The organism is Alteromonas sp. KUL106 (genome assembly GCF_009811415.1).
Taxonomy (GTDB): Bacteria; Pseudomonadota; Gammaproteobacteria; order Enterobacterales; family Alteromonadaceae; genus Alteromonas.
Genome location: NZ_BLIG01000010.1, coordinates 1 through 57,671 on the forward strand (window position 1 = coordinate 1; position 57,671 = coordinate 57,671).

Annotated in this window: 54 protein-coding genes and 1 other annotated feature (1 of these 55 running past the window's edge); of the genes, 36 read left to right on the top strand and 18 right to left on the bottom strand. The window is 44.0% G+C overall.

Features of this window, described 5'->3' with window-relative positions:
- Window positions 1-387: 387 nt before the first annotated feature.
- The 16 genes from GVO63_RS04420 (at window position 388) to GVO63_RS04490 (ending at window position 19,750) form a co-directional block, all read left to right on the top strand.
- Window positions 388-1,128, top strand: a complete 741-nt coding sequence (locus tag GVO63_RS04420) for a transporter substrate-binding domain-containing protein (protein WP_201285079.1) — start codon at window positions 388-390, stop codon at window positions 1,126-1,128.
- A 212-nt stretch (window positions 1,129-1,340) separates the two neighbouring features.
- Window positions 1,341-1,724 carry a hypothetical protein gene (locus GVO63_RS04425; RefSeq protein WP_159578254.1) on the top strand — a complete coding sequence of 128 codons (384 nt, stop codon included), beginning with the start codon at window positions 1,341-1,343 and terminating at the stop codon, window positions 1,722-1,724.
- A gap of 154 nt (window positions 1,725-1,878) precedes the next feature.
- Complete coding sequence (locus GVO63_RS04430) at window positions 1,879-2,730, top strand: DUF692 domain-containing protein (RefSeq protein ID WP_159578255.1); 852 nt, start codon at window positions 1,879-1,881, stop codon at window positions 2,728-2,730.
- Window positions 2,727-3,491, top strand: a complete 765-nt coding sequence (locus GVO63_RS04435; protein WP_159578256.1) for a DUF2063 domain-containing protein — start codon at window positions 2,727-2,729, stop codon at window positions 3,489-3,491. The genes GVO63_RS04430 and GVO63_RS04435 overlap by 4 nt, the downstream gene beginning before the upstream one ends.
- Before the next feature lie 296 nt (window positions 3,492-3,787).
- The gene (locus GVO63_RS19745) at window positions 3,788-3,910 is read left to right on the top strand and encodes a hypothetical protein (protein ID WP_256253717.1); all 123 of its coding nucleotides are present in this window, start codon (window positions 3,788-3,790) and stop codon (window positions 3,908-3,910) included.
- A gap of 22 nt (window positions 3,911-3,932) precedes the next feature.
- The gene (gene apt, locus GVO63_RS04440) at window positions 3,933-4,469 is read left to right on the top strand and encodes an adenine phosphoribosyltransferase (RefSeq protein ID WP_159489080.1); all 537 of its coding nucleotides are present in this window, start codon (window positions 3,933-3,935) and stop codon (window positions 4,467-4,469) included.
- A gap of 41 nt (window positions 4,470-4,510) precedes the next feature.
- A complete protein-coding gene (gene dnaX, locus GVO63_RS04445) occupies window positions 4,511-7,372 on the top strand; it encodes a DNA polymerase III subunit gamma/tau (RefSeq protein ID WP_159578257.1) in 2,862 nt (953 codons plus the stop codon).
- Window positions 7,373-7,410: 38 nt separating this feature from the next.
- Window positions 7,411-7,737: a YbaB/EbfC family nucleoid-associated protein gene (locus GVO63_RS04450; protein WP_014998895.1), complete on the top strand. Its 327-nt coding sequence runs from the start codon at window positions 7,411-7,413 to the stop codon at window positions 7,735-7,737.
- Window positions 7,738-8,114: 377 nt separating this feature from the next.
- A complete protein-coding gene (locus GVO63_RS04455; protein WP_159578258.1) occupies window positions 8,115-8,825 on the top strand; it encodes a hypothetical protein in 711 nt (236 codons plus the stop codon).
- A 265-nt stretch (window positions 8,826-9,090) separates the two neighbouring features.
- Window positions 9,091-11,652, top strand: a complete 2,562-nt coding sequence (locus GVO63_RS04460; protein WP_159578259.1) for an HWE histidine kinase domain-containing protein — start codon at window positions 9,091-9,093, stop codon at window positions 11,650-11,652.
- A 4-nt stretch (window positions 11,653-11,656) separates the two neighbouring features.
- Entirely contained in the window at window positions 11,657-14,050 is a 2,394-nt protein-coding gene (locus GVO63_RS04465; protein WP_159578260.1) for an EAL domain-containing protein, read from the top strand.
- 367 nt (window positions 14,051-14,417) lie between these two features.
- A complete protein-coding gene (locus GVO63_RS04470; protein WP_236552056.1) occupies window positions 14,418-15,425 on the top strand; it encodes a hypothetical protein in 1,008 nt (335 codons plus the stop codon).
- Window positions 15,426-15,430: 5 nt separating this feature from the next.
- Entirely contained in the window at window positions 15,431-16,030 is a 600-nt protein-coding gene (gene recR / locus GVO63_RS04475) for a recombination mediator RecR (protein ID WP_159578261.1), read from the top strand.
- A gap of 255 nt (window positions 16,031-16,285) precedes the next feature.
- Entirely contained in the window at window positions 16,286-18,208 is a 1,923-nt protein-coding gene (gene htpG / locus GVO63_RS04480) for a molecular chaperone HtpG (protein ID WP_159578262.1), read from the top strand.
- Between the two features lie 351 nt (window positions 18,209-18,559).
- Complete coding sequence (gene adk / locus GVO63_RS04485; protein ID WP_159578263.1) at window positions 18,560-19,204, top strand: adenylate kinase; 645 nt, start codon at window positions 18,560-18,562, stop codon at window positions 19,202-19,204.
- Between the two features lie 150 nt (window positions 19,205-19,354).
- Window positions 19,355-19,750: an MAPEG family protein gene (locus tag GVO63_RS04490; RefSeq protein WP_105929296.1), complete on the top strand. Its 396-nt coding sequence runs from the start codon at window positions 19,355-19,357 to the stop codon at window positions 19,748-19,750.
- Window positions 19,751-19,976: 226 nt separating this feature from the next.
- On the opposite strand, the gene lepB is transcribed toward GVO63_RS04490, so the two are convergent.
- Complete coding sequence (gene lepB, locus GVO63_RS04495) at window positions 19,977-20,630, bottom strand: signal peptidase I (protein ID WP_159578264.1); 654 nt, start codon at window positions 20,628-20,630, stop codon at window positions 19,977-19,979.
- A gap of 338 nt (window positions 20,631-20,968) precedes the next feature.
- Here lepB and GVO63_RS04500 point away from each other — a divergent pair, with 338 nt between their 5' ends.
- The gene (locus GVO63_RS04500; protein ID WP_159578265.1) at window positions 20,969-23,878 is read left to right on the top strand and encodes a pitrilysin family protein; all 2,910 of its coding nucleotides are present in this window, start codon (window positions 20,969-20,971) and stop codon (window positions 23,876-23,878) included.
- Between the two features lie 104 nt (window positions 23,879-23,982).
- Here GVO63_RS04500 and GVO63_RS04505 read toward each other — a convergent pair whose 3' ends face one another.
- Window positions 23,983-26,118: a methyl-accepting chemotaxis protein gene (locus GVO63_RS04505; RefSeq protein ID WP_159578266.1), complete on the bottom strand. Its 2,136-nt coding sequence runs from the start codon at window positions 26,116-26,118 to the stop codon at window positions 23,983-23,985.
- Window positions 26,119-26,451: 333 nt separating this feature from the next.
- On the opposite strand from GVO63_RS04505, the gene GVO63_RS04510 reads away from it, so the two are divergent.
- Complete coding sequence (locus GVO63_RS04510) at window positions 26,452-27,297, top strand: formate/nitrite transporter family protein (RefSeq protein WP_159578267.1); 846 nt, start codon at window positions 26,452-26,454, stop codon at window positions 27,295-27,297.
- Window positions 27,298-27,385: 88 nt separating this feature from the next.
- Here GVO63_RS04510 and hisIE read toward each other — a convergent pair whose 3' ends face one another.
- The 8 genes from hisIE to hisG are packed head-to-tail and all read right to left on the bottom strand — an operon-like array spanning window position 27,386 to window position 34,538.
- Window positions 27,386-28,003 carry a bifunctional phosphoribosyl-AMP cyclohydrolase/phosphoribosyl-ATP diphosphatase HisIE gene (hisIE, locus tag GVO63_RS04515; RefSeq protein ID WP_159578268.1) on the bottom strand — a complete coding sequence of 206 codons (618 nt, stop codon included), beginning with the start codon at window positions 28,001-28,003 and terminating at the stop codon, window positions 27,386-27,388.
- Window positions 28,000-28,812: an imidazole glycerol phosphate synthase subunit HisF gene (gene hisF / locus GVO63_RS04520; protein WP_159578269.1), complete on the bottom strand. Its 813-nt coding sequence runs from the start codon at window positions 28,810-28,812 to the stop codon at window positions 28,000-28,002. Before hisF ends, hisIE begins: the two co-directional genes overlap by 4 nt.
- Complete coding sequence (gene hisA / locus GVO63_RS04525; protein ID WP_159578270.1) at window positions 28,794-29,531, bottom strand: 1-(5-phosphoribosyl)-5-[(5-phosphoribosylamino)methylideneamino]imidazole-4-carboxamide isomerase; 738 nt, start codon at window positions 29,529-29,531, stop codon at window positions 28,794-28,796. Before hisA ends, hisF begins: the two co-directional genes overlap by 19 nt.
- Window positions 29,531-30,172 (bottom strand): imidazole glycerol phosphate synthase subunit HisH, encoded by a 642-nt coding sequence (gene hisH / locus GVO63_RS04530; RefSeq protein ID WP_159578271.1) that lies wholly within the window; start codon window positions 30,170-30,172, stop codon window positions 29,531-29,533. Before hisH ends, hisA begins: the two co-directional genes overlap by 1 nt.
- Window positions 30,172-31,242, bottom strand: a complete 1,071-nt coding sequence (hisB, locus tag GVO63_RS04535) for a bifunctional histidinol-phosphatase/imidazoleglycerol-phosphate dehydratase HisB (RefSeq protein ID WP_159578272.1) — start codon at window positions 31,240-31,242, stop codon at window positions 30,172-30,174. Before hisB ends, hisH begins: the two co-directional genes overlap by 1 nt.
- On the bottom strand, window positions 31,239-32,318 hold the full coding sequence (hisC, locus tag GVO63_RS04540; RefSeq protein ID WP_159578273.1) for a histidinol-phosphate transaminase: 1,080 nt from the start codon (window positions 32,316-32,318) through the stop codon (window positions 31,239-31,241). Before hisC ends, hisB begins: the two co-directional genes overlap by 4 nt.
- Window positions 32,318-33,622 carry a histidinol dehydrogenase gene (gene hisD / locus GVO63_RS04545; protein WP_159578274.1) on the bottom strand — a complete coding sequence of 435 codons (1,305 nt, stop codon included), beginning with the start codon at window positions 33,620-33,622 and terminating at the stop codon, window positions 32,318-32,320. The genes hisC and hisD overlap by 1 nt, the downstream gene beginning before the upstream one ends.
- Window positions 33,623-33,635: 13 nt before the next feature.
- Entirely contained in the window at window positions 33,636-34,538 is a 903-nt protein-coding gene (gene hisG / locus GVO63_RS04550) for an ATP phosphoribosyltransferase (protein ID WP_159578275.1), read from the bottom strand.
- Window positions 34,539-34,588: 50 nt separating this feature from the next.
- Window positions 34,589-34,707, bottom strand: a sequence feature (His leader region).
- Between the two features lie 230 nt (window positions 34,708-34,937).
- On the opposite strand from hisG, the gene GVO63_RS04555 reads away from it, so the two are divergent.
- Window positions 34,938-35,177, top strand: coding sequence for a hypothetical protein (locus GVO63_RS04555; protein ID WP_159578276.1), 240 nt, complete (start codon window positions 34,938-34,940; stop codon window positions 35,175-35,177).
- A gap of 15 nt (window positions 35,178-35,192) precedes the next feature.
- Here the strand turns inward: GVO63_RS04555 and GVO63_RS04560 are convergent, their stop codons facing one another.
- The 5 genes from GVO63_RS04560 to GVO63_RS04580 all read right to left on the bottom strand — a co-directional run bounded on the left by GVO63_RS04560 (window position 35,193) and on the right by GVO63_RS04580 (window position 39,201).
- Complete coding sequence (locus tag GVO63_RS04560) at window positions 35,193-35,966, bottom strand: ParA family protein (RefSeq protein WP_159578277.1); 774 nt, start codon at window positions 35,964-35,966, stop codon at window positions 35,193-35,195.
- A gap of 257 nt (window positions 35,967-36,223) precedes the next feature.
- The gene (locus tag GVO63_RS04565; protein ID WP_236552057.1) at window positions 36,224-37,213 is read right to left on the bottom strand and encodes a hypothetical protein; all 990 of its coding nucleotides are present in this window, start codon (window positions 37,211-37,213) and stop codon (window positions 36,224-36,226) included.
- Between the two features lie 321 nt (window positions 37,214-37,534).
- Window positions 37,535-38,107: a YSC84-related protein gene (locus GVO63_RS04570; protein ID WP_159578278.1), complete on the bottom strand. Its 573-nt coding sequence runs from the start codon at window positions 38,105-38,107 to the stop codon at window positions 37,535-37,537.
- Between the two features lie 189 nt (window positions 38,108-38,296).
- Window positions 38,297-38,542 carry a DUF6482 family protein gene (locus GVO63_RS04575; RefSeq protein WP_159578279.1) on the bottom strand — a complete coding sequence of 82 codons (246 nt, stop codon included), beginning with the start codon at window positions 38,540-38,542 and terminating at the stop codon, window positions 38,297-38,299.
- A gap of 176 nt (window positions 38,543-38,718) precedes the next feature.
- Entirely contained in the window at window positions 38,719-39,201 is a 483-nt protein-coding gene (locus GVO63_RS04580; protein ID WP_159578280.1) for a DUF2244 domain-containing protein, read from the bottom strand.
- A 151-nt stretch (window positions 39,202-39,352) separates the two neighbouring features.
- On the opposite strand from GVO63_RS04580, the gene GVO63_RS04585 reads away from it, so the two are divergent.
- The 3 genes from GVO63_RS04585 to GVO63_RS04595 all read left to right on the top strand — a co-directional run bounded on the left by GVO63_RS04585 (window position 39,353) and on the right by GVO63_RS04595 (window position 42,032).
- A complete protein-coding gene (locus tag GVO63_RS04585) occupies window positions 39,353-40,261 on the top strand; it encodes a sulfite exporter TauE/SafE family protein (protein WP_159578281.1) in 909 nt (302 codons plus the stop codon).
- 99 nt (window positions 40,262-40,360) lie between these two features.
- Window positions 40,361-41,665 carry an alpha-amylase family glycosyl hydrolase gene (locus GVO63_RS04590; protein ID WP_159578282.1) on the top strand — a complete coding sequence of 435 codons (1,305 nt, stop codon included), beginning with the start codon at window positions 40,361-40,363 and terminating at the stop codon, window positions 41,663-41,665.
- 148 nt (window positions 41,666-41,813) lie between these two features.
- Window positions 41,814-42,032: a hypothetical protein gene (locus tag GVO63_RS04595; RefSeq protein ID WP_159578283.1), complete on the top strand. Its 219-nt coding sequence runs from the start codon at window positions 41,814-41,816 to the stop codon at window positions 42,030-42,032.
- 117 nt (window positions 42,033-42,149) lie between these two features.
- Here the strand turns inward: GVO63_RS04595 and GVO63_RS04600 are convergent, their stop codons facing one another.
- Both GVO63_RS04600 and GVO63_RS04605 read right to left on the bottom strand, forming a co-directional pair.
- Window positions 42,150-42,548: a GFA family protein gene (locus tag GVO63_RS04600; protein WP_159578284.1), complete on the bottom strand. Its 399-nt coding sequence runs from the start codon at window positions 42,546-42,548 to the stop codon at window positions 42,150-42,152.
- A gap of 44 nt (window positions 42,549-42,592) precedes the next feature.
- Window positions 42,593-43,651: an aromatic ring-hydroxylating dioxygenase subunit alpha gene (locus GVO63_RS04605; protein ID WP_159578285.1), complete on the bottom strand. Its 1,059-nt coding sequence runs from the start codon at window positions 43,649-43,651 to the stop codon at window positions 42,593-42,595.
- Window positions 43,652-43,813: 162 nt separating this feature from the next.
- Between GVO63_RS04605 and GVO63_RS04610 the strand changes: the two genes are divergently transcribed.
- Together GVO63_RS04610 and GVO63_RS04615 are read left to right on the top strand one after the other, a co-directional pair.
- Window positions 43,814-44,734 carry a cation diffusion facilitator family transporter gene (locus GVO63_RS04610; RefSeq protein WP_159578286.1) on the top strand — a complete coding sequence of 307 codons (921 nt, stop codon included), beginning with the start codon at window positions 43,814-43,816 and terminating at the stop codon, window positions 44,732-44,734.
- A 134-nt stretch (window positions 44,735-44,868) separates the two neighbouring features.
- Window positions 44,869-45,288 carry a hypothetical protein gene (locus GVO63_RS04615; RefSeq protein WP_236552058.1) on the top strand — a complete coding sequence of 140 codons (420 nt, stop codon included), beginning with the start codon at window positions 44,869-44,871 and terminating at the stop codon, window positions 45,286-45,288.
- A gap of 170 nt (window positions 45,289-45,458) precedes the next feature.
- Here the strand turns inward: GVO63_RS04615 and GVO63_RS04620 are convergent, their stop codons facing one another.
- Window positions 45,459-45,683, bottom strand: coding sequence for a hypothetical protein (locus GVO63_RS04620; RefSeq protein ID WP_159578287.1), 225 nt, complete (start codon window positions 45,681-45,683; stop codon window positions 45,459-45,461).
- Window positions 45,684-45,895: 212 nt separating this feature from the next.
- Here GVO63_RS04620 and GVO63_RS04625 point away from each other — a divergent pair, with 212 nt between their 5' ends.
- The 12 genes from GVO63_RS04625 to GVO63_RS04680 form a co-directional block, all read left to right on the top strand.
- Window positions 45,896-47,815, top strand: a complete 1,920-nt coding sequence (locus GVO63_RS04625) for an ATP-dependent DNA helicase (RefSeq protein WP_159578288.1) — start codon at window positions 45,896-45,898, stop codon at window positions 47,813-47,815.
- 76 nt (window positions 47,816-47,891) lie between these two features.
- A complete protein-coding gene (gene tsaB, locus GVO63_RS04630; RefSeq protein WP_159578289.1) occupies window positions 47,892-48,608 on the top strand; it encodes a tRNA (adenosine(37)-N6)-threonylcarbamoyltransferase complex dimerization subunit type 1 TsaB in 717 nt (238 codons plus the stop codon).
- A gap of 77 nt (window positions 48,609-48,685) precedes the next feature.
- The gene (locus tag GVO63_RS04635; RefSeq protein WP_159578290.1) at window positions 48,686-48,979 is read left to right on the top strand and encodes a hypothetical protein; all 294 of its coding nucleotides are present in this window, start codon (window positions 48,686-48,688) and stop codon (window positions 48,977-48,979) included.
- A gap of 396 nt (window positions 48,980-49,375) precedes the next feature.
- Window positions 49,376-50,068, top strand: coding sequence for a Slp family lipoprotein (locus GVO63_RS04640; protein ID WP_159578291.1), 693 nt, complete (start codon window positions 49,376-49,378; stop codon window positions 50,066-50,068).
- Between the two features lie 95 nt (window positions 50,069-50,163).
- Entirely contained in the window at window positions 50,164-51,003 is an 840-nt protein-coding gene (locus GVO63_RS04645; RefSeq protein ID WP_159578292.1) for an alpha/beta fold hydrolase, read from the top strand.
- Between the two features lie 121 nt (window positions 51,004-51,124).
- Window positions 51,125-52,777 (top strand): long-chain-fatty-acid--CoA ligase FadD, encoded by a 1,653-nt coding sequence (fadD, locus tag GVO63_RS04650; RefSeq protein WP_159578293.1) that lies wholly within the window; start codon window positions 51,125-51,127, stop codon window positions 52,775-52,777.
- A gap of 62 nt (window positions 52,778-52,839) precedes the next feature.
- Window positions 52,840-53,997 carry a ribonuclease D gene (gene rnd / locus GVO63_RS04655; RefSeq protein ID WP_159578294.1) on the top strand — a complete coding sequence of 386 codons (1,158 nt, stop codon included), beginning with the start codon at window positions 52,840-52,842 and terminating at the stop codon, window positions 53,995-53,997.
- A 57-nt stretch (window positions 53,998-54,054) separates the two neighbouring features.
- Window positions 54,055-54,351, top strand: a complete 297-nt coding sequence (locus GVO63_RS04660) for a YcgL domain-containing protein (RefSeq protein ID WP_159578295.1) — start codon at window positions 54,055-54,057, stop codon at window positions 54,349-54,351.
- 123 nt (window positions 54,352-54,474) lie between these two features.
- The gene (locus GVO63_RS04665) at window positions 54,475-55,440 is read left to right on the top strand and encodes a lytic transglycosylase domain-containing protein (RefSeq protein ID WP_236552060.1); all 966 of its coding nucleotides are present in this window, start codon (window positions 54,475-54,477) and stop codon (window positions 55,438-55,440) included.
- Entirely contained in the window at window positions 55,440-56,108 is a 669-nt protein-coding gene (locus GVO63_RS04670; RefSeq protein ID WP_159578297.1) for a fumarylacetoacetate hydrolase family protein, read from the top strand. Before GVO63_RS04665 ends, GVO63_RS04670 begins: the two co-directional genes overlap by 1 nt.
- Window positions 56,105-56,599, top strand: a complete 495-nt coding sequence (locus tag GVO63_RS04675; RefSeq protein ID WP_159578298.1) for a YcgN family cysteine cluster protein — start codon at window positions 56,105-56,107, stop codon at window positions 56,597-56,599. The genes GVO63_RS04670 and GVO63_RS04675 overlap by 4 nt, the downstream gene beginning before the upstream one ends.
- 143 nt (window positions 56,600-56,742) lie before the next feature.
- Window positions 56,743-57,671: the 5' portion of an alginate export family protein gene (locus GVO63_RS04680; protein ID WP_159578299.1), read on the top strand. Its footprint extends 355 nt past the window's final position; the window shows 929 of its 1,284 coding nt (coding positions 1-929); it begins with the start codon at window positions 56,743-56,745; the stop codon falls past the right edge of the window.

A 57,671-nucleotide genomic window follows, 5' to 3' on the forward strand; every position in this document is an offset into this window, starting at 1 on the left:
AAGGACGAGCTGGCCCTCCAGTCTGCCAGGTCCCAATTCCAAAAAGCCCTTGTCGAATGACAAGGGCTTTTTTTGTTACAGGTACGTTGTTTTAGAAACTGCACGTTGTGTTTAGAAGCGGAGAATACCGTACTGTCGTCCCAGCGGCGATTATCATAAAAGCAGCGCGACTAAGAGCGTTACTATTTCACACTACTTAACAGGCCTGATGGCCGTTTTGTGTGTAGATGAAAGAAAGTAGTGATGTTTAATATCAAGTGTAAAGAAGTGCATACTCGCTATTTTTACGTGCAATTTGATAAAAAACGCTAAGTAAACTAGTTTCTGGGTAGTTTTGACACGTTTATCGCAGTTGATGTTAGCTAAAACGACAAAGTGGTGCGCTAATTGAGAATCTTTATTTTTGTAATGTTTATTCTGCTCTATACACCATTGAATGTCAGTGCTGAAGCATTAGCGACTGAAACTCAAAAGGTCGTTCTTGGTGTTGTAGAGTTTCCTCCTCTAGTCATTAAAAACAAAGAAACCCAAGATTGTTACGGCGAAGCGGTAACAATCTCAAGAACGATACTTGAGTTAGTGGGGTATCAAGTTGAGGTAGAGTGTCCACCGCCAGCAAGGTTATTTGAGAGAATTCGAAAAGGCCATGTTGATATCACGCTCAATGTCAAAGGGACAAAAGCAATAGAGAATACAGTTACTTTCATAGAGAAACCGTTTAGCTACCTTTCAATTGTACTGATGACGAATTCAAAGCTTAAAAACAATAAAACAGTTGCAGCTATAAGAGGATATGACTACGTTGGCATGAGGCAAGAACTCGAACGTGAGGGCTATACTTTCTTTGACATGCCGAATAGCTCCGATGCGATTCAGCTTTTTCAATTTGGACGTACCTCTCATCTAGCAACATATGAAGCGCCCTATCTTTTTCATATAAAAAGTCACGCCAACAGTATTGATGATCTTGTTGTGTCTTTGCGAAAAGACATCCCCACTTTTTTAGCTATTTCAAATGCGAGTACCAAAAAAGAAGAGTTATCTGACAAACTCTCTCGTCTATTAGCACTATCTGATAATGAGACGGTTATAGAACAGATGCAGACCAAAGACAACGGAACACGGTAGAACTGCAGCATCATCTAAAGCTGTGTTTTATGAGCGGATTCTGGAGAGTTCTGTTATAAAAATAATTTATAAATCATTTCATTATCAAATGGTTATAAATTAAATGTTAAAAAACTATTTTTTTTTGAAATATCCATTAAGTTATAGAGGTCTTTTAGATTACACGTGCTTACTGTACGTCAAACATGACAAATATTATTGAGGGTATAAAAATGAAACAAATTAAAAAATCATCAGTAGCAACAGCGTTAGGTGCAGTGGTCATTGGCTCTTTGGCGTCAACAGTAGCACTAGCAGACGTGAATCCGTTTGGCATGCAGTCGCTAGAATCTGGTTACAGTCAGTTTGCAGCAGAAGGCAAATGTGGCGAAGGTAAATGCGGCGGCGACAAGAAAGCTGAAAAAGAAGGCAAATGTGGCGAAGGTAAGTGCGGCGGCGACAAGAAAGCAGCAAAAGAAGGCAAATGCGGCGAAGGTAAGTGCGGCGGCGACAAGAAAGCTGCGAAAGAAGGAAAATGTGGAGAGGGTAAGTGCGGCGGCGACAAAAAAGCTGCTAAAGAAGGTAAGTGTGGCGAAGGCAAATGCGGTAGCATGTAACACATGTGAAAATGACACTGCGTAGGCTCCAAGTAAAGCACTTTGGAACGTCTATGCAAGTCACGTTGAAAAAGAATGGCCGTCTAGTGATGGCCATTTTTATCTAACAGCGTACGTTGTTATTTCTTAATCCCACGTGGTTAAAGGGGAAAACATGAAACACATCAAAGGCGCGGGCTTAGGATTTCGTCGAGAGATGCTTCAAGAACTCCTACCTACATTGCCATCTGAGGTCGACTTCTGGGAAGTTGCACCAGAAAATTGGATCCCTCTTGGTGGAGCGTACCAAGAACAATTTCAGCAAGCGTCATCGCAGGCTCCCTTTACTACTCACGGTCTTTCTTTGTCTATTGGAAGTAGCGATAAATTAGATATTGGTTTTGTAAAAACGGTTAAGCGATTCTTAGATGTAAATAATATTGTATTATATAGCGAGCATTTAAGCTTTTGTTCGGGCAACGGCCATATGTACGATCTCATGCCCATCCCCTTTACTGAAGATGCAATTAATCACGTAGTCTCTCGAATTGTTCAAGTTCAGGATATCATTGAACGGCCACTCGTTTTAGAAAACGTCTCTTATTACATTGCTCCTGGCCAAGAGATGGATGAACTCGAGTTTACCACTCGTATATTAAACGAGTCGGGTTGCCAAATGCTCCTCGACGTAAATAATGTTTACGTGAACAGTATTAATCATAAATACGATGCGAAAGCGTTTATTAACGGCTTGCCTTCCGACAAAATTGTTTACGGCCACATTGCCGGCCACTACGATGAGGCCGAAGACCTGAAAGTAGATACCCACGGGGCGGATGTTATTGAACCTGTATGGGAGTTACTAGAGCATGCCTATCGTACACATGGTGTGTTTCCAACATTGCTAGAACGTGACTTCAACATACCGCCATTAGACAACTTAATTGCAGAAGTGGAAAGGATCAAACAGATTCAAGAAAAATGCGATGTTATCCAACAGCCAAAGGCGAAAGGAAGCGTAGCGTGACGCAATCATTCAAAACAACCCAAGACGCCTTTGTTAAAGCAATTAAAGACCCGCGAACGTATAATGACGCCAACCCAGACTATTCCAGACGGATGAAAATCTATCAGTCATTGTTTTTCAACAATATCGACAGTTTCATTAGTACTGGTTTTCCGGTGCTCAAGGCGATCATATTAAAATTATTTGACAATAACGGTTGGGAAAGTATTGTGCGTCAGTTTTTTATTGAGCACGAATGCCGTTCACCCTATTTTGCAGAGATCAGTAAAGAGTTCGTCGAGTACCTCTCTACAGACCCGACTTTCGATATTGAGCTACCTGATTTTATTGCGGAGCTTGCTCACTATGAGTGGCTCGAGCTAGATGTGAGTATAAGAAAGAACGAAGACAATATTGAGTTTTACCATCACGATGAAAATGTAACTGCGGTTAGGGTTTCACCTTATGCCTCGTTGGCAGCGTATCACTTTGCGGTTCATTTGATTGGCGAGGACCATATTCCTGCCCATCCAGCCCAAGAAAAACAATTCTATATCGTTTACAGAGACCGCGATTTTGACGTGCAATTTGCTCATGTGAACCCAGTTACTGCGATATTAATAAATACACTGGAACTCAGCGAAGAGGGAATGAAATTAGAGCAATTAGCTGAGTCATTGTGTCAACAACTTCCACAAATACCTCAGAATGCACTGATAAATGGTATGGAGCAGACCGTTACAGATATGCTGCAAAAAGGAATACTGGTTCCTGTAAGGTAAGCCTTATGGTGTTTAAGTCATGAACCCTATTTGGAAACACAGTTCTATGGAAAATCAACACCTTGATGTAGAACCACGATACCCGCGGTAACACGCTGCGATTACAAACATTTTAAATCTCGCTGAGTGGGTAATTATCTATGCAAATTGGTATGCTTTCCCCGCTTTATATTAAACTTTCGCTAGGATCTGTATTGAAAGTGAGCGATCAGTCACATTAGCGCTGTCAATCATGCGTGCTTTCGATTAACATTTACGACCATTTTTTTGTTCACAAAATTGTTTAGGTAGTGCAAATGGCTGACAATTCAGATTTCAAAGAAGTCTATAACAAGTGGTACTTTCTAGCATCGCTAGTAACTCTAATCGCGTTCCCGTTGATGCATATCATCGCCGGCTGGTTCACTTTCTGGTTATAACGCAGACATTCAAGGCATAATTGTGACTGCAGAATATATTAAATCAGTAGTGAAAACCGTACCTGACTATCCAAAGCCAGGTATTTTATTTAGAGATGTGACCAGCGTTTTAGAAGATCACAAAGCGTTTAGTAGCTGTATCTCATTACTTGTAGAAAAGTATCAAGGTATGGGCTTTACAAAAATTGCAGGTACTGAAGCGCGCGGTTTCCTTTTTGGTGCGCCATTGGCCATCGAAATGGGCATTGGTTTTGTTCCAGTAAGAAAACCCAATAAACTTCCTCGTGAAGTGGTAAGCGAAAGCTACGAGCTTGAATACGGCATGGATACATTGGAAATCCATAAAGATGCTATCAAGCCAGGAGATAAGGTGCTGCTTATCGACGATTTACTTGCAACAGGCGGAACCATTGCCGCTTCTGCGAAGCTAATTCGTTCATTAGGTGGCGAGATTAACCATGCAGGTTTTGTGATCAATTTACCAGACCTAGGCGGTGAACAGAAATTGAGTACGCTTGATATTGAAAGCTATTCTATTTGTGAGTTTGAAGGCGAATAATCGCCATAAAGCATAACCAGCAAAAGGCGAAATACGTAACAATGAGTTATCAGGTACTAGCAAGGAAGTGGCGACCAGGCAAGTTCAGTGAACTTGTAGGTCAAGAACACGTAGTTTCTGCCATTTCAAATGCTTTGGATAACGATCGTCTACACCACGCTTATCTTTTTACTGGTACGCGAGGTGTTGGTAAAACCACCATAGCACGTATTTTCTCAAAGAGCCTTAACTGCGAAGAAGGGCAAGGCGCCAACCCTTGTGGCGAGTGTAATACCTGTAAAGAAATAGAGCAGGGCAATTACGTCGACTTACTGGAAATTGATGCTGCATCAAGAACTAAGGTCGAAGATACTCGCGAACTTCTTGATAACGTTCAGTATCGACCCACTCGTGGTCGCTACAAAGTGTACCTTATCGATGAGGTACACATGCTGTCAAAACACAGTTTTAATGCGTTGTTAAAAACGCTGGAAGAGCCACCGCCTCATGTGAAGTTCTTGCTGGCGACCACCGATCCACAAAAGCTCCCGATAACCATATTATCTCGTTGCCTGCAGTTCAATTTGAAAGCCATGTCCCGTGAACAAATTGTTGGGCAGCTACAGCATATTTTAGAACACGAGCAGCTTCCTTTTGAGCCACAAGCGCTAGCGCTTTTAGCTCGAGCAGCTCAAGGTAGTATGCGCGATGCGCTGAGTTTAACTGACCAAGCTATTGCGCAGGGTGGAAATCAGGTACTGGCGTCGGTGGTGACCGACATGCTGGGCTTGATGGATAAAAACCAACTGCTTAAAGTAGTGCATGCTGTGGTAAGCAAAAGTCCTGCTGATGTATTGCAGTTGGTGAATGATATAGCAGAGCAAGCACCTGACTATGACAACGTGCATAGCGAGTTGGCCAGCCTGCTACATCAAATAGCGTTGACGCAATGGGTGCCAGAGGCATGTAAATTGGAAACGACGTCCGCGAAGGCTATCTTTCAATTAGCCAAGACGATTTCTCCTGAGCAAGTGCAGTTACTTTATCAAATTGCACTGCAAGGAAGAAAAGATCTGCCTTTTGCTGCCGATGGTAAAAGTGCCTTTGAAATGACATTGATGCGCATGATGTCATTCGCGCCAAGTGAGCCTATTGCGGACACTACAAATGAAATAGAAAACGGGAGGAGCGAGCATAATTTGCCTCTAGATCATGCTTCTTCCAGTGGTGGCCCGGGAAACGTCGGTAAGCAGGAGGAAGCGCTCATAAGCGACACTTCTGCAGCAGAGCAGGAGCACAAGGCTTCTGAAGCGCAGTCAGGTACTGTATCAGACGATGAAACCTCTTTAAGCCCTGATGAGACCGAACCACATTCAGCTAGCAAAAACGTAGTTACTTCGCCTGATGGGCTTGGTGATAAACGCCCCGATGTTTCTGAAAACGTTGCATCGCAAAGCGCACTAATCGCTAACGAGAGACAAAGCTCGTCTGACGTTGTTTCAGAACAACCGACAACAACAGAATCGAAACAAAGTTTTACAGAGTCTGAGTCTCATTCTGCCTCCAATTCGGCTGTAGAGCCTGCCTTTGAGTCGGCGCTAAAGACCGAGCAACCCAATAATAACCCCGATGAACCGCCTTTGGATGCGTATATGGATGATATGCCGCCAGGATCAGGGGATGATGGATTTTACAGCGTCAGTGACCACCAGATTGGCGGCGACCACCAGATTAGCAGCGACGCCTTTCAGTACGAGGGAGCTAAGCCGCCCACAGATGAATATGAGCGGGGAGTGCAAAGTACTGGCGATAAGCCAAGTGATACCGATGTAGAACCCTCTTTATCTGCGGAAGAGCAGCTTACGTCAACGGCTGATATGTTGGCACTACGCCAAAAGCTCAAGCAAAAGAGAACGCAAGACGCTGACGCTCAAAATAATAAGACTGCTAATGCTAAAGCTGAAAGTGCGAACGATATTCAGGCTCGCTTTGCTAGAAGCAAGGCCGAAGCCTTATCTAATCCGTCAGCAGATAGCGCAAAAAGCGATAATTTAGCTCCTCCTGCCGAGTCTGCGCCCGTTGAGTTCGATAGCAGCCCAAAACAAGATGATAGCCTTGTCCAGGGCTCAAGTGTGCTCAATGACAGTGCTTCAAACCTAGACGACGCATTACCTGCTACAGACGGCAAATCAGTCAGTGAGAATACCGCGGAATTAAATGAGTTTTCGCTTGATGAATTTGAAGAAGATATGCCTTTTTCAAATGACGAGGTCAGTGCACAACCGAGTATTGATACTGAGTTACAAGATACTCCGCCGTGGGCAACTGAGTTTGATAATTCTCCGCCACAACATTTTGAAAGCATTGATACTTCAGAGTCATCTCTTAACCAGAATACTCATCACGATGGGCATTTATCAGAACAACTGGAAGCAACCGGTGATCGCTCCTTCGCGCGTGACGCGCTCGACTTTGATACGCCGCTAAGCAGTACCTACAACGGTAAATTAACAGCGTATTTAAACGATGGTAGTAAGTTAATACACGCGAGCCAAATTGATGAGTGGAGTAATTTGGTTGAGCAAATGCCTGTCGCCGGCCTACTCAAACAATTAGTTTTACATGCATCTTTTTCTCGAGAAGGCAATCAAGTCTCCCTTGAAATTGATCACAGTCAGACGCATTTACTCAATGACAGCGCAAAAAAACAATTAGTTGATGCAATACACCATGGGTTGGGTGAAAACGTAGACGTAAATATTTCATTAGGTGAACCAGCATCTACACCTTTTGCGTTACAACAAGAAATTCATGCCATGCGCCATGCGCATGCACACACGGTGATTAAAACCGACGATACAATTCAAGCATTGCTATCGACTTTCGATGCGTCAGTGCTAACCGATTCGGTTAAAGCGCGATAGCAGAATTATCAACACCAAAACGAAGCGAGACAAAAATTATGTTTAAAGGTGGAATGGGCAATATCATGAAGCAGGCGCAGCAAATGCAAGAGCGCATGCAGAAAGTACAAGACGACCTAGCTAAACTAGAAGTAACCGGTGAAGCGGGTGCTGGCATGGTTAAAGTGACCATGACGTGCAACCACAACGTGCGCCGCGTAGACATCGATGAGTCATTAATGGACGACGACAAAGATATGGTTGAAGATTTAGTTGCGGCAGCGTTTAACGACGCGGTACGTCGCGTTCAAGAAACCAGCAAAGAGAAGATGGGTGACGTGACTGGCGGTATGCCGCTACCTCCTGGCTTCAAAATGCCGTTTTAGGCTAAATCCCTTGTATTTACTGGCCTCTGGCTTTTTAAAAAGTTAGGGGGACAAATAGGGCAATAGTCCGAATAGCTCTGGTTAGTCCGGAGCTTTTTTGTTTCTCAATCTCGACAAGATGCTATACCAGTCCCAGGTCAAACGATGACGACTCAGTAACCGCTACACTATCTAAATATCGTATTTTTCCCCAATGAAATTGGCCGTTGCAGTCTTTGCTTCGGATTAACAGTCTCTCACGTTTGTCGTTTTGTCGAAATTTAATGTCAAATCTTGAACTAGCTACATTAAGAAGGTTTTAGAATTGTGTGTGGGACTTGCATAACCCCCCACCAAGCGAGTAAAAAAGAATCAGAGTTAACGATAAGGTTTCTATTTTGCTCGCTAAAATATTTAAACATTTGAAAGCTCGAGACACTGCGACTACTCCAAAGGAGGAGCCAGCTAATGTTGCGGTTTCAATGTGGCGCGATACAGGGCAGGTATACTATCTTGAAAACACGTTGAAGCTTACTTATCAGTCAAACTCGGGCGCCATAACCATTGAAAAAATGTCGTTAGAATCGCTCCCTCGCGTCCTCAAAGAGCTTCAAAACTTAGACCGTAATACCTCGCTTGCTCGGCAGGAGGTTGCAAATCAGACCGACGCATTTAACGTAAGTGTTTGCGGTGTTACTTGGCAACGCTCTCATGATGGCAAGAATGTCCGTATAAAAGCACTCCCCGAGGCAGCGGTACTTAGAAGCCCTACTGCATGTTTTACCAAATCGCAGGCTGTGTTCAAACATGCGTTTATGCTTGAACACGACGATTTGTTATCCCCGACGTCGTCTACTAGCAAACCAGGAATTTACACATATAACCGAATTTCGATAGCTGAATTCACCGAGCAGTTGAAGCGTTCAAACGCACAGTTAGCGCCATCAAAAAAAGCAAAACTAGGCATTCAATACGACAACTTCGCACGTGCATTTACTGAACACGAACAGGGCATTATCGACCAACTCCTTCAATCAGACCTTAGTGAATATCCAGAAAAGAATGAGCCTGGCCTAAGCTTTTTCTCAAATGATGAGAAAAGTAGATAGCAAGCCTGCTTAATTCACTGTCGCCTTGTCAAAGTAATACATCACATACCTTATGCATACAAAACATCATCCCTCCAATTACATTAATATATTCGCATAAAAGATGTCTTTATTGAGGGGATTGGGCTATACCTTAACCATCAGTAAACAAATAATGCTCTCCCGCGGTGTTGTCTACAGCATTATTGTAACCCCCTTGTCATTGGGGATGACGTGTATGTCGGTCGAAACGAAGAGCAATGAATAAACAACTATTTGGCGTATTATGAGCAGTGACAGTAAACAACTATCTTCATTGATTACTCAATGTGACAAAGAGCCTATTCACTTACTAGGAAAAGTACAGGACCATGGGTTTATGGTCGCCCTAGACAGGTCTGGGATAATTGAATATTTATCAAAGAATGCTTGCTCATTTCTCAATCAATCTAGTGATGAACTGATCGGTACCTCTTTCTGGAGTTTCTTAGACCGAAATTTGGTTCACACAATCAAAGGTGCCCAAAGCCAAGCAGTCATTCTCAATAAAGCCACGCTTCTCTATTCGGTTACGTTTCCTTTTTCAGAAAACGGATTTGACCTTTGCGTTCACCAGAGCGGCGATTATCTTATTCTAGAGTTTGAAAAAAGTGAGCCGGCGAGAAAGTTTGAAGGCGTCGTTGAGGCCTTGATGACTCAAATGGCGATGTTCTCAGAACTCGATGAGCTATATTCTGGTCTCGCTCAAGGTGTCCGCACGGCCACTGGCTTTGACCGCGTTATGGTGTATCAGTTTCTTGCCGATGGTTCTGGAGAAGTCATCGCTGAGTCAGTTTCCAGCGACATGCCTTCTTTTTTGGGGCTACGATACCCTGCCTCAGATATTCCTCGCCAAGCTCGACTGCTTTACAAAAAAAATCTCATAAGAACTATCTCCGACGTTCATGGTGAAACACATGAAATTATAGGCAAGCAAAAGGACGGCGCCCAACACATAGATCTTTCACTATCCCGTTTGAGAGCCGTTTCTGAAGTGCACATTCAATATTTGAAAAACATGGGAGTAGGTGCTTCCATGTCGGTGTCGCTAATCGTAGAGGGGGAGCTTTGGGGATTAATAGCGTGTCATCACAATGGTCCAAAAACAGTGCCCAGTAGACTCGTGTCGCAAATAGAATTATTTGCTGAAATGTTCTCGCTTGAACTTTCGCGAAGGCTCGTAATGGAGCGGATAAGAGTCAGCGAAAAGGCAAACTCAACCTTCGCACGTGTTCTCAGCAACTTTTCACTTGGCGGTTCCATCACTAACGCTATCGTAGAGCAGCTAGCACTTTTAAAAACCTTGATTGACATAGACGGTGTGGGCTGCATTTTCAGTGGCGAATACACTAATGCTGGCTCAGCCCTTGATGAGACAAACATATCTCGACTTACTGAAGTTTTACAGGGGTTTCCTAGCGAAGAAATATACCAGTTCGATTGTTTGTCAGATTTTGTTGGTGATATCTCTGGTACCAACGTTGCTGGCGTGCTCGCGCTCAAGATATCAAGCCAACCCATGGATTACATTTTTCTTTTCAGAAACTCTGTTGTAGAGAAGGTTGCATGGGCGGGTAACCCAGAAAAGCGCGTTGTACAAAAAGGGAAAGAAAAAATCCTCACTCCCAGAGCGAGTTTTGACAAGTGGGTCGAAACCAATGAATCGAAATCAATACCGTGGACAACATTGGATATTGAACGTGCTAAATCCATTCGCCTTGGCGTTATGGAATTAACCATTCGACACCTACACGAAAAAGAGGCTTTACAGCGAGAGGCAAAAAAACGCTTGGAGTTACTCATAGGTGAGCTTAATCATCGCGTTCGGAATATTTTAAATTTGGTAGGCGCTATCATTGGGCAAACGTCGCAGCATAAAAAGAGCATTGATGAATTCGTAAGTTCCCTATCGTCAAGAATTTCTGCGCTAGCCTTGGGTCACGACCAGCTCACTCACGCTTCTTACGACAGCATTCGTTTTAGACAATTGCTCAAAAATGAGCTGATGGCCTATATGGTAAAAGCATCGTCGTTTAACATAAAAGGGCCTGAAATAAAGATAAAGCCCTATGCCGTAACGCCTATCGTGCTCGTTTTCCATGAACTGATCACTAACGCAGCAAAATACGGTGCGTTAAGCGCGACCAGTAATGATGGCCGAGTGTCTATCACGTGGGAGCTCAATGAAAACGGCTGTGTTATATATTGGGAAGAACGTGGAGGCCCTCCTTTACATCGCCTGGGTGAAGATAGTTTCGGAATGACTGTTATTAAATCGGTTATTCCTCATGAACTCAAAGGCCAAGCCACGGTAAGGCCAACAATTACTGGCCTTACGGCAGAGTTTTTGGTTCCAAGCAAATATATAGAGCGCGAAGACTCTTTCTTAACGAAAGAAAGTGATGAGAGTGGAAACAGGTCATTAGAAACAATTTTTACAGAAATGCCCAAGCCACTCTCAAGTGCTTTTATTATTGAAGATAATCTGCTCATTTCCCTAGACTTGAAAAAACATTTAAATCAATTAGGGATTCAACAAATAGACATTTTTGGCGATATCGCAAGTGCCCGTGCTGCATTGGCAAAAAGTAGGCCTTCAATGATGTTTTTAGATGTTCACTTGGGCCATGAAAATACTTTTCAATTAGGTTTAGAGATAGCGAAGCTGTCTATTCCATTTGTATTTATTACGGGTTATGGCGCGGCGATTGAATTGCCAGATGAACTTAATCAAGTAACGGTATTAACAAAACCAGTCGATGTTACGCTTTTAAAACAATCAATAGAAGCCTTCGGCTTTAAGGTGTGATGTGATGACAAAAATGACGACACCAACGGTGGTTATAGTTGAAGACAGCCTTGTCGAAGTCATGAACATCCAAAATATACTGGCAGATGCGGGAATATCAGTATTAGGCATAGCAATGAACGCGGAACAACTTCTCGCGCTGATAGAGAGAGAACACCCTGATTTAATACTTATGGATATAAACCTGGGCGGGAGTGAATCGGGTATCGACATCGCAAAGTTAGTGACGGAAAAATATGCGATTCCTATCGTTTTCACCACTTCATATTGCGACGATACTACTATCTCTAATGCCTTAAAAGTGTCGCCCTATGGTTACTTGGTAAAGCCTTATGGCTCATTGTCATTGACGACGACCATATTAGTCGCACTTGAAAGAAAAAGAATAGAGCATGACCTTGCTTCATCAAATCGTCGTTTTGCTATGGCGTCTGAAATAGCAAAGTTAGGCGTGCTCGAGATTGATTCTTCTACTCGTTCTATTGTCATTGAAAGCGTAGAGAATCTGTTCGACTTCCCCAGAAAACTCAGTGTTGAACAATTTCTCTCTTTGTTTACTGATGAACAGCGGGCAGAAATTGCAGAAGCGATGAGGCTCAAGAGTAGTTACCTAACCACACTGCAGTTAAAAATGGCTGGAAGAGAAACACGATGGTATCAGGTTGTGTTATCTGATGTCGTGTGGGAAGAGAACTACGTTCAAATAGGCGCCATTCAAGATATCTCTATTCTGCAAAATACGCAGTCGAATCTGACTATCGCGGATCGCGTTGTAAGTGAAATCAAAGAAGGTGTGTTGGTTTGTGATTCAAATGGGCTAATCATTAAAGCTAATCAAGCATTCTGTGAGATGCTTGGATGCGAGGAAAATGCACTGATTTCACGGCACATAAATAAAGTTTTTCCTAAAGAGCGCAAGCACGATCCCCGTCCAGATTATTTAATTGATGGATTAAAAACAGACCTCACCATTGTAAACGAAACTCACCGGTATCACTTAGTCATGTCAGTCACATCGTTTGATAATGGCAGTGAAGACAAGTATTTTGTAGCCATTCTTACCGATGTGTCAGACCTGAAGTCATCGGAAAACCAGTTAAAACTGTTAGCATATACCGATGCGCTCACAGGGGCCGGTAATCGAAACCATTTGAATCATGTGGTGGAAACATTCAGCGAGTCGCGCGAGCCATTCTCAATTATTTTTATCGATATTGATGAGTTTAAACTTATCAATGACACACATGGACATGAGGTGGGCGACGAGATACTCAGAGCTTGTGCCGCTCGATTTAAAACGGCAGTTAGGCAAAATGATACTGTTTTCAGGTTTGGCGGTGATGAGTTTGTGATTGTGACGAGTACGGTGTGTGAAAAGCATCTACATAAGGTTACTTCAAGGTTGTCGACCTGTTTTGGCCAATCCTTTAAAACCTCATCAGGTAGCTTTAATATTTCGGCCAGCATTGGCGTGGCAACATCGTCAGATAGTATTTCTGCAACGGATTTATTGAAAAATGCTGACATCGCGATGTTTTCAGCTAAACAAAGCGGAAAAAATAGCACAGTGGTATTCAGTGAAGATTTATCAAAAAATATAGAATACCGACTGTTTATTCAACAAGGACTTAAAAGCGCTGTTAGGGATAAACAAATTACCGCGTTTTACCAGCCAATCATTGGCGCTGAAGGCCAGATAATCGCGATTGAAGCGCTCGCCAGATGGCATATCCCGAGTCACGGCCCGATAAGCCCCGATAAATTTATTGCCATTGCAGAGCGAACAAATCATATTCACGATATCGGTTTATTAATGTTGGATGAAGTGTGCTTTGCAATCAAAACTATCGACAGATGGGGCTTCTCAGACGTCAGGTTCAACCTCAATATGTCAGCGGTTCAACTTCAGAATTCAGGCATTGTTGATCTCTTTGCGGAGCGCTTTGCTTTTCATAATATTTCTGCAAAACGGATCGTTGTAGAAATAACGGAATCAACGTTGCAAAGTGAAAAAGCTCGCGAAGTACTCTCTGCTATTAAGCAGCTTGGTGTCACAATTTCAATTGATGATTTCGGTACCGGTTTTTCATGTATATCAGAACTTGTTAACGAGACCTATGATGCGATTAAAATCGACCGTTCGCTGCTGCCAGGCTTTCCTCTTAGAACTAAAAGTGAAAAGCGAAGAGCGTTAATTATCGAAAATGTGGTTTCGATGTGTGAAAGGTTGGGATTGCCTTGTACCCTTGAAGGACTGGAAAGTGCCGAGCAGGTTAACTTTGCTAAAAAAATTGGCGCCCGCGGTATGCAAGGCTATTATTTCGCTAAACCACTAGATTTAGATAACTTAATGGAGTTTTTGCAGTCAGAGTTTGCAACAAATGTTGTTAATGTTTAAATCGTACAAAACTTATTCGTTAAATTAAGCCAAAGAAGTTTTGTATAAAAAGAAACCGTCATTTCTGCGTTATTCATTCACTTTGAATGGTAAATGCTTACAGTTATTTAGTGTTACGTCATGTCATAAGCATATACGCTTTTGAGAGTGCTGATTAATCGTCTATACTGCCAAAAAATTAAGACTTCTTTAATCATTACAGCATACCGCTAGCAAACATGTCTTCATTTGAAATTGGTCTTAATGACAATTATGTTCGTTATATTACTGTCGTCATCATTCTTACAAGTATCGTTGCTATCACTTTTTAGTTAAGTGTGAGAAATGTCGACCCGTCTACTATTACCCTAGATTGAGGTTTTTTGAAGTGCTAAGGAAAGGCTTAGTTATCACCACGGTTATTCTTCTTCCTATCGCAGCCGTGTTATTTTTTATGAGTGTGCATGAACTGTTTAAAATGAAAACAGTGACAGTTGATCCAAAACTTAAAGAAATATCAGGCATTGAATTCGATAAATATAAACGGCTTTGGGCAATAAACGACAGTGGTGACGGCCCCATTTTATATATGCTCAATAAAGATGGCACCATTGAGAGAGAAGTCACCGTTACTAATGCAAAAAATGTCGATTGGGAAGACATGACACAAAATAGTTTTGGTCATTTCTTCTTAGGGGATTTCGGGAATAACGATAACAACCGACGCTGGCTGACCATCTATAAAATAGAAAATCCGATAGATATAAAAACGGATACCACCGAAGCGGAAATTATAAAATTTACTTACCCAGAGATGGCTAAGGGGAAAATAAAGCCGAAAGATAAAAATTACGACTTAGAAGCGTTTGTGGAGTATAAGCGTAATCTTTATCTATTTACAAAAAACAGAACGCAGCCCTTTGATGGTATAACTAAGCTTTATAAGGTAGGTGACCATGCAGCTAATTTTGATGCAAAGCTCATTGGCGAATTTAAAACCTGTACCACTCTTGAAAAGCTGTGCTGGATAACCTCAGCAGCAATTAGCCCAGACAGAACAAAACTCGTGCTATTGGACTCAACCAGCCTATGGTTGTTTGAAAACTTTGAAGGTGATAACTTTTTCAGTGGAGATGTATCGCGCATAGACCTAGGTGTAGTGACGCAAAAAGAGGCGGTTACTTTTTACGACGACAATACGTTGGTTTTTACAGATGAAGAGTATAAGGGCTTGTTTGGTGGCAATGTTTATGAAGTTAAACTCGACCAAGCGAAGCGTAACGTGATTAAATACCGAAAAGCCACAAAGCAAGAGAGCGATGGTTTAAAAGCAAAGCGCGAAGACGCTGAAATAGAGCGTAAATCTTCTCCCTCAGACAAAGTACCAAAGCAGTAAATAATATGAAATTCAGTCCGTTACTCTCAGAATTAATTCACGCCCTTACTTGTTTACCTGGAGTGGGTAATAAAAGTGCTCAGCGGATGGCATTCCACCTTCTAGAGCGAAATCGTACGGGTGCTATCGATTTAAGCAATGTATTGCACAATGCCATGGAGCATATTCACCACTGTAAGCGCTGTAGAACGTTCACTGAAGATGAGCTATGTGACATTTGCAGACACCCTGAGCGGGAAGCTAGCGGCTTGCTGTGTATCGTAGAGAGCCCTCAAGATGTGCTCGCGATAGAACAAACCCTCAGTTACAAAGGGCAGTATTTTGTTTTGATGGGCCATTTATCGCCTATTGATGGGGTAGGGCCAGAAGAGATTGGGCTTACTGAGCTGGAGACCCGTCTTAGCGCTGGTGGAATTAATGAAGTAATATTAGCGACAAATCCCACCGTTGAAGGTGAAGCAACAGCCCATTACATTGCACAGCTATGTGCAGGTCACAACGTTGATGCTTCTCGCATTGCTCATGGCGTTCCGGTTGGCGGCGAGCTTGAGTATATTGACGGCAATACTCTGACTCACGCATTTTCAGGTCGCCGCAAACTGTAGGTATCCAAAAACGCGTTTTATTTTTTGAATTTCAAGTAAGACGCGCTTCCCTCTACAGCCAGTACTAACATTTAGCCTTTCCCCAGGTTTCAGGTCCTTATTTTTTCAATTACTCACATATTACCTTTCACGTTTTTGTTGGTAAAAAATTTACATCGCGAAAATAAATTTTCGTTCTAAACGTTGAAAAACACGTTAAGCGACCTTACCTGTCTAACAACAAACGTGATCCATTCAACGAGGAGATATTGGATTATGGCTGAAGCAGCCCACAAAGAAACCCACGGTTTTCAAACAGAAGTAAAACAGCTTCTTCATCTGATGATTCACTCTTTGTATTCAAACAAAGAAATCTTTCTACGCGAGCTAGTGTCAAACGCGGCGGATGCCGCTGACAAACTGCGCTTTCGTGCATTAGAAAACGATAGTCTTTACGAAAACGATGGTGAGTTAAACGTAAAGCTGAGTGTCGATAAAGAAGCCAACACCGTTACCATTACCGATAACGGTATTGGGATGACTCGCGATGAAGTCATCGCTAACTTGGGTACCATCGCTAAATCAGGCACCAAAGACTTCTTTAGCAAACTGTCTGGCGACAGCGCGAAAGACTCGCAGCTTATTGGTCAGTTCGGTGTAGGATTCTACTCAGCGTTTATCGTTGCAGATAAAGTCACCGTTCGCACTCGTGCCGCTGGCGCAGATGCCTCTGCTGGTGTTGAGTGGATTTCAGACGGTGAAGGCGAGTTCACTATCGCTGAAATCAATAAACCGACTCGCGGTACTGAAATAACGCTTCATCTTCGCGAAGATGAAAAAGAGTTCGCCGATACATGGCGTCTACGCTCTATTGTAAGCAAGTACTCAGACCACATCAGCATTCCTGTACAGATGTGGAAAGATGAAGTGCCGGAAAGTGAAGGGCCTGATGGCGAGAAAATTGAAGGCCAGCCAGGGGCATGGGAAGTGGTTAACAAAGCAACCGCGCTTTGGACTCGTGAAAAGTCAGAGATCAGTGATGACGAATACAACGAGTTTTATAAGCATATCTCTCACGACTTTGCAGATCCATTAGCGTGGGCACACAATAAAGTAGAAGGTAAAACTGAATATACCAGCTTACTTTATATTCCTTCTAAAGCGCCATTTGACATGTGGAACCGCGACCAAAATCACGGTCTTAAGCTTTACGTACAGCGCGTTTTCATTATGGATGACGCAGAGCAATTTATGCCTACTTATTTGCGTTTCGTGAAAGGTTTGCTCGATAGCAACGACCTTCCGCTTAACGTGTCTCGCGAAATTCTGCAAGACAACAAAATTACTCAAGCACTGCGTCAGGGCTGTACCAAGCGTGTTCTGCAGATGCTTGAGAAAATGGCAAAGAACGATAAGGAAAAATATCAGTCGTTCTGGAATGAATTTGGTAATGTGTTGAAAGAAGGCCCTGCAGAAGACTTCAGCAACCGCGAAAAAATTGCAGGTCTATTGCGCTTTGCATCTACCCACGGTGAGTCTGACGCACAAACCGTTTCATTAGCTGATTATATTGAGCGAATGAAAGAAGGGCAGGATAAGATCTATTATGTGACAGCAGATAGCCTGCAGGCCGCAAAATCTAGTCCGCACCTTGAGATTTTCCGCAAAAAAGGTATTGAAGTTCTGCTTATGGGCGAGCGCATTGACGAGTGGTTAATGTCTCATCTATCAGAGTTCAACGAAAAACAATTTGTGTCAATTGCGAAAGCAAACTTAGATTTAGGCGACCTAGAAGACGAAGAATCTAAGAAAGCGCACGAAGAAGCAGAAAAGCAAGTTGAAGGTGTACTTGAGCGCGCTAAAACTGCACTTGGTGATAAAGTGGTAGATGTTAAGTTTACCCATCGTCTGACTGATTCTCCGGCGGTTATCGTTGCCGATGATAATGGCATGTCTACGCAAATGATGAAATTGATGCAGGCAGCGGGTCAGACCGTACCAGACGTTAAATATCACTTCGAACTCAATCCTGAGCATAGCTTGGTAAAATTGCTTGCTGACACGCAAGATGAAGAGCTATTTAACCAGTGGGTTGGCGTATTGTTCGATCAAGCTGCGTTGTCAGAGCAGGGCAGTTTGAAAGACCCGTCAACGTTTGTTCAGAACTTGAACACACTTCTGATGAAGTTGGCTAAATAGACGGTTCTATCGCAAAGTTTACATTTGAAAACGGGCGTAATGCCCGTTTTTTTATTTCTAGTACTAACAAAGGTAAGTTTAGCGTTTTTAGTATGCTATATTTTGGCGGTTTAAAAATTCCAGTTAATCACTTTTGGCATTAAATGCTTTCATCTTGATGAAGATGGAAGGTGCAGGTAATAAGGTTGCGGGTAGAAGGTGACATAGTTACGCGCGCTTATAAACTGAACATATATTCGCCATTAGTCTTAAGATTAACTTTACGGTACTCCTTACACTTGTCACTACAGTGCTGAATGTGTAAAGTGCCCGAAGTAAAAAGTTCAAAAATCATAAGCGGAGAACGCACTCATGCGAATCATTCTTCTCGGCGCTCCTGGCGCGGGTAAGGGCACACAAGCTCAGTTCTTAATGGGCAAATATGGCATTCCACAAATTTCAACAGGCGATATGCTTCGTGCAGCTATTAAAGCAGGTACAGAGCTAGGTCTTGAAGCAAAGCGTGTAATGGACGAAGGCAAGCTAGTGTCTGATGATATTATCATTGGCTTAGTAAAAGAGCGTATCGCACAAGAAGACTGCAAAGATGGTTTCTTGTTAGATGGTTTCCCTCGTACCATTCCTCAAGCTGACGCTATGAAAGAAGCAGGGGTTTCTGTTGATCACTGCATCGAGTTTGACGTTCCAGATGATGTTATTGTTGAGCGTATGGGCGGTCGTCGCGTACACCCAGCGTCGGGCCGCGTTTACCACGTTGTTTACAACCCACCTAAAGTGGAAGGTAAAGACAATGAAACAGGTGATGACCTAATTGTTCGTGACGACGACAAAGAAGAAACTGTACGCAAGCGTTTAGCGATTTATCACGAGCAAACTAAGCCGCTGGTAAACTACTACAGTGCTGAAGCTGACGCTGGAAACTGTGAATACCACAAGCTAGATGGTACTCGCCCGGTTGAAGAAGTAAGCGCCGAGCTCGCAGAGCGTTTAGGTTAACCGCCAACAACGTTTACTTAAAGGTCGCTTGTGCGGCCTTTTTTGTTGCTTGTAACTTAATAGCGGATAACGTTTAATGTTAAATACAAAATGTACGCTAAAAGCATCAATCAAAACAACGCGCTATAACTATAACATGTGGAGTTGACCATGGTTCTGCCAATCACGGCGTTTTACGCCAGTTTATTAGGTATTTGTTACCTGTATTTGTCGTTCTTGGTCATTGGTGCGAGACGGCGTCACCAAGTAGGGATTGGCGATGGTGGTCACGAAGACCTGATTCGATTATCGAGAGCCCATGGAAATTTCAGCGAGTACGTACCTATTACACTCATTATGATAGCGTGCTTTGAAGCTAATACGGGACAAGTGTGGGCGGTTCACGCGCTAGGAAGTGCATTATTATTTGGTCGTGTACTGCATGCCTACGGATTAGGTCGCCACTCTGGGGTTAGCTGGCAGCGCTTTGCGGGTATGATCCTAACTTTCCTCGCAATGCTTTGTGCTGCTGTGGGTAACTTGGTGCTTATCCATTTTGGAATGTGAGAAAAATACGACGATTAACTCCTATCATCTCCCTTAATTGCAGATGATAGAAGGGCAAAAAAGCGCTCAGGGCATGATAAAGCCACTGAGCGCTTTTTTGTTACTGGCTTTTAGAAGCGGTAAGTTAGTTTAGAGTAAACAAAACGGCCACGAGGGTTGTGCACGCTTCCTACACAACCATAAAGGTCTCTCGATAATGTTTATTTAAGTAGCTGGCTTGAGAGGGTCAATTAAGCGCAGTCAAAAATCGGTCTTTTCTTGGCAGAAACCAATGTTGTGTATCTAAAGAAAACGCAACCGCGTTGGCCTTCCCCTGAACTTCTTTGACCGGAAAAAAGCCGTAGTAGCGAGAATCTAGGCTGTTGTTTCTATTGTCTCCCATGGCTAGCACGTGGTTTTCTGGCACGGTGATCATGCCGAAACTTTCTAAAGGGCTGGATAACGGCTTAAGCGCTATTGTGCGGGTGTGACCCAATATTGATTCTGAAAAAGCATGATCAGTTGCTGGGACTAATGCCGCTTTTTCACCGTTTATAAATAATACATTGTTCTCTAGCTTGACCTTATCACCCTCTACAGCAATAACCCTTTTAATAAGCCTCGTATTAGCTGCATTACTGTCAATGATCACAATATCGCCCCGTTCAATGTTGCCAGTTTGCGCGATGATAGTGTTGGTGAAGGGTAGCTCTAAAGTGTAGGCAGATTTGTCGACAACCACTCGGTCACCCACTTGAATGGTCGGTTCCATAGAGCCCGTGGGAACATGATACCAGTCAGCAACGCTGCTTCGAAATGAGAAGAGCAAAACAACAAACAAAATAAAGGGCAAGTTGTTTTTGATACTGCGTTTTATATCTTTCACGGCTAACATTCTCACTATACGTATTTAGCATGGTCAATCGGGCTGCGAGAGCAGCGATGCTTTCATTGAATATAGAGATTCATTTTGTCAGTTCGTTCAACTTTGTGATTTGATAAATGTAACTAACTGTGTCGGAATGTGACTGAAATCGTATCATTAATTTTTCTTTTTCTGCTTTAATTTTTGTTTAATATTATATTTTTCAATGATTTACATTATTAATTGAAGGTGCCGAGTCAGGTCGCTTTAGATCCGAATTAACCGTTTAATAAATACAAGCAAAGCGAATGTCGTGCACTGACGGCTTGCATGTGGTACTTGTTATCTTTTTTACTTGTTGAAGAACAATAACAATGCTTAAGACATTCAAACGAACGCGAATGTACACCGCTATTGCTGCTGCGGCGTTAAGTACAATTTTAGTAGGGTGCACCCATAACAGCAGCGACGCTGTTAAAAGTCAGTCGGTTTCTCAGGCTGAGAGTATAGCTGCGACCAAGAGCGCATCATCGTTCAATGTAGACTTCGAACGTTTTACACTCGATAACGGGCTTACCGTGATATTGCACGTAGACCGTTCAGATCCTGTGGCCGCTGTAGCATTGACGGCACATGTTGGATCTGCGCGTGAAAAGCAAGGTCGCACCGGTTTTGCACATCTATTTGAGCATTTACTATTCCTCGAATCGGAGAACTTAGGTAAAGGCGGCTTAGATAAATTGAGCGCGAGAATTGGCGGTTCTGGTGCAAATGGCTCTACCAGTCGTGACAGTACTAATTATTACCAAACGGTACCTAAAGATGCTTTGGAGAAAATGATTTGGGCTGAGGCAGATAAACTGGGTTTTTTCATTAATACAGTGACAGAGTCTGTGCTTGCTAAAGAAAAGCAGGTCGTGAAAAATGAAAAACGCCAAAGTGTGGATAATCGCCCCTATGGACACAATCAATACGTGATTGATAAAAATCTGTATCCCGAAGGTCATCCTTACAGTTGGCAGGTTATTGGCTCATTGGAAGATCTGCAAAACGCAACTCTTGCTGACGTTAAATCGTTTTTTAATTCTTGGTACGTTCCAAATAATGTTGTGTTAACGATTGCGGGCGACATTGATGTGGTCCAAACGAAAGCTTGGGTCAAAAAGTACTTTGATGAAATTCCCTCCGGAGAGGCAATCAGCAAGTTACCTCCTCAACCCGCTAAATTAGAACACACGATTAAGCGGTTCCACGTTGATAACTTTGCACAAGCGCCACTATTAACCATGGTGTGGCCGACAGTGCCCGAATATCACAACGACTATTACCCGTTGCAGGTTCTCTCTCAATACCTTAGCCAAGGAAAAAATGCACCGCTCAACAACGTCCTTATTGATAAGAAGAAGCTTACCAGCAATGTTTACCTCTATGGTTATGACGCAGAGATTGCAGGGCAACTTCAACTGCAGGTAATGGCATTTAATGGTGTTAATTTAAATACTGTGGCTGAGGGCATTAGCGAAGCATTTTTACTCTTTGAGCGAAATGGTATTTCTCTAGAAGATTTGGCGCGTATTAAAGCCGGGCAAGAAACTGAGTTTTATCAAGGGCTATCAAGTGTGTTAGGTAAAGGGTTTCAGTTAGCCCAATATGAAATATTTGCAGGTGGTGCAGAGTTCATCAGCCAAGACGTAAAAAAAATCTTAGGTGTGACACAGCAAGATGTGATGCGCGTTTATAACACCTATATAAAAGATAAACCCTATGTTGCGACCAGTTTTGTGCCCAAGGGGCAACAAGAGCTGGTGCTTAGCGGGTCAACAAAAGCCGAGGTAGTCGAAGAAAAAATAGTGGCGAATGCTGAAGAGACTTTCGATGCTACCGTTGCAGCTGAATATGAACGTACACCGTCGTCCTTCGACCGCACACAAGAACCTGATTATGGTGAGAGCATAGAAATTACACCACCTAAAGTGTGGCAAAGCACACTGTCTTCTGGCATCAACATAGCTGGTATTTCTAATGATGAGATGCCTTTAGTGGCCTTTGAACTGAAATTCGAAGGAGGAATGCTACTTGACCCGTTAAATAAAACAGGTACAGCCAACTTACTTGCCGAGACATTAATCAAAGGCACGGCAAATAAAACGCCTCAACAACTCGAACAGGAAATTGAGCTGTTAGGTGCAACCATAGAAGCCAGTGCCTCCGAAACGGACATTACCATCAGCGGTACTGTGCTGTCGAAACACTACGGTAAATTAATGGCGCTCGTCTCCGAAGTTGTTCTTTTTCCTCGCTTTGATGAGAAAGAGTTTGAACTGGCCAAAGAGGATGTGTTGAATCAGATCGAACAGATAAAAGCGAATCCTAATGCTGTAGCATCGGTTGAGTTCAAATCGCTGCTTTATGGTAGATCGCATCCATTCTCCCAAATCCCGCTCGGGGATATAGAATCCGTTAACAACATTGTGCTTGATGACGTAAAAGCGTATTACCATAGTAACGTTTCACCAACTGTCGCGAAACTGCACATTGTCGGAGACATCAATCAGCAAGAAGCTGTGAACACACTATCATTACTTAACGATAGCTGGGCGTCCAGTGAAGTAATACTCCCTGTCGTATCAGAGCCGGCTTTACCTCAACAGGCTCAGATTTATTTCTACGATGTTCCCGATGCGAAACAGTCCGTTTTGTATTTCGGTCATCCTGCTCCGAAAGTGAATCATCAAGATGCCTACAAATTAAGTGTAATGAACTACCGCTTGGGTGGAGGGGGCTTCGCGTCTCAACTCATGCAGGAGCTTCGCGAAAATAAAGGTTACACCTATGGTATTCGCTCGTCGTTTTCTAGCGACCAGTATACCGGAGAATTTGCCATCCGAAGCGCTGTACGCTCAAACGTGACGTTAGAGGCCGCTCAGGCCATTCTGGATATATTGATGTCTTTTGGCGACCATTATTCTAGTGAAGATCTAGTTGTTACAAAGGGCTTTACGCTTAAGTCCGGCGCACGCGCATTTGAAACGCTAAGAGCAAAATTAAACATGGTCAGTGAAATCAGTGACTTTGGTTTAGCAGACGACTATGTTTCACAGCAAGAAGATGAAGTTAAGACGTTAACGGTTGATGAAGTGAAGCGTTTATATCGCGATTATGTGCACCCCAACAAAATGATCTACTTGATTGTGGGGGATAAAAAGACGCAGTTTGAACGTTTAGAGGCATTAGGTTTTGGCTCGCCTATACTGCTAAATCCATCTAGTCAAAGGGCTGATTGATTTTGGTAAAAAACGAGTTCTAAACGAAAAGGTACTGTTGCTAAAAATTAGAAGGCTCGTATGAATCAGATTCATTCGAGCCTTTTTTACAGGATTTGTTAAGCTTAATGGGTTTTCAATTTAGCTAACAGTTCTCTAAGCGTGCTTACCGCTTTGAAGATAGCTTTGGAGCTTTCTGCAGACGCTTTAGAGTTAGTGGACACGTCAGACGTTGCATTGCCAATCACCACCATATTTCTATTAAGCTCTTCACTCACTTGGCTTTGTTCTTCTGCTGCAGCGGCCATTTGCGTCATGCGTTCACTGATCTCACCAATCTGAAGTACCGTGGTTTGCATTTTCCCAAGCGCTGACTGTGAAAGCTGCGCCGCATCTTCGGCTTTTAGACTACCCGAGTGAATAGTATTTACGGTGTGATCAACTTCACTTTGTAGTGCGGTAATAACCTTACCGATTTCACCTACTGACTCGGCGGTTTTTGAGGCAAGTGAGCGAACTTCATCGGCTACTACGCTAAATCCTCTGCCATTTTCTCCGGCACGTGCCGCTTCGATGGCAGCATTTAATGCCAAGAGATTAGTCTGGTCGGCGATCGCGCCAATAACGTCGAGGATCTTTTTAATATCCGTACTTCGCTGAGAAACGGCTTGAACCGCATCAGATGCATTCTGCATTTCTTTCGAGAGCTCTGTTACCGAGTGAGTCGATTCAGAAATTTCGCTTTCTGTTTGTTTGACTGAATTCGTCGCCTTGTCTGCATTATCTGCTGCGTCGGCAGCCGTCCTCGCCACTTCCTGTGCCGTTTGAGACATTTCGGTAATAGCTGTAACCACGCTGTCTATTTCCGCTTGCTGTACTTGGATAAGTGAATTAGTACTTTCAGTGTGACGCTGGGTTTCTCCGCTTTGCTCAATGACTTGTGCGCATGAATGCTTGGCTTGGTCAAGCAGCTCCCTTACTCGTTCCTTGAAAAGATTAAAAGCTTCACTCAACTGAATCAGCTCAGCGTGAGAGTTTACATGGATATTTTGTGTTAAGTCGCCACCTTGTCTCGCAAGTTCTTCCATCCGCTCGGCAACTTGTCGGACAGGATGAATAATGCTTTTCGTAAACACAAAAACCAGTGCAAGAGCAATAGCCGTGCATATAATCGCCACAATGAGCTGAGTGGATAGTAGTGACGTTACAGCTGAAGAAATCATGGTTTCAAGCGACGTAACAGGCGCCATCGCGTGTGCTTTGCTCACGCCAACAATCATTTTCCATTTTTCGTTGGCTAAATTTAGAGATATGTCTTGTGAAACGTAGAGCATCCCATCGCTTTCAAAAAGACCTGATAGTTGGTCAGTATTGAGAAGACTCTCTGATTTACGCTTGTCGCTAAATATCTCAGAAATTGGGCGAGCTAATTTTGACTTTGCATCAGTGGCAGCAACCACCAGTCCATTTTGACTGACAACGTAGACCTCTGCGTTACCATCATAAAGCGAAGCTTTAAGGCTTTCTGCTCGTTGTTGAATGATAGGAAGGTTTAAGTCAGTGCCTACTACGCCGCGAAATTGATTATTTGCGATAACGGGAACGGTTAGGCTGGTCATTAGCTCGGTATAGCCCTCACGAATCTCATACTGATAAGGGTTAGAAACGCATGGTTTACGTGTTTCTTCATTACACAAATACCATTCAGCCGCTCTAAACCCAAATTCATCAAGGGTGGTGTCATGTTTTAATTCGGGGTCGGTGATTACGATCTGCTCAGCAGCACCATTTTCTCCTCTTATGAAGTAAACTTCGAAGCTGCCCGTTCCTGGCGTAGAATGTAGCTTACCGCTTTTGTTCTCAGCAGCCTTGCCATCAAACCTATTCGTTTCAAATTGGGCATACGCGCTTGACGTTACTTTAGTGTCCAGCATACTTTTCACTAAACGCTCGGTTTGCTCACGACTGAGCGATAGCGCATCATTTGCCTCAATGCTCCTCGTCAGTTGAGCGGCAACTGTATTCGGTAAAATATGTGCGCTATTGATCAAGGCTTCTGTTTGCGCAGCAAATTGAGATGCCTTTGCGGATACAGTTTTTTGAATCTGATCAGCAATTTCCTGACTGACATGCCTGTCTAACTCTTTTTCTGTTCGCTCAAGTAAAAGGTAGCTTACGCCAATAAATACAGCGGCAAGGAGAATAAAAAGCATGCCAACAACTGACATAAGCTTAGAAGACAGAGAGTGACTTTTTTTCATGTATTAAAACAACTTTGATTTGAAATAGACGAGTACGATATGTAGTACATTTAGACGATTCATTGTGCGACGTACTTAATGTTATGTCGGAATCACATGACTACGATTTGAGTATAGCATTGTACATAATATGTACTAACTCATCAGCCATCTATTTATCTAATCCGTTTTGTTATTTATATATACGTATAATAATTAATACGTATGGGGCGTTGGCAGAACGTTGTGACCGAAATTGAGAGCATCCAACGTATCAACATTAAAGTGAAGCAACATGTCAGCGTAGCAAGACGTAAACGCAATACGTAAAAATAAGATAAAACGGGAGAGGTAATGGCTAAAGAAACAAAGGATTCCAACGATAGGCAGAAAGATGTAGCGCTAAGTCATACCGAAGAAAAGGATGTAAGAGACAATCAAAGTTTAAACTCTGTGTCGTTATACGCCATCGTGCACAGGGAAGGGCTTGAAGAGCTTCAGCGCCCTATGATGTCATTGTGGTGGTCCGGTGTTGCTGCTGGTATTGGTATTTCGCTCTCTATTTTGGCCGAAGGGATATTACATCACCTCTTTGTAAATTCGCCTTATCAGTTTGTCATTGAGAATCTGGGTTATACCGTTGGCTTTGTGCTGGTCATCGTTGGCCGATTACAGCTATTTACCGAAAATACGCTTTCGGTCATTCTGCCCCTTTTAAGTAAACCATCGGCAAACATGGGAGCGTGCATTGCACGACTCTGGTCTATCGTTTTTGCTGCTAATATGTTCGGCACTTTTCTGGCTGCGTTTTTCAGCCACACTTTGCAAGCCGTTCCACCAGAGTTAGTTGAGGGAATGACTGCTATATCTGAGCACTATGCTAAATTATCACCGTCAGACGCCTTCTCATACGGCATTACGTCTGGGTTTATTATTGCCGCTATTGTGTGGATGAAACCTTCGGTTAAGCACTCTCAAATATTGATGATAGTTATTTTTACCTATCTGATTGCTATTGGTAATTTTACTCACGTGATTGCTGGCTCAACAGAGCTATTCCTACTAGCACTGCAAAATAAAATAAGCATTCTTGAAACACTCTCACTAATAGGCGCAACATTACTAGGAAATATTGTTGGCGGAACAGGGTTGTTTGCACTATTGGCTTATGGGCAGGTTGTAAGAGAAATCGAGAAATAGGTACACAATGAAGTAAACAAATTAGAAGCGTGTAACAAAAATGCCCTTCGCGCAGGAAACGAGAAGGGCATGAAAAACGAGTTACACTTTACTTATGACGCTCGCGAAGAACGTTCAGTGCATCGTTTAACGACATATCGCTTGCTTGAAGCAGTACCGTTAAGTGGTACAACAAGTCAGCGGCTTCGTTTTTAAGCTCTTCCTTGTCGTGAACGGTGGCAGCGAGTGCAGTTTCAACGCCTTCTTCACCTACTTTCTGGGCTATGCGCTTAATGCCTTTGTTGTAAAGACTCGCAGTGTAGCTGCTTTTTGGGTCGGCATCTTTACGGGCAGCTAACACGCGCTCTAAGTCTGCAAGAAAGGTAAATGCCGGTGTGTTACCGTCAAACCAGCAGCTTTCAACACCGGTGTGGCACGTTGGGCCATTAGGGTTGGCCAGTACCAACAGTGAATCTTGGTCGCAATCGCAGGCAACGCTTACTAAATCTAGCGTGTTGCCTGACGTTTCACCCTTGGTCCATAGGCGCTGTTTTGAGCGGCTGAAAAAAGTCACTTTACCCGTTTCAAGGGTTTTCGCTAGAGCGTCTTGGTCCATGTAACCCTGCATCAATACCTTGCCGGACAGTGCATCTTGCACAATGGCGGGCAACAGGTTATCCATTTTGTCCCACGCTAGCTTATTGCTATTGTCATTAGTAATGATCACGGGTTTACTCCTTCTGCTTGCGCCGTTAAACCGTGACGCTTACGCATGGCAACGCCACTGCTGGTTAATTCTGCTTTTAGCTCATCAATATTGATGATGCCTTTGTGGAATACCGATGCCGCCAGTGCGCCATCAACGTCAGCTTGTTGAAACACATCAGTAAAGTGAGCAATTTCACCCGCACCACCAGAGGCAATCAGCGGCACTTCACAGACATCGCGCACGGCTTTCAGCTGTTTCACATCATAGCCCTTGCGCACGCCGTCCTGATTCATGCAGTTAAGTACAATCTCACCTGCACCACGTGACTGTACTTCTTTGATCCAGTCGATGGTTTGCCACTGGCTTTTTTGTGTACGGGCTTCATCACCGGTGAATTTGTACACTTCGTATTGGTCGGTTGCTTCGTTATAAAAGCTGTCGATACCAATCACTACGCACTGTTGACCATACACGTCGTGCAGCTGATTGATAAGATCTGGGTTATTGAGGGCAGGGGAGTTAATCGAAATCTTATCTGCACCCATTTCCAAAATGCGCCCGGCGTCTTCAATGCTTTTGATGCCGCCAGCCACGCAAAACGGAATATCAATAACCTGTGCGATTCGGCTTACCCAGCTTTTGTCTACCACACGGGCGTCAGAGCTTGCGGTGATATCGTAAAACACCAATTCGTCGGCACCTGCCTTCGCGTATTGCTCGGCAAGAGGCACAATGTCGCCAATGATTTCGTGGTTTCTAAACTGAACACCCTTAACCACTTTACCGTCGCGTACGTCTAAACACGGTATTATGCGTTTTGCCAGCATGCGATAGCCTCCTTCACCGTAAACTTACCTTCAAGTAGTGCGCGACCTAGAATAACGCCGCCAACGTTTGTGGGCTTCAATGCTTCAATATCAGCAATGCTGCCAATACCGCCAGACGCTTGCCAGCTAACATGTGGAAAACGGTCTGCCATTTCTTGATACAGCTCAGTGTTCGCGCCTTGTAGCGTACCGTCACGGCTAATGTCGGTGCACAGTACGTGCTTTGCGCCAACTGAAGCGAAGTCTTCCAACAAGCCTTCAAGGGCTACACCAGAGTTCTCTTGCCAACCGTGGGTAGCGATAAGCTTTTCACCGCTATCGCTGATATTGATATCAAGGGCTAGTACAATGTGCTCAGGGCCGTATTTTTCTACCCAAGATTTTACAAGCTCGGGCTGTTTAACAGCTAACGAGCCAATAACCACGCGGCTTACGCCAGTTTCAAGTAGCTGCGCCACTTCTTCTTCGCTACGAATACCGCCGCCGGCTTGAAACTTCATACGCTTAGTGTCGACCATAGACTTAATAAGGGAAAGCTGGCGCTTACTGGTGTCTTTGGCGCCGGTTAGGTCAACAATGTGCAACCAGGTTGCACCTTGGTCAGCATAGTCGTGAACCACGTCTACTGGGTCCAGTTCGTATTGGGTTTTCTGCTCGTAGTCGCCTTGATAAAGGCGCACTACGCGTCCGTCAATAAGATCAATCGCTGGAATAATCATTATAGGTTCACAAAGTTAGTCAGTAGTTGTGCTCCGGCCTCGCCAGAACGTTCTGGGTGAAACTGCACCCCATAAAAATTGTCTTTATTTATGGCGGCTGAAAATGCATTACCATAGGTACAGCTAGCAAGCGTGTGCTCGTACTCAGGCACTGCAAAGCTATGTACAAAGTAAAAATAGGTATCTTGCGGAATGCCTTTGAACAAACTTTCGTTGTTGTGACTGCTGTTATGAGAGACGGTGTTCCAACCCATGTGAGGTAAGCGTACGCCCTTTGACTCCATGCGCGCCACATGACCGGGCATGAGGTTTAAACAATCGATGTTGCCTGTACCTTGAAAACCGCCTTCCGCACTGGTTTCCACCATAAGCTGCATGCCTAAACAAACGCCTAGCACAGGTTGAGTAAGCGATTGAAGGGTCTCCACTAACGCTTTTTGCTTAATGCTTGCCATTGCTGCTGCCGCTGTACCAACACCAGGTAAAAACACTTTGTCAGCGCTTTTAATTGCGTTTACATCATCCGATACCTCTACTTCAACGCCTAGGCGCTCAAGGGCAAAGCGTACCGATGAAATATTGGCGCAGCCGGTGTTCACTATCACTATTTTTTGTCGCTGGCTGGGGTTTACCACTGACATTACAGTGCTCCTTTACTGCTTGGCAGTGCGTCGCCTTGGCGCGTAATAGCTTGGCGAAGGGCGCGGCCAAATACTTTAAACAAGCTCTCTACCTGGTGATGTGCATTACCTTCGCTGGTGGAAAGGTGCAGCGATAGCCCCATACTTTGCGCAAGCGAGTAGAAGAAGTGCGGTACCATTTCAGTGGCCATTTCGCCTACCTGATCGCGGCTAAATTCAGCGTCAAACTTAAGGTGAGGGCGGTTGGAAATGTCCATAATACATTCCGCACGGCATTCATCCATTGGTAAAGCAAACCCAAAACGACCAATGCCGCGTTTGTCGCCTAGTGCCTTTTTAAGGGCTTCACCTAGCGCAAGCGCGGTATCTTCTACACTGTGGTGATCATCAATGTGCAAATCGCCATCGGTAGTAAGAGTGAGCTCAAAACCACCGTGAGTGGCAATTTGGTCTAGCATGTGGTCAAAAAAGCCCATGCCGGTTTGAATTGTCGACTTAGCTTGCGAGTCTAAATCTACGCGAACGCGAATATCAGTTTCAGAGGTGGTACGCACGACTTCGGCAATACGCGAAGACGCTAACAAGCTTTTCTGAATATCGTTCCAGTTTAAACTTTCGCGGTTGTACTGGAAGCTACGAATACCCATGTTTTGAGCAAGCTGTACATCGGTAATGCGGTCACCAATCACATATGAACGGGTGAAATCGACTTTGCCTTGCTGCAAGTATTCTTGTACTAAGCCAAGCTTTGGTTTGCGGCATGTGCAATTATCAGCATCGAAGTGCGGGCAAATCAACACGTCGTCAAATACCACGCCTTGGCTCTCAAAAATGGCCATCATGGCATTGTGTGGCTTGTCGAAGTCTTCTTGAGGAAAACTGTCTGTACCCAACCCGTCTTGGTTACTTACCATTACCAGCTTAAAGCCAGCCGCCTTAAGCTTAAGCAACACGGGAATAACGTTTGGTTCGAAAACAAGCTTCTCTAGACTGTCTAATTGCTTATCTACTGGCGGCTCTTCTACGAGTGTACCGTCGCGGTCAATAAATAAAATGGCTTGCTGACTCATGCCGCGTCCTCATTAGTTTTAAATTCGTTAATTAGCTGCATTAAACGCTGATTTTGCTCTTCAGTACCGATGCTCACGCGTAAGCACTTGTGTAAGTTAAGCTGTTTTGATTGGTCGCGAATAAGCATGCCTTGGCTTACCAAATATTGCATTAGGGCTTGTGCCTTTTCATAGCGGAACAAAATAAAATTCGCTCTTCTATCACCTACTAACTCAAAACCATCAATAGATGCTAGCGCTTCGGCTAAGGTCTCTTTTTCACGATTAATCGTGGCAACTTGAAGCTCAAGTAGGGCAAGCGACTCCTTTGACAAAGCGTGAGCTGCAATTTGTGCAACTGGCTCTGGAATAGGATAAGGCGCTATCACTTTCATTAACGCCTGAATAACCGGTGTTTGCGCAAGGGTAAAACCACAGCGAAGACCGGCAAGCGCAAACGCTTTAGATAGCGTGCGAAGCACCACTAAGTTCGGGTAATTGTTTATTTCATTTGCCCACGTGTTGTCAGCATCGAACTCAATGTACGCTTCATCAACAACAACGAGTGCTTTATCGGCAAAGTGGTTGAGCACGGTTTTAATGTCCTCACGAGCAACGGGCGTGCCGGTTGGATTATTGGGCGCGCAGATGAAAATCACGTTAACGTCTTCTTCAGCGCATACAGCATTCACGTTAAGGCTAAAGTCGTCGTTAAGCGGTACTTTCTTAATGCCCACATCACAGGTTTCTGCGCTGATTGCATACATACCGTAGGTAGGCGGGCAAATCAAAATGCTATCTTTACCCGGCGTACAGAAGGTACGGATAAGCAGTTCGATGCCTTCATCTGCCCCGCGGGTAACAATAAGCTGTGATTTATCTAGCCCTGCATAACTTGCGTAACCACTGACTACCGCCTCAGGTTGACACGATGGGTAGCGGTTAAAGTTACTGCTATCTACGCTGTATTCGTTTGCGTAAGGTGACTCGTTAGCATTAAGCCAGTCTTGGCCGCCCGAAAACAAGCGACGTGCCGACTCATAAGGCTTTAGCGGCACTAAATTTTCGTTAATTAGGTTATCGATAAGTGCCGACATTAGGCGTCTCCTTGCTTAAGTGCCTGCATACGAAGTGCAACGGCCTGTTCGTGTGCGTCTAGCCCTTCTGCGGCGGCCAGTGCCATAATCGCAGGGCCTAAATTACGCATGCCGTCTGCGCTTAGCTCTTGAATCGTGTAGCGACGCATAAAGTCCAAAAGGCCTAGGCTAGAGTAATTCTTAGCATAGCCGTAGGTAGGCAATACGTGGTTTGTACCTGAAGCGTAATCGCCGGCAGACTCAGGTGACCATGGGCCTAAGAATATAGAACCTGCATATTTTATTTTTGGCAAATAATCACGGGCATTCTCGATTTGTACTATCAAGTGCTCCGCCGCATAGGCGTTGCTTGCTTCAATGGCTTGTTCAATTGAATCGGCCAAAATATAGCGCGCATTTTCCATCGCAGGGCGGGCAATTTCAGCACGAGATAAGGTCGCTAATTGACGCTCAACCGCTGCTTTTGCTTCTTCAATAAGCGTAGCGCTGTTAGATACTAAAATAGCCTGTGAGTCTGGACCGTGCTCGGCTTGAGATAGTAAGTCTGCTGCCACAAACTCAGGGTTTGCGAACTCATCAGCAAGTACCAAGACTTCTGATGGACCGGCCGGCATATCAATTGCCGCGCCATCCGCGCGCTGGCTAACTTGTTGTTTAGCTTCCGTTACAAAGCTGTTCCCTGGGCCAAAAATTTTATCGACTTGCGGGATAGTTTCAGTACCCAGCGCCATGGCTGCAACCGCTTGCGCGCCACCACATAAGAATATCTTGTCAATGCCGCACTTACGCGCTGCATACGCAATTTCAGGCGCAATAAGTTGCGCTTTGTTGGGCGGTGTGCAAAGCAGTTTATTCTCGCAACCTGCTACCAGTGCGGGCACGCCTAGCATTAACACGGTAGAAGGAAGCGGTGCGCTGCCGCCTGGAATGTATAGGCCTACTGCATCAAGCGCGGTAAAGCGAAGTTCGCATTTAACACCTGGCGTAGTGGTTAATGCGATGTCACTTGGCATCTGCGCTTCGTGAAACGCCTTTATATTGTTGAACGCTGTGTCGATAGCATTTGCAACCTCAGGTGTTACCTTGGCGGCAAGCGCATCAATGTTGTCTTGTGAAAGAACAAGGCTAGTAAGGTCAGGGCAGTCAAATTTACGTGTGTAATCAAGTACTGCCGCATCACCTTCTGCTTCAACACGGGCGATAATCTCGCCCACGGTTTTCTTTAACTGTTGGCTATTGGCCATAGCCGGGCGGGCTAGCGCCTGTTTTTTCTCATTTGCTGAAAGAGATGACCAAGTAATCATAATTGCCTGCCTTTTAGCCCATCATTTTTTCGATTGGCATTACAAGAATAGAGCTACAACCAAGGGCTTTAAGCTTTTCCATGGTTTCCCAGAATAAGGTTTCTGTTGAAACAACGTGGATAGCCACTTGCTCGTCGTTTCCAGCAAGGGGCAGAACCGTTGGGTTTTCTGCACCTGGTAGTAGGCTTTTCACCTGCTCTAAATACGCCTTTGGTGCATGTAGCATGATGTACTTGCTTTCTTTTGCTAGTAACACGCCATCAACACGCGGCATAAGGCGGTTAACCAGTGTTTCTTTTTCGTCGCTAAGTTCGCCGTCAGCGCGCTTGATAAGAACGGCTTTACTGCGGAAGATAACATCTTTTTCTACGAGACCATTTGCTTCAAGGGTTGCGCCTGTAGATACCAAGTCACAAATCGCGTCAGCCACACCGGCACGAGGAGCCACCTCCACTGAACCTTGTAACATAACGGCTTTAGCATTAATGCCTTGGTCTTTGAAATAACGCTCCAGAAGGTAAGGATAGGTGGTGGCGACTTTTTTGCCTTCTAGAGACTGAATGCCGTCGTAGTCCATCTCATTCGGTACGGCGATTGATAAGCGGCAACCGCCGTAGTCTAGGCGACGCAGTACTTCATATTCAAACGGCTTACCTGCAGCTTTGCGTTCAAGCATTTTTTCTTCGAGTTCGTTTTCGCCAATGAAGCCAAGATCAACAACCCCATCCATGACAAGACCTGGAATATCGTCGTCGCGTACGCGTAACAAATCGATAGGCTGATTCGTTGAATGTGCAATCAGCAAGCGATCACGAATGTTTAATTTTATGCCTATCGCCTTTAGTAGGGCGATGCTGTCATCGCTCAAACGACCTGATTTCTGTACGGCAATTCGAAGTCTTTTGCTGTTACTCATTGAAACGTTCCTTACACGTTGTGTCTTAACTTTTGATTGCGCCTAAAACGAAAAACCCCCGGAAGTTTCCTTCCGAGGGTCGAGAATTTTTTCTATCTGCGCCACTGGAAGGAAATATAGACCTTCCAGCACGAACCTGAAAGGTTATGCTTTGTGGTGATGGTGATGTTTCGCCGCGCAGTTTATCATTTTGATGAATTTAATTCCTAATTTCGAACGGCCCAAACATTAGCGGTTTGACGTGTGATTTGCAAGGCAAAAGTGAACTCTTTTCTTATATTAACTCTAATTTAATATGTATATTATAAAACTATTCGTTATGAATACGCTGTGGACTTTAATTTTAGGCATTTCGGTGCCGATAAATTATCAATGTACGTGCAAGCTCGAGGAGGGCGTATGAGCAACGATTTACTGTTTCCTATTTTACCTCGCAACACAACGGTGCCTGTTGAGGCAGATGATCGTGTGAAAAAAGTGCAAAAGACAAAAAAGTTGGAGCATGTAAGAGAAGACGATCATGGACAGCTTCAAGACGTCAAGCGCACTGAGATTGTTGAGGCTACCGCCGAAAAGGGGAAAGATAATGAGCGCGACAACAAGCGCGGTGGGCTTAAGCATATTGATATTGACGTTTAGCACATCATGGTGGCGTTAAGCTTTGTATGTATTGAGCGCTTCGAACAAGGCCGCGAACTGTCCCGTCACTTTATGCTTAGGTGAGTAGAAAGGCAGCGGCATGCGTTTAGAATGAGATTCCTTCACCTTTACTGTGGCACTGACATAGCTGTCTAATACCGGCAAATCTTGCTGTTTAAGTTTGTCTACCAATTCTCTAGGTAGTTTTGCCTGACTATTAAATTGATTAATCACAATACCAAACAAACGTAGTTGTGGGTTGTGGTCCTCCTTAAGTTCCATCGCGTTGTCGAGCAACCTTATAATAGCCTGAGCTGAGAAATCATCGCAATCAAAGGGCACGCAGAAGCCATCAGCTGCAATTAGGGCGGCCTTTGAATAAAAATTGAAGTTGGGCGGTGTGTCGATAAAAATGTAATCGAATTCGCCTTTTAACTCCCTTAATGCATCTTTAAGTTTGAAGATTTTGTATCGTGATTCAAGTTCCCGCTCAACGTCAGCCAATGCCGGTGAGGAAGGCATAACGAAAAGGTTCTCAAACGGAGTAGGGTGAACAAACTCAGCGGGCTTTTTTGCTGTTCTAAATATCCCCACCACCTGTTTGAACATATCGGCCACGGTAAGGCTTTTTTCGTTAGCGTCAAACCCCACGTAATGCGTGCTGTTTCCTTGGACGTCTAAGTCTACCAATAACGTTTTGAAGCCCAGTTTGGCGCTTTGTGCAGCTAAATTGGTGCTAATCGTTGATTTACCTACGCCACCTTTTTGATTGAACACCACGGTTATCATAATAAATCCCTGTGTAAGTTGTGTTTAAAATATGCCCAATTAAAAGTGCCTATGCAAAATTTTTGTTTATGGTTCAAAGCAAATAAAATGAAGTGACACAAGAGATAGTATAAAAAATAGCGTCGCATAGCGTCTTGAAATGGATGAAGATTGGGGAATTGTCTGTTCAATAATATGCTAGCGCGATAAGTATCAAGGCAAGAAGGAGAGGGCATTAAATGATGGTCTCACTCTTCTTGCCTGGCCGTTACCGGATGCTATTGATGATAAACGCTATGTCGATTAAACCTTCTTGCACTTAGTATACCCATTGCGAACAAAAAAATCGCAAACGTAGACGGTGCGCTTACCTCGGTTGAGGCGGTGGTTGATGCAAATGAACTTGCTAAAATGATGTCGCCATTAACAGTAGGGTTGTTGGTCAAATCGAGCACCGGTCCAGTTAATAGTCCGCCTACGGGGAAAAGCGCATCGTAAAATGCATTTAGAGAGAAATTATCAAAGGAAATTCTCACTGCGTTGCGAGTCTCTGTACATAACGTGTCTGAGCAAGACTTCGCGACTTCATTGACGAATATACCCAAACCAAAGTCGGCAATATTCAACCCAGCAAATAACGACTGATTTTCAAGCGCCGTCGCCGTTACGCTTTTTCCCAAAAGGTTCACTTCAACATTCACGATATCTGACGTGCCTGCTGTTGATAGGCTTACATTTGAATTGGGCGTGGCGTTGCCGTTAATCTGGGAGACTGTGGAAAGTACATCCGCACTGAGTGTCAAGAAGCCGCTTATTCCTAGCAAATCGGAAAACAAGTCGAGATGAAGATCGTTTATGGTTCCGCGACCTGATGTGAAAAAGCTTGTGGGAACAAAGCTTGTCAAAGACGACTGAGATTCTCCCTCGATAATGGCTGTAGATAGCGCGCTTTCAAACTCAGTCACATCAATAGCGCTTCCCAGTGAGCCCGTTGCGTCTGCACTAGCACCAATGATCGTTTTAATGTGTGAATAATCTTCCGGTGCACTCCCGCTGGTGTGGCCCAAGTTCACAGAAGCGTTAGTAATTGCACCAACAATGTTAGCCACATTGCTTGTAATGGATAGGTCGACATGGACAGCGTTACCATAGCTGCTACTAATGATTGCTGCGTTTGAAGAAAAGCAAACTGTCGCCGAGGCAAACAATGTTCCGGTCAATAAGGTTCTTGCTATTGCTCTAATTACGTTATTTTTTTGTAGTTGCATAATGAAACCCTCGTTTACAGCTCAGCAGGTTGCTAAGCAATACTCTTGCGACTAAAGGGTAGACTCAAGTGTATGAAACGGTTATGAGGGTTTCCCCCTAACATAGGAATAAAAGTGGAGAGGGGGGAGTTTTTCTTTGCGTGTGTTTATTTCTGGTATTCAAAATTTCCGGTATCGAAAGTCTGCATTTAAATGGCCTGGTGACAACTATCAGTAATGCGCAGATGCACAGATTTTGAGGAGGAGCTTTTTGAGTATAAAAAAGCTCCTCGTTTGACTATTTTCTCATTACTAAAAATTCAGGGCGAAAAACTAACCGTATTAGTTAAGTTCTTTGTCCACCCAAAATTTAGTTCCTTTAACCGTAGCTTGCAGTGTAAGGCCGCTTTCCGTCATAGTGTAAACCGTAACGTTGCCAAGATAACCTTCTCCTTCTGCTGATGCGCCTTTGTTACCTGCTTTCGCAGCCACGTCCGCGTTGCCACCAACGGTCCAGCCGTTCTCTATAAAGTAACTCATCGCTTTTTGTGTGTGGAAGACCATAACAATGCGGTAATCCTTAGCCCCTAACCCAAGGCCAACGCCACCTTCTGCCATATTCATGTATGTTTTCGCGCCAGTTACATTGTTATTTACCACACCGTAGCCGGTGCCAGCAGCAACGAAGAATAAATTGATGTTGGCATTAGTAAATACTGCATAACCTGCCGCATCCCGTATTTGAGAGCGAGTATCGGGCTTCTCGCCATAAAGACGTGTAAGGGCATTTTCCTGCATATCTAAAATCCCTTGTCGCTTTTGAGCAACAGTTCCATTGCCCATAGAAGCGCATGCGGTTAATGCCAATATGGAACTTAAAAACAAAGACCTAATAGCTAACTTACTCATTTTCATGCAATTCTCCTAAGCATGCAGGTGTTCGGTGTGTTACAAAAGAAGACAAATCCCTTCATTTATAAGTCATCGAAACACTGTTTTCATTTACGTCACAAAGCTTGTACGCAAGAAGTGTGCAAAGTAGTGCAATGACAGTTAACTATTGCGCTCGAATCGCTGCTCACTGTTTTTATGTGCCTCTGCGTTTTACCATTCAATCTCGAGTTCAAGCGCGCCGGGATCGTCCGTTTGGCCAACCATCTCTTCATATGGCGTGCTCTGGCGAAGCCACACTTGCTCGAAAGATTGGGAATCGAAATGCTCTCTTATTTCATTAAGGCAGTGGAACGTCTTGGGTTGCAATTTTTTGTCACGAACCAAAGTACGCGTCGCTCCCATGCCGGTGGACGCGAGATAGTTACCACCTTCTAGAGACTCAATGTATAAATTCATAATATAGTCCTCATTAGGTCGCAGCTAACGTTGGCTGCGGCTTATACTTTTTTAGTAGAAAACAGTCACAATGATCATTAATTTTGTGTCATGAAGCTGCAAACTTCCTTCAGTACATAAAGTGGAAAAAGTAACACGGACGTTAAATTGAACTGTGTAAATGGTGTCGTAGCGCTTCACCACCATTTGTTTGTGCACACCATCACACCGGCCTGTTTTAAGTTATCTTGTACGCGTTTTTTGTCTTCTGAATTAAGAAAAGCACCCACCTCAAACTGTTGCAGCGGCGTTTGCAAAATTAAACGTGATACGCGCTTTAGGCTTAAATCTTTTTGGTAAAATAACGAGGTTTCTGGTCGAGGAAAGCACAAATTAGCGCCGTTCGAGGAGGATACATAAATGGCCTGAGCAGAGATTAAAACCGTTTCCCATCGATAAGTTGCTTTAGAGACTAAGTACATAACAAGCGCAAGCAAGCCAACTTCTATCCCTGCAAAGGGTAATATGACCCAGGCGCCTACAAAGGCCCAAGCGATGGCGATGGTACTGATAAAAAGCGCGAAAGCAGCAATTAGGTATTTAGTTTGTTGCCATGTCGCAGAACGGTTAGGTGTAAGATGTAGTTGCACCCGCTGCTCAAAAGTAGATACTTCAACCATATTTTACAAATGCTGTATACGATAATTGTGTAAGTTAAAGCTTATACGTAACGCGCTACCAATAGTTTGAAAAATGTACAAGCACAAATGGCTAACGCGCTTTATACAATTATTCTCTTAACATTATCGTATTTTTGTCTTAAGGACGTGTGTGATCACTTTTATAAAACGCCATGTTGGCAAATCAATACTGGCTTTACTTCTTGTAGTATGGTGCAGCATTTTGCTAGCGCAACCAGCTCCAGTGGAACTCATAAAGCAATTTGGGCTTTTTAGTGGACTCGGTGTGATAGGTGCTATCTTTGCAAATGCCACTGGTGCGGGAGGCGGTGTGGTATTTGTTCCGTTTTTTAATTTTTTATCATTTTCCCCACAAAGCGTTGTAGCCACAAGCTTTGCTATTCAATGCTGCGGGATGACTGCGGGGGCATTGACGTGGGCAACGTACTATAAAAAACAGCATAGTCACGACCATTACTGGAAAGCATTGCCAAGCGCCCTGTTGCTTACTGTTCCATCGTCGATATGCGGTATAGGTTTTGCCCAATACTCCTCGCAAAGCAAGCTTTTGCTTGACTATTTATGGGGTGGGGCAAATAACCTTCATATTGCATTTGGCAGCTTTTCAATTTTATTAGCAATCGCGATTTTTGCCTCTATTCCTCTTATGAAGCGCACTCATTTCGAAAAGGACTTGCACACAAAAGATTTGGTGTTCTTGCCTTTTATTGGCTTTTTGGGCGGGATTATTACCGCATGGCTGTCGGTAGGCGTCGGCGAGCTCGTCGCCGTTTACCTCATTATTCGCGGGTTTAATGTCACCATGTCTATCGCTATAGCGGTAATTTTATCAGCATTTACCGTATGGTCAGCCCTTCCTTTCCACGCTCTACTTAGCGAGTCAGTGGTGTGGCAAGTTGTTCTGTTTGCAGGCGCTGGGGCAATCATCGGAGGAATGATTGCAAAATATGTGGTTTTGGCATTTTCTGTTCAGCGACTAAAACTTTTTTTCGGCATGTGGGTACTAATTTTAGGTATCACCAGTTTACCGATACTCTAAACAATGGTTACTGCCGTTAATTGTATTACCTAGGGCTGTTCAATTCGCGCACGTAATCTATCGACCTCGTATATTCCCTAATACACAAGGAAAGATAATATGGATATCAATCCTGTTCCTCAGAAACGCTATAACGTAATCCAGCCGAATTGGTCATCTCATGCTGTCATCTATCAGGTCAACACCCGACAGTTTTCAGAAGAAGGTAATTTTGAAGGAGTGAGAAAAGGACTAGCGCATATCAAATCGTTGGGAGCGGATATTGTTTGGCTAATGCCTATACATCCCATCGGTGAAAAGAACAGGAAAGGCGAGCTTGGAAGCCCCTATGCCGTTAAAGATTACCTGGCCATTAATCCAGAATTTGGTAGTGCAGAAGATTTCAAAGCGCTGGTGGAAGAGGCGCATCGGCTGTCACTCAAAGTGATCATTGACTGGGTGCCAAACCACAGCGCATGGGATAACCCGTTAGTCGAACAACACCCCGAGTGGTACGCGAAAGATTACAAAGGGGATTTTCGTCCGTCCCCGTGGTGGGATTGGAGCGATATTATCGAATTTGATTATGAACAAATTGAACTTCGCAATTACATGATCAATGCATTGTGTTACTGGGTTGAAAAGTTCGATATAGACGGGTTTCGCTGCGACGTAGCAGGCTATGTGCCTAACGATTTTTGGCAGCAGGCCGTAGAGACGCTAAATACAATCAGACCGGTTTTCATGTTAGCGGAATGGGAGAATAGAGACCTTCACGAAAATGCGTTCAATATGACGTATGCATGGAGCTGGAACGAAACGCTCCATGAACTGGCACATGGAAGGTGTTCGCTGGATAGACTACGTAAATATTATTCGTGGAACGAGCGCAGCTGGCCTCATTCCGCCTACAGAATGACTTTCGTGAGTAATCACGACAAAAATGCCTGGGATGGCACCCAGCGCGAGCAATTTGGTAATGCACTTGAAGCCTGCATTGCGTTGTCAGTGATTGGTGAGGGCATGCCCCTCATTCACAACGGGCAAGAAGCGGGGGAAACGAAGCGTTTAGCGTTCTTTGAACGCGACCCGATACAGTGGCAAGACCATCAAATAGGCACCTTGTACCGAAGGTTAATTGCCCTTAAAAAATCCAAAGGTGTGTTAGGAAATGGTGAGTATGGGGCAAGAATGATTCAGGTGCCTAACTCAAAAATGGGCCATGTGTTTAGCTTCGTACGCTGTAGTGAACAGGAAAAAGTGTTCGTTGTGATTAACTTTTCGAGTGAGCAGGTTGATGTAAGGTTTGAAGAGCCTTTGTTTGAAGGAGACTATACGCACTGGGAGCGCAACGAGAGGCGGGCTTTCAAATCGGATTCCGTATGTCAACTTGCGCCTTGGCAGTTCGAGATATGGATAGCTTGAAGCGCTGATCGTTTGTCGTTGTCTTTTATACTAGTCCGCACATTTTAACTCTCGCTGAGTGGGCAATTATCTATGCGGATTCGTATAACTACAAAAGGTAATTGAATTTTTAAACACGTTTTATTTAATAAAAAGTGGGGGAAGTACCATGACAGCGAATGACTCAACTGAGAAAACAGAAGACCGCTCTTTGAACAATCATGCTGCGCTCAAGACTTCTATTGCAAACGGCGATGTGGAAGAGGTTAAAGCGCGACTGGAAGGGCATTCTTTAGATGAGCTAGAAAAAAGTTATCTAATCGATCTCGCTCGGCTAAGCAACAACAGTGAAATCGAAAAGTTGATAAAAGCTACACCGGAAAACTAAACGAACGTCATATGTGAATGTGCCCCTTCCAAAACAAGGAAGAGGGCACAGCTTACACCAACTCGCCTTTAGCTATTTTGAACGGTTTCGCAAAGGCGTATCTTGGTTAGGATTTTCTCACGGTAAACGCTCAAATTCTGTGATTGTTTCTAAGCATTCTTCCCACGCCGCTTTGCTTGCACAGAAAATATGTGCGGTAGGTTTCATGGGATGTTTTGTATCTAAACACCCCGCAGGTACAGCAAGCATGTTATTTGGTTGAGCGCTCGGTAGGGCTGAACCACATGTTTTACAGAAACTTTTGTGGTGCCGAGTGTTCTTAAGCACAAAGGTCGTGACTTCATTGACGCCGGATAGCCAAGTTAATGTCGCCGACTGTGAAAACAGATTGGCAGCAAAGGCTGCGCCAGTATCTTTTTGGCAATGCTTGCAGTGGCATAGGTAAAAGCTGTTGAAATCGCCCTGAATTTCAAACGCTACAGCGCCACACAAACATGACCCCTCATGACTATTCATCAAAACTCCCTCTTTTCGAAGTAACTAGCTCGTTAGCTTACAGATTACTCTGACTTCGAAAGCCAATCGTAAAAATGCGCCACACCGGCTTCTAAAAAGGGTTCGATGGGACCGTGTTCTTCCTCGCCAGATAGATACAGTGCCCGCCTTCCTTTTTCCAATAATAGGCAAGCTTCTTCATCTTCTACCGCTGTCTCAATGTAGGCTTCCTTTTCCGCAGCAAAATAATCGGGCATTTCATTATGCAGTGCTTTAGGGTAATAGAATTCAACATGGTTTACGCACGCACCTACACCCTTAGGGTAAATCGTACTAACAACAATGATGTCTGGGTACCATTCAATCATGATATTGGGATACAAAAAGCACCAAATCGCGCCATATCTTGGCAGAGACTTCCCATAACGAGCAATGAGCGCGTCTTGGAATGTACGATAATTGTCAGTCGTACGTTTTGTTAGTTCGTGACCCAGCCCTACTTTTTGTATAGAAAAATCTTCACCAAATGACCATTCGAGATCGTCGGTCTTCACAAATTGTCGTAGTCCGGGATGCATGGAATACACGTGATAATTTTCAAGGTATATCTCTACAAACGTTTTCCAATTAAATTGGTATTCGGTTGTTTCAGAACCTGCATAAAAACAATCGGTAAAGTCTAGGTATTCATCTAGTCCAAGCGAGGAGAGGTCGACGTTTGGCGCACGGCCACGGAACAGTAAACCGTTCCACAATGAAAGTGCTTCTTTTTTCAATTGTCCGTTAGGGGCATCCTTGAAGTGAGGTGTTCCCTTGAGCTGCCCCGTATTGTCATAACCCCAGCAGTGCAGTTTACACACAATATTTCGAGTTCGACCTTGTCCTTCAAGCAATTTGGCCTGACGGTGCAGACATACATTTGAAATGAGTTCATATGTATCACCTTGATTAAATAGCGCATAGCGGTCGTTATAGTGAGGCAGTACTTGATAGCTATATTTTTCAGGCACCATCAGCGAATGGCCCGCGTAAGAAAGCCCGCGAGAGAAAGCCAGCTCGATTTCTCTGCGGCTTTCATCGGCATCAAAGTAACTTTTTATAGAAGGGTGGGTAACGATTTTCATAGTTTAATGTGTGGACCTAAAACGCATCGCGTTACGTCGAAATTATATAGGCGCTATTTACCACCGAATTGATTAAAAAAATAGCAATATTTTTCCTAGACCCTCTATTTTTTTCAAAAAATCAGAGTAGAATCCGCGCACCCTAATTTGGTAGCTGTTTTCATGGACATTGGTTTCCATCATTCGGAAGAAAAGCGCCTACTAACGCTTTCTTTTTACATCGCCGGTGCCTTCGTTTTTGTGGCGCTTGGTTTTGCTATTGCAACCCGCTCTGGCGCAATTTTGTTCGACGCGGCGTACTCCTTAATTGCTTTTGTAATGTCAATGCTGACACTCAAAGTTGCGAGTCTAGTTCAGCGCCCTGACGACGACCGTTTTCATTTCGGCTATACCGCAATAGAGCCCACTCTTAACATGTTTAAGTCGCTTATTATTATTGCTACCTGTGTCTATGCCGTAGCAAACTCTATTCAGAGCGTAATGGCAGGTGGAAACGCGTCAGACTACGACATCGGCATGTTTTATGGTGTTGTAGCCACCGCAGGCTGTTTTGGTATTTCTTTCTACATGCGTGCTAAAGGAAAACATTTACTGTCAGATTTGGTCAAGGTGGATTCGCACACTTGGATGATTGATGGCGTATTGAGTGCCTCCATTTTATTTGCTTTTATTGTGGCCTACATTCTTGAGCAGACTGAATATAGAGCATTTGCGCCCTATGTTGACCCAGCTCTGCTCATTGTCCTTGGGTCGGCGATGCTACCAGTACCGTTTAAAATATTGCGAGAAAGTCTTAACGAAGTTATTAATAAAGCTCCGCCTGAGGCTATTTCCGCAGTGATAGAGAAAAAGTTTAAAAAGACTTTGGCTGACGTTCCATACGAGCACGTTGAAGTACGCATTAGTAAGCGCGGTAGAGACGTATACCTGTTGGTTCATGTCATTGTTGATGATGCGTTTTCTATCGCCACCATTGGTGAGTTAGATGAAATTAGGCTTAAATGCGAAGCTGAGATGCGGGAGTGGGACCCAGCCATTATCATGGACATTTTATTTATTAAAGATCCTGAACTGGCGGAGTGAGAAGGCTGTTTCAGACTTACTGGATTTCGTCATGGAAGCGTAACTGAATTCCATTGCCCATTGCCCATTGCCCAATGCCCGTTGGCGGATGATTGCGTATAACGCCTTCGTCAGTCGCCAACGGGAGAGCGGTGGTGCAAATACGTAAATACCTCGAAGCTCGCCTGGATATATCGGTTAACATTACCGATAATAAAATTTTTACGTTACGCGAATTAGTAATGGAAACTCAACTTCCGCTGTATAAAAAACTGCTGGTTATGTATCGCATTGAACCGGGCTGTCTCGGGCCGCAAGGTGCCGACTATGTCGAGGAGTTTTGTGTTTTTGCAAAAAAAAGGCTTAAAGACAGACACAATCATTGTTTACGATGGGCGATTAAACCACGCTACGACAAAACACGGCCTGAGCTAGAGTTTCAGATAAAAAACGCTACGCTGTCCCGCGACAATGCAGCGAGATACTTGGCAAGTTTTGATATAGAAATAGACGCGTTTGAAGAAGCCTTAGATGAAGAGTTAGCTGATATGGTAGACGCGTTTTTTGAGCGCTGATTATCCTTTCTTTTTTGTAAAAGGTATCACGTTTAAGTTTGTCCCAGAGCAAGCTATCAAATATAAAAATATAGAATGTGGTGCAGACCTGAGTCATCTATCGAACAACGAAAAAAGGCCTCGACATGTTAATCGAGGCCTTTTTTACATGCAAATAGAGTAGCGCTGAATTAGTTCAACGATGTAAGCTTAGCGTAACCCTCTGCTTCTAGTTCATCGTTCACGCATTCAAGAATAAATACATCTTCTGGCTTGCCTTTCGTGCCTTCTTCTTCAGCCACTTCTTGACAGAATTGCGTCAATTCTTCAACAAGCTCCGCTGGGGCAGTTTCTGATTCAGTTGCTATTACAGAAAACGCTAGCGCGCTTAAACCAATCAAGACTAAACCTTTCATAATTACCTCGTAAAATAGTTGAGTGTAAACACTGACGATCTGGATATTGCGCCTACTTTTAAGGTTAAAAAAGCTAATTTTTTTGTTCCACAAGACAAAATCTTTTCATCAAATAGACTCGGCACAAATGTGTAAACCTTTGATGGGCATTCAATAGGCTTTTTGGCATAATGCGCGGCTTAAATTAGAAAAGTTATGACAGCGTTTAAATCATGCCCACAATAAACAATGTATTTGCTTCAGATGGTCTTCTTGCCAGCACCATTAACGGGTTTGTGCCCCGTGAGGCGCAAACTGAAATGGCCAAGGCGGTTAAGCGCGCTATAGACACTACTGGAAGCCTTATTGTTGAAGCAGGCACGGGGACAGGAAAAACCTTTGCTTACCTTGCCCCAGCGCTGTTGAGCGATGGTAAAGCTATTGTATCGACCGGTACGAAAAACCTACAGGAGCAGTTGTTTCATCGTGATTTACCTCTTGTAAAAAAAGCGTTAGGCAGCAAGCGCAAAACTGCGCTTTTAAAAGGCCGAGCAAACTACCTTTGTCTCCACCGTCTTGCGCAACATGGCGGGAATTCAACACTTGTTGAAAAAGACGTATTAGGGCAATTATCAGAAGTGAAGCGGTGGTCTAGTACCACAAAAACCGGCGATATGGGCGAGCTTAAGACCCTTCCAGAAGACGCACGCGTTCTGCCGCTGGTGACGTCTACTGTGGACAACTGTTTGGGACGGGACTGTCCCGATTATGAAGATTGTTATCTAGTTAAAGCACGTAGAAAGGCGTTAGATGCCGACATTATTGTGGTTAATCACCATCTGTTTTTTGCCGATATGGCCCTTAAGGATACGGGCTTTGGTGAACTCATTCCTGAAGCTGACGCAATCATATTCGACGAAGCTCATCAAATTCCTGATATCGCCAGTGATTACTTTGGCGAATCGCTTTCAACAAGACAAATCCACGATATTGCCAAAGACATTACTCTGCTGTTTAGAACGGTGCTAAAAGACGCTGGTCAGTTAGATAAAGCGGCAGACAAATGTAGAATGATCGCGTCTGATTTGCGACTGTTGTTTCCTGATACCGCAGAACGAGGTAATTGGGCTGAAGCATTAGATCGTGACGATGTGCGCATGCAGGTGGGCAAGCTTGCTGAAGCGTTAGGTGTGTTGCACGAAGTATGTAAGCTGCATATCGGTCGGGATAAAGACTTAGATAACATGTACGAGCGTGTTGTCGCGGCAAGAGAGCAGTTAGATGCGTTAAGTGACAATAAGCAAGAAAATGTGAGTTTGTGGTATGAGACAACCCAACGCCATTTAATCATGCACCTGACGCCACTATCGATAGCAGCGAAGTTTAGGCGCTTTGTATCTTCCCCCCCTCGTGGCTGGATTTTTACGTCGGCAACCTTAATGGTTAACGGCGGCTTCGACCATTTTCAGCGCCGAATGGGGCTTGAAGATGCAGAAACACTAGGCTTAGATAGCCCGTTCAATTATCCAGAACAAGCCATGCTTTGTGTACCTCGCTATTTGCCTGAGCCGAATAGTTATGCCATGCGAGAGACCTTGCTTGAAACGGCCAAGCGACTGATAAAAGCAAGCCGTGGTAGATGTTTCCTCCTTTTTACCAGCCACGCCATGTTAAGAGAAATCGCCCAGAAGCTAGAGGATGAAATAGATAATCCATTGCTTGTACAGGGCACAACGACAAAACAAGCGCTGCTTGACGCCTATTTAGCTGATGAAAAAGCGGTGCTGATGGGGACCGGCGCATTTTGGGAAGGCGTAGACGTAAGAGGGAACGATCTTGTCTGCGTTATGATTGATAAGCTTCCTTTTGCATCACCCGATGATCCACTGCTTCAAGCGCGTATGGAAGATGTGAAAAAACGCGGGGCCAATCCATTTGGCGTTATTCAGATCCCACAGGCTGTTATCACGCTAAAGCAAGGCGCGGGGCGCTTAATTCGGGATCCCTCAGATAAAGGTGTACTGGTTATTTGTGACAATCGTTTAGTCACGAAACCATATGCCAAAACTTTTGTGGGAAGTTTGCCCGATATGAAACGTACAAGAAGCCTAGATGAAGTGGAAAAATTTTTAGCCGGCATTGATGAGGCCTAAGTTAACGTCCTAGATATCGCCTTTTCTATGAACAAAAGCAGAAGTCGAAGATAGGTACACAATACAAGAGACATACATGAATATTTTAGCGATAGATACGGCAACCGAAGCGTGTTCAGTAGCACTGCAATACAAGGGGAGTACCATTACCCGCTTTGAAATATGCCCGCAGCAGCATAGTCAGCGTTTACTTCCTATGGTCGACGAGGTGTTGAAAGAAGCGAATATCACGTTAAATGACCTAGGTTTACTTGCATTTGGGCGAGGCCCAGGCAGTTTTACCGGCGTTCGCATAGCGACTGGAATGATCCAAGGTTTGGCACTGGGCACAGGTCTGAAGGTTGCAGGTATAAGTACACTTGAAGCCATGGCGATAGAGACTGTGCACAAAGGTGAATATGAAAGTGCACTTATCGCTGTAGCATCGGATGCACGTATGGATGAAGTTTACTTTGCTGTGTATTCTCAAACACCACACGGTCTATGCCAAATCGTTGGTGAGCAGGTTTGTTCGCCAGAGTTAGCTATAGAGCAACTTAATGCGTTGGACCCACAGCCGAGTGACAATGTTGTGACTGCAGGCACAGGTTGGAGTGCTTATGAAGCGCTAAGTGAGTGGCGTTCAAACGCCTCTTTGGAAAAAGGTGAGGGTGTTTGCTTCCCTAACGCAGAATTTATGCTTGGTCTCGCTTTTAAAGCGCATGAAGCGGATGATGTGTTCGATGCGATCAATGTTGAGCCTGTGTATCTTCGAGATAAAGTGACGTGGAAAAAGTTGCCCGGAAGAGAATAATCTAAAAAGCGGAGTTGCAGTGCGACTGCGCTCCGATATTGTCGTATGTGGTATAAAATTTGCCTCGAAAATGACGTATGATTATTAACAACAGTTTCGCTTTACCGTCCTCTGAGCCGTCTCAAGGTCGAGTAGCAAAGATTAATAAAGATCCTGAGCAACAGAGCAAAGGACAAGGGGAATCGTCTGCTAGGGCGATTGTTGTCGCGCCCGATCAACAGGGCACAGACAATGCGAAAGCCTATCAGCAATTCATTAGAGAGGACGGCAAAAATTATTCGCAAAACGCTATCGCTTCTTATACCAGTTTTGAGAAACAAGCGCAGCGAGAGTCCATTCAATCGATGTTCGGCGTTGATATTTACGCTTAAAACTCAGCTTTTATAACGTTCACTATAAACGTTGCTCAAACCTCGATGGTGCAGACCCTGCCACACCTACTTTCAACGTGAAGCTTATACCGGATTGGTATTACATTTTATTTAAATGCCATTTCATCGTTGAACAAATATCTGAAAACTCTCTCTAAGTATCAGTAAATCTGGTGTTAGTGTAATTGTCATTGAACGACAGTGGTTGTCACATCGTATTAATGCTAATGTTTAGATTGCTTGTGCGTGTTTTTCTTTTCAAGTTAAAGAGATACGAAAAACTACCTGTAAATTTGCTAAAGAAAATTCACCGCTTTTTATAGTGAAATTCAAGGTTTGCTTTGATTAAGTGCAGTAAGAGTGCAGCATTTTTTAAGGGTTTAAAGGAGCGCTTTAATGTCTCGTTATTTAGTTTTACTTACAGTCTTCTTATTTTCGGGCTGTTCCATTGTGCCCGACAGCATTGATGTGCCGGAAGGAACTCAATTAGTTAGCTATTCAAAGGCGGTAACGTCGGGGGCCAATGCGCAGGGGCAAAAAGCGCGCTGGGGCGGTCTGATTGTCGGTGTAGAAAATAAACCCGACAAAACCTTTATCGAACTCGCCCATTTTCCCTTAAATCACTATGGAAAGCCTGGCACAAGTGGTGAAACCTCAGGCCGGTTTAAAGTACAAATTGACGGCTTTGTTGACCCTATCGTATTCGAAGAAGGGCGTTCAGCAACTTTTCTGGGTACGATTACTGCTCCTACAATGGGAATGGTAGGAGAGCAGCCCTACATTTACCCCACTATCGTTGCTGACGATTACCATATGTGGCGGGACCGCGATGTTTACCATATGGATACGTTTGCGTTTAATAATTTCACCGGGTGGTATTCTCCATTCTGGGGGGGAATGGGCCCATTTTATCACCCGTTTGGGTGGCGAAATTGGGGGTGGGGACACCCTGGGTTTAACCACACCCGTATTATTCGCTACAGTAACGCACCAAGTCGTTCCGTAATGCCGAGCCCGAGGAAAGAAAACCCTAAACCTCAGAGCAGAGGGACGCGTTCAGGCAATCAGACTGACCAGCAAAGGAAATAATAGATTTGGCAGGGGGCGGCATATTATTGCCGCCTTTTTTGTTTTACTCTTACAAAGATGGAATAGAGCGGCAACTGTTTGCCGAAGGGAACGCTATGATTGAAACAGAATTTAATGTTGGTCCTCTCACGTTAGCTGCGTTGGACAATGAAGGAGGCGGTAAAGTCGTTATCGGGCTTCATGGTTTTTTGGACAATGCTGAAAGTCTAAGATTATTGGCTCCGTATTTACAACGTCATCGTTTTATAGCGCTCGACCTTGCGGGGCACGGTCGTTCAGGTCACAGAGCCGCTGGAGCGCATTACAATCAAGCTGACTACCTGCAAGACCTTTATGCATTGATTGAATCTCAAGGGTGGGACGACGTCATTTTATTGGGTCACTCTCTTGGCGGAATTTTGGCAAGTTTGTTTGCAGCATTGTTTCCAGAAAAAGTATCAGCAGTAATTAGCATTGATGCATGTGGACCACTTACTGAAACAGAAGAGACAACGCCATCGCAGATGCGTGAGGCAATAATTAGCCGTCACGGTAAATCTCGCAATAAACTTCGTCTGGTCGATTTAGACGACGCGGTGAAAGCAAGATGTAAAATATCAGATATCCCCGAGGAACATGCGCGTTCAATTCTAGCGAGAAATCTAACGCAAGATGCAGGTGGGCATTGTTTTTGGTCTAGTGACCCAAGACTTCGCACAAAATCGACATTAAGGCTTACAGAAAAACAGGCAGAATCGCTGATGCGTGCTATTGTATGTCCGGTACTTTTCATTGGTGCTTCTAACAGTTTCAAAAAGCTCGACAGTGTCTTTCCAAAAAGAAAAGAATGGTTCTTAAATGCACAGTTCGCGCAATTTGTAGGCGGTCACCACATTCACATGGAAAATACTGACGATATAGGGGTACTAATACGTCAATTTGTTGAGCAATTGTAAATTGTACCGTTTATTTTTTTTTACACTTCCTATACTATTCGCAAGTTATCAGACCAGTTACGTGAACGCGGCTCCCCATGCGTTCATCAAATAGTATAAGAATAAAGTAGAGGAGGTTTTGGTGGAAAAAACCTGGCTTAAGCATTACGACCCTCGCGTTTCCGCAGAAATTGATGCCGATCGTTACGCATCTGTAGTAGACATTTTCGAGCAGTCAGTAAAAAAGTTTAAAAATAAAGAAGCCTTCATTAACATGGGGCATTCAATCACGTTTGACGAGCTAGATGTTTTGTCGGCGCAGTTTGCTGCTTATTTACAAGCAAGCGGATTGAAGCGTGGTGACGCGGTGGCAATCATGATGCCTAACCTACTTCAATATCCGGTCGCCATGTTCGGTATTTTGCGCGCTGGAATGGTTGTTGTTAATGTTAATCCTCTATACACCGCCCGTGAACTGAAGCATCAGCTTAATGATGCCAATGCCAAAGCCATTGTGATCGTTGAAAACTTCGCGTGTACCCTTGAAGAGGTTATTGCAGAGACCAATCTACAAGAGGTCTTTTTAACCGCGCTTGGTGACATGTTACCAGCACCTAAACGCTGGATAGTTAACGCAGTCGTCAAATACGTCAAAAAGATGGTGCCTTCGTTTAATTTACCTGAGACTACTTCGTTCATGTCTGCGGTTAAAAAGGGCGAGTCTCTAGAATATAAGCGTCCTGAAATTGAGAGTGGCGATTTAGCGTTTCTTCAATATACCGGTGGAACGACAGGAGTATCGAAAGGCGCAATGCTCACGCACCGCAATATGGTGGCCAATCTCGAACAGGTGTCAGGTATTCTCGAAACGGTTATTGAAGAAGGTGAAGACTTCGTTGTCACCGCACTTCCGCTCTACCATATCTTTGCGTTACTGGCGAATTGTCTCATGTTCGTGAAATATGGCTGCCGTAACTTGCTGATTACAAACCCTCGCGATATGCCTGCTTTTGTTAACGAGTTAAGTAAGTACCCATTTACCATTCTCCCTGGTGTAAACACACTCTTTAATGGGCTTCTAAATACTCCAGGGTTCGACGAACTAGATTTTAGTAAGTTTAAGTTTGGTTTAGGCGGCGGTATGGCCGTTCAGCGTCCGGTTGCTGAGAAATGGGAAAAAGTCACTGGTACAGTACTTCTGGAAGGTTACGGACTGACTGAGTGCTCACCCGTTGTCGCGGTAAACCCACCTCAAATTGAAGCCTACAAAGGCGCTATCGGTATGCCCGTTCCATCGACGGATATCAAACTTCTCGATGATGATGGTAACCCTGTCGAAAAAGGTGAGCCGGGTGAATTGTGGGTAAAAGGCCCTCAAGTGATGAAGGGGTACTTAAACCGTCCTGAAGCGACAGACGACATTCTAAAAGATGGGTGGCTCGCTACCGGCGATATAGCAACGGTAGATGATGAAGGTTACTTCTATATTGTTGACCGTAAAAAGGATATGATCCTAGTATCAGGTTTTAACGTGTTTCCTAACGAAATAGAAGAAGTAGCTGCAATGCATGAAAACATTGTTGAAGCTGCAGCCGTTGGGGTTCCCCATGAAGTCAGTGGCGAAGTTGTTAAGTTGTTTGTGGTTAAGAACAATGACTCGCTGACAGAAAAAGACGTTATCGCGCACTGCCGTAACCACCTAACGGGTTATAAAGTGCCTAAGCAAGTTGTTTTCAAAGACGACTTACCCAAAACCAATGTAGGTAAAATTCTGCGTCGGGAGCTTCGAGACTAATTTCTTTGAAATAGTTTTGTGAAAGCCGGCGTTAGCCGGCTTTTTTATTACTGTGCAAAAATATGCAATATCAATTAATTACGACATTTGAACAATTAGATAAGGTGTGCTCAGCTGCGCAGCGTCAAGAGGCTGTGGCTTTAGACACCGAGTTCGTAAGAACAAGAACACTCACGCCTCATTTAGGACTCATTCAACTCTATGATGGGCACCAGCTTGTGCTTATCGACCCGCTTGCCATTGACAATATGCAGCCATTTATCGCGCTGTTAGAAAATACAGAAGTGGTTAAGGTGCTTCATTCATGTTCAGAAGATATGGAAGCTTTCTTAACCGCATTTGATACTGTACCAACACCTGTGTTTGACACTCAGTTAGCAGGAAGTATGTTGGACATGGGCCCCTCCCTAGGCTATGCCAAGCTGGTGGAGCTTCTCTGCGATATTGCCTTAGACAAGGGCGAATCGCGCACTGACTGGTTAGCCAGACCGCTCAGGGAGGCCCAACTTAGCTATGCTGCTAACGACGTACTTTATCTACTTCCATGTTACCAACAGCTCGCAATTAGAGTGCAGGAAATGGGCAAGGTACACTGGATTTATCAAGAGATAGATTTGTTAGTACAAAAAAAGCGCGCACAAATGCCCGAAGACTTTGCTTATTTGAGTATAAAGAACAATTGGCGCCTGAACAGTGAGCAACTTACCGTACTACAGGCTTTGGCTGCTTGGCGCTTGAATATGGCAAGAAAGAAAGACTTAGCGCTAAATTTTGTTTTTAAAGAAGGGCACTTGTTTGAAGCCGCGCAGCGACTCATAGACAACAAATCTGCTCTGTCACGAATTAATGGCGTGAACCACCAGTCGGTCAGGCGTTATGGCGATACCATCATCATGCTGATTGAAGAGGCAAGGGCAAAGTATGCTCAAACGCCGGAAAAGCTTAGGTTGCCTGTCGTATTGCGACTTATCGATGTGGCTAAATATAAAAAGACACTTGCTGAGCTCAAAGATATTAGCGAACAAATTGCAAAAGACAATGGGGTTAATGCTGACGTAATAGCCTCTAAAAAGCAGTTGAATCAGCTGCTTAAATGGTACTGGTTTTCGGTGGACGAAACGCGTGTTCAGGGCCTAAAACCCGATGTGCTTTCTACGTGGAGAGAGCCTTTGTTTCGTCCTCATGTTGAACGACTTCTAGGCGATGCTCCATCCCAATAGTGTAAAGTAATCATACGTTTAAACACATTCAGTCTAACGCGAAGAGAGTAAAAACTTATGTTATGCGCTGTATATAAAACAAGAAAAAAAGAGGGCATGTATTTGTATGTGCCTAAGAAAGACCATTTTGAGGATGTACCAAAGCCGCTTATGGATATGTTTGGTCGTCCAGAGTTAGTGACCATTCTTGCATTAGATAAGCACGAGCGTTTAGGTGTCGTTGATAAACAAAAGTTAGTTGATGAGCTTAAAGATAAAGGGTTCTATCTTCAGGTGCCGCCAAAAGAAGAAAACCTCCTCGAAACACATAGAGAGTCATTAGGGCTTTCTAAAATGCCTGATAAAAAGTTTTAAATAGTTATGTTATTTAATGCAGTAAATTGTTCGTTTATTTATCTTAAAAAAGTGAGATTGAGAAAAACCTTCGCGCCCAATTCTCGAAAACGTAACCTTTCTTCGCCTTTATCAAGTATTGTGATGTTGTTTGCATTATTGCTTCAAGGCACGGCGCAAGCGAACGTTCAGAACGATCTCACTGAAGAAGGCTTTATAGCTTACGTGGCCAAGTTAAAGGAAGAAGCCCTTGATAAGGGGATAGACAAAGGCAAATTAGATGAGGCGTTTGCCGCGATTACGTTTAGACCTACCGTCGTAACGTCTGACAAAAACCAGCCAGAGAAAAAGATAACACTTGATGACTACTTAGCTTCGCGGGTCCCGGATTGGAAAGTCAAACAAGCGGTTGAAAAGTATAATAAACACAAAGCCTTACTTGATAAAATTGCTGGCGAATATGGTGTTCAAGCTAGATTTATAGTGGCCCTTTGGGGCAATGAGTCGAACTTTGGTAAAATTCAGGGTAATTATAGTGTGCTGTCTGCGTTGGCTTCCCTAGCGTATGAAGGGCGCAGAGAAAAGCTGTTTAAAGACAACTTTTTTGCTGCATTGGAAATCATAGATAAAGGGCATGCTGACGTTAATACTCTGAAAGGTTCTTGGGCAGGTGCTATGGGGCAGACGCAATTTATGCCTATTTCGTTTCTTAATTACGCTGTAGATTATAATGGCGATGGCAAGAAAGATATCTGGGGCACCGAAGCCGATGTTTTTGCCTCTATTGCAAACTACCTGTCATCTGAAGGATGGAGCTCTGAGGGCACGTGGGGTAGGCAAGTCAAACTTTCTCGCGTAGTGCCGATATCGGGGTTAGCCAAAGCCAACATGAAGCCGCTGTCCTATTGGAAAGCAAAGGGCGTAACACGTTTCGATGGAAGCGAACTTCCCAATGTTGATATCGATGCCTCGCTTATCATGCCTGACGGTGAAAAAGGGCGGGTTTACTTGGTGTATGATAATTTCCATACACTGATGAAGTGGAACCGCTCGTCGTATTTTGGCGTTTCTGTTGGTTATCTTTCTGAACGAATAAAGCGAGGATACTGATGCCTTATTATCATATTGATATGCAAGGTAACGAGATTGAATTACCGGTTACTAAGGTGGTTTGCATTGGTCGCAATTACCTTGATCATATTCAAGAAATGCATTCTGCCGTGCCCGAAGCGCCCTTACTTTTCATGAAGCCCAAAGCGGCGCTGTGTCACATGCACGATAATATTGTGATCCCCACCGATAAAGGGGAGTGTCACAACGAACTAGAAGTCTCAGTTTTACTGAAGTCACCGTTAAAAAACGCCAGTGAAGACGAAGCAAAGGCCGCAATTTGGGGGATAGGGTTAGGTCTTGATCTTACTCTTCGCGACGTCCAAGCAGCATTGAAAAAACAAGGTCAACCTTGGGAAAGGGCAAAGTCATTTGACAACAGCGCGCCATTGTCTGGCTTTATACCTTTTCACTTAGTCGATAATCTTGATGATTTACGGTTTAGTTTAACGATAAATGATGATGTTCGACAAAAAGGTCATACGGAATTAATGCTCCACAAAATCATTCCGCTTATTGCTCATATGTCTTCTGTATTTACCCTTGACTGCGGGGATGTGATTTTAACCGGGACACCTAAAGGGGTGGGCAAGTTAATGCCCTCTGACACCGTTATCGCATCGCTAGAAAATTATCTTACCGTCAACACAGAGGTAGTCGCAGAATGACAGTTGCGTTTTGGGAAACCAAATCTTTGGAAGAGATGACTCAAAATGAGTGGGAGTCACTATGTGATGGCTGCGGAAAATGCTGTCTGCAAAAGTTTATTGATGATGATGCCGTCGAGGAATACGAAGTTACTGATCACATCAATGATAACGAGAAAATACATTATACGAACATCGTTTGCTCATATTTAAACACAAAAAAGTGCGAGTGCACTCAATATGAAAGACGAACAGAGCTTGTACCTGATTGCGTTAAACTGACGAAAGAGAACCTTAAAGATATCTTCTTTATGCCAAACAGCTGCGCCTATCGAAGACTCTATGAGGGAAGGGGGCTACCTTCATGGCATCCTTTGCTCAACAAGGGTAAAAAGCACGTAATGCATGCGAAAGGGATGTCGGTGCGCAATAAAACCGTGTTTGAGTCAGATGTAGATCTCAATAATTTTGAAGACTACATCGCTATCTGGCCTCTCGAAGATTTAGATTAAGCCTAGGGCATAGTGGTACAACATTGTGTCCTTCAAAAAAATTGCTGCATATGCAATCTTAGACTAAAGAGCATGAACAGTACTTGCGCACCTAGTTTATACTCTTGCGCTGTTTTTTTATCTAATTTACACAAGGCTTATAGATGAAAAGGTTGAGCGCTATGGCGTCGGTTTTATTGGTCGCCATAACAAGTCTAGCCATGCCAATAAATGCTGAAGGCCTTAACGTCAATGTCAGCGGTTCGGTAAGGGCGCGTTATGAAACGCTGAATAACCCTATTTTTCCTACCCGAGAGGACATTCGCCCCCAAACTAATGAGCGACTATCTACCCGCATCCGGCTAAAAGGCGAAGCGGTCTATCAAAATTGGCAGGCAGTTGCAGAAATAGAAGATTCTCGGGCTTACCTAGACGAAAATGACCCAACCCTTACGTCTTCTCAGGTTAATACGCTTGAGCCTATTCAGTTTTATATTACCTATAAGGGAATAAGCAAGTACCTTGACGGTGTGACCATAGGGCGCGTAACGCTTGATCACGGCAGTCGGCGCTTGATAGGGCGCACGCGATTTAGAAATGCAACGAACACCTTCGAAGGTGCGCTAGTGGATGCAAATTGGTCTGGTTGGCATTTCCGTGGCTTCTATTTATTACCGGTTTCTCGTTTCCCTTTGGATGCAGCATCAATTGATGATAACAAGCGCGCTTTTGATAAAAGTTTCAGTAATCGAAAGTTTTTTGGTGTTTATGCTGAGTCACAAGATAATGCTTGGAAAATACATAGCTACTGGTTAAAAGAATCCGATTCGCATGAGCTTGCTACCAAGGATCGCGATTTATATACATTATCAGTAGACTATTCAAAAACTTTTTTGACAAAGTGGAAATACAACGTAGAGGCAATAGGTCAAACAGGTCAGGCTAGACAGTCTGCATCGACGTTAGACATCGACGATAAAGACGTAACGGCATGGATGGTTCACGGTCACGTTGGCAAACAAATCAGTGATAGCACGTTTGTAAGAGCTGAAATTGATGCTGCAAGTGGTGATGATAATAGTTCCGACAATAC

Coding starts and splice junctions, on each gene's coding strand:
- GVO63_RS04505 (WP_159578266.1), bottom strand. CDS start 26,118: ATGAAAAAAAGTCACTCTCTGTCTTCTAAGCTTATGTCAGTTGTTGGC.
- GVO63_RS04660 (WP_159578295.1), top strand. CDS start 54,055: ATGTTATGCGCTGTATATAAAACAAGAAAAAAAGAGGGCATGTATTTG.
- GVO63_RS04605 (WP_159578285.1), bottom strand. CDS start 43,651: ATGAAAATCGTTACCCACCCTTCTATAAAAAGTTACTTTGATGCCGAT.
- GVO63_RS04575 (WP_159578279.1), bottom strand. CDS start 38,542: ATGAATTTATACATTGAGTCTCTAGAAGGTGGTAACTATCTCGCGTCC.
- GVO63_RS04460 (WP_159578259.1), top strand. CDS start 9,091: ATGAGCAGTGACAGTAAACAACTATCTTCATTGATTACTCAATGTGAC.
- GVO63_RS04665 (WP_236552060.1), top strand. CDS start 54,475: ATGTTGTTTGCATTATTGCTTCAAGGCACGGCGCAAGCGAACGTTCAG.
- GVO63_RS04635 (WP_159578290.1), top strand. CDS start 48,686: ATGATTATTAACAACAGTTTCGCTTTACCGTCCTCTGAGCCGTCTCAA.
- GVO63_RS04610 (WP_159578286.1), top strand. CDS start 43,814: ATGGACATTGGTTTCCATCATTCGGAAGAAAAGCGCCTACTAACGCTT.
- GVO63_RS04590 (WP_159578282.1), top strand. CDS start 40,361: ATGGATATCAATCCTGTTCCTCAGAAACGCTATAACGTAATCCAGCCG.
- GVO63_RS04570 (WP_159578278.1), bottom strand. CDS start 38,107: ATGAAAATGAGTAAGTTAGCTATTAGGTCTTTGTTTTTAAGTTCCATA.
- GVO63_RS04510 (WP_159578267.1), top strand. CDS start 26,452: ATGGCTAAAGAAACAAAGGATTCCAACGATAGGCAGAAAGATGTAGCG.
- hisD (WP_159578274.1), bottom strand. CDS start 33,622: ATGATTACTTGGTCATCTCTTTCAGCAAATGAGAAAAAACAGGCGCTA.
- tsaB (WP_159578289.1), top strand. CDS start 47,892: ATGAATATTTTAGCGATAGATACGGCAACCGAAGCGTGTTCAGTAGCA.
- GVO63_RS04425 (WP_159578254.1), top strand. CDS start 1,341: ATGAAACAAATTAAAAAATCATCAGTAGCAACAGCGTTAGGTGCAGTG.
- htpG (WP_159578262.1), top strand. CDS start 16,286: ATGGCTGAAGCAGCCCACAAAGAAACCCACGGTTTTCAAACAGAAGTA.
- hisG (WP_159578275.1), bottom strand. CDS start 34,538: ATGAGTAACAGCAAAAGACTTCGAATTGCCGTACAGAAATCAGGTCGT.
- GVO63_RS04555 (WP_159578276.1), top strand. CDS start 34,938: ATGAGCAACGATTTACTGTTTCCTATTTTACCTCGCAACACAACGGTG.
- GVO63_RS04580 (WP_159578280.1), bottom strand. CDS start 39,201: ATGGTTGAAGTATCTACTTTTGAGCAGCGGGTGCAACTACATCTTACA.
- rnd (WP_159578294.1), top strand. CDS start 52,840: ATGCAATATCAATTAATTACGACATTTGAACAATTAGATAAGGTGTGC.
- GVO63_RS04675 (WP_159578298.1), top strand. CDS start 56,105: ATGACAGTTGCGTTTTGGGAAACCAAATCTTTGGAAGAGATGACTCAA.
- hisH (WP_159578271.1), bottom strand. CDS start 30,172: ATGTCAGTGGTAAACCCCAGCCAGCGACAAAAAATAGTGATAGTGAAC.
- GVO63_RS04625 (WP_159578288.1), top strand. CDS start 45,896: ATGCCCACAATAAACAATGTATTTGCTTCAGATGGTCTTCTTGCCAGC.
- GVO63_RS04465 (WP_159578260.1), top strand. CDS start 11,657: ATGACAAAAATGACGACACCAACGGTGGTTATAGTTGAAGACAGCCTT.
- GVO63_RS19745 (WP_256253717.1), top strand. CDS start 3,788: ATGGCTGACAATTCAGATTTCAAAGAAGTCTATAACAAGTGGTACTTT.
- GVO63_RS04620 (WP_159578287.1), bottom strand. CDS start 45,683: ATGAAAGGTTTAGTCTTGATTGGTTTAAGCGCGCTAGCGTTTTCTGTA.
- GVO63_RS04600 (WP_159578284.1), bottom strand. CDS start 42,548: ATGAATAGTCATGAGGGGTCATGTTTGTGTGGCGCTGTAGCGTTTGAA.
- GVO63_RS04640 (WP_159578291.1), top strand. CDS start 49,376: ATGTCTCGTTATTTAGTTTTACTTACAGTCTTCTTATTTTCGGGCTGT.
- hisF (WP_159578269.1), bottom strand. CDS start 28,812: ATGCTGGCAAAACGCATAATACCGTGTTTAGACGTACGCGACGGTAAA.
- GVO63_RS04670 (WP_159578297.1), top strand. CDS start 55,440: ATGCCTTATTATCATATTGATATGCAAGGTAACGAGATTGAATTACCG.
- recR (WP_159578261.1), top strand. CDS start 15,431: ATGAAATTCAGTCCGTTACTCTCAGAATTAATTCACGCCCTTACTTGT.
- GVO63_RS04500 (WP_159578265.1), top strand. CDS start 20,969: ATGCTTAAGACATTCAAACGAACGCGAATGTACACCGCTATTGCTGCT.
- GVO63_RS04490 (WP_105929296.1), top strand. CDS start 19,355: ATGGTTCTGCCAATCACGGCGTTTTACGCCAGTTTATTAGGTATTTGT.
- GVO63_RS04595 (WP_159578283.1), top strand. CDS start 41,814: ATGACAGCGAATGACTCAACTGAGAAAACAGAAGACCGCTCTTTGAAC.
- adk (WP_159578263.1), top strand. CDS start 18,560: ATGCGAATCATTCTTCTCGGCGCTCCTGGCGCGGGTAAGGGCACACAA.
- GVO63_RS04450 (WP_014998895.1), top strand. CDS start 7,411: ATGTTTAAAGGTGGAATGGGCAATATCATGAAGCAGGCGCAGCAAATG.
- GVO63_RS04565 (WP_236552057.1), bottom strand. CDS start 37,213: ATGCAACTACAAAAAAATAACGTAATTAGAGCAATAGCAAGAACCTTA.
- hisB (WP_159578272.1), bottom strand. CDS start 31,242: ATGAGTCAGCAAGCCATTTTATTTATTGACCGCGACGGTACACTCGTA.
- GVO63_RS04560 (WP_159578277.1), bottom strand. CDS start 35,966: ATGATAACCGTGGTGTTCAATCAAAAAGGTGGCGTAGGTAAATCAACG.
- GVO63_RS04430 (WP_159578255.1), top strand. CDS start 1,879: ATGAAACACATCAAAGGCGCGGGCTTAGGATTTCGTCGAGAGATGCTT.
- hisC (WP_159578273.1), bottom strand. CDS start 32,318: ATGTCGGCACTTATCGATAACCTAATTAACGAAAATTTAGTGCCGCTA.
- dnaX (WP_159578257.1), top strand. CDS start 4,511: ATGAGTTATCAGGTACTAGCAAGGAAGTGGCGACCAGGCAAGTTCAGT.
- GVO63_RS04645 (WP_159578292.1), top strand. CDS start 50,164: ATGATTGAAACAGAATTTAATGTTGGTCCTCTCACGTTAGCTGCGTTG.
- hisA (WP_159578270.1), bottom strand. CDS start 29,531: ATGATTATTCCAGCGATTGATCTTATTGACGGACGCGTAGTGCGCCTT.